We start from the raw sequence: 55,588 nt of genomic DNA, 5'->3' as shown, positions 1-55,588 counted from the left end.
GAAGGCCACCAGTCCCCTGCGTCGGCGCGATACGGCGAGTTTCATTCTTCCCCCGGGATAGGTCGGGCAGGTGGCGCCGATGCCACCGCCCCACCCTTGTTCGTAGCCCCTTTCCAGGCTGATTGTTGTGGTATTGGGTTTTTCTTACTCGTGTCAGGATCGAAATATAGAGTCCGTCATGCACTATTTGCCGGTGCGAAGAAGATGGATCCGCCCCGTCCTGGTCGTCGCGGTGGCCGGTGTCCTGCTCGCCGGCGCCGGGATCCTGCTCGGACCGCTGCGCGATCACGCCCCGGCCACCGATTCCTCGGACAATTCCGCGAGCACCACGACGTCCGCCCTCGACGCGTTCGTCAGCCGGACGCGCACCCATCTGGGCGAGGTCCCCGGCGACTGGCAGGGCTGGGCATCGCTCGGCATGGCGCAGGTCCAGCTCGCCCGGATCACCTACGACCCCAGCCACTACCCCGCCGCCGAGACCGCCCTGCGCCGCTCGCTCACGGTGCAGCCGACCGGAAACGCCGCCGCTCTCACCGGCATGGGCGCGCTCGCCGCGGCGAGACACGACTTCCGCAAGGCGCTGTCGTACGCCGGCCGCGCCGTCGCCACGGACACGTACTCCGCCGACGCGTACGGCGTGCTGACCGACGCGAACGTCGAGCTCGGGCGTTACGACGAGGCCACGGACGCCGTACAGCGCATGCTCGACCTGCGGCCCGACACCGGCTCGTTCGGCCGCGCGTCGTACCTGTTCGAACTGCGCGGCGATCTGCCCCAGGCCACGGCGATGATGCGACGCGCACTGGACGTGGCCGGCGGGGACGCCGACGCGGTGTTCGCGCTCACCCACCTGGGCGAGCTGGCGTTCGGCGCCGGCGACCTCGCCACGGCCGGCGACTACTACGCGCAGGGCCTCGCACGGATCCCGAACCAACCGGCACTGCTCGCCGACCGGGCCCGGGTGCGCGCGGCCCGCGGCGACCTGACCGGCGCGCTCACCGATCTGCACGCGGCAACGGCGATCCTGCCCACTGTCGACCACCTGGTGACGCTGTCCGACACCCTGACCGCGGCGGGTCAGCCGGCCGCCCCGGTGGACCAGCTCATCCGCGCGGCGGCGGCGCTGCCCGGAGCCACTCCCGCCACGACCGACATCGACCTGGTCCTGTTCTACGCCGACCACGGCGAGCCCGGCCCGGCCGTCGCGAAGGGGAAGGCGCTGTTCGCCGCGCGTCCGAGCGTGACGGTCGAAACGGCGTACGCGTGGGCCCTGCACGCGGCCGGACGCGACCGCGACGCGCTCACCCATGCCGACAGGGGCCTGCGCCTCGGCACCCGCGACGCCCGCGCCCATTACCAGCGCGCCACGATCCGCCTCGCCCTCGGCGACAAACCCGGGGCACGCAAGGACTTCGCCGCAGCGCTAGCGATCAACCCGTACTTCTCCCTGCGCCACGCACCGGATGCCCGCAAGCAGCTCGCCCGTCTGGACGGTGCCGAATGACCCGCAGAGTGCTCTCGGCGGCCCTGCTCGGTCTCGTCGCGGTGGTCGGTCTCGCTGCCCCGGCCCAGGCCCATCCGCTGGGGAACTTCACCACCAATCAGTACGCGGGCCTGCGCGTCACCAGCACGGGTATCGACATCGACTACGTGCTGGACCTCGCGGAACTCCCCGCCTACCAGGCCCGCAACGACGAGATCGACACCGACCACGACGCGACCCTGTCACCGGCCGAGAGCGACACCTACGCCCAGCGGACCTGCGCCGCGGCGGCCGCATCGAGCACCCTGGTCGCGGCCGGACGGCAGCAGACGCTCACCTCCCGCCCGGCCGGGCTGACATTCCCTCCGGGCGCGGGCGGCCTGACCACGCTGCGCCTGCAGTGCGTCCTGCACGCCACCACCCACCTCACCACCACGACGCCGATCACGTACGGGTCCGCCCTGTACCCGGACCGCATCGGCTGGCGCGAGATCACCGCCGTGGGCGACCGCTACACGCTCACCGCCTCCACGGTGCCCACCACCTCGTCCAGCGCCCGCCTGACCGCCTATCCCCCGGGCGCGGTGAACGCCGACACGCGCACAGCGTCCTTCACCGCACGCCCCGGCGGCCCGGCAGCAGCAGCGGCACCCTTCGGCCCCACCGGCACCGGCACGTCCCAGGCCCGGGACGTCGACCGCTTCACGGCCTGGTTCACCGACCTGGTGGGCCACCCGCAGCTGACCCTCGGCGTCGGCATCCTCGCCGTCCTCGTCGCCCTGATCCTCGGCGGCGCCCACGCGGTCGCTCCCGGCCACGGCAAAACCATCATGGCGGCCTACCTCGTGGGTTCCCGCGGCCGCCTGCGCCAGGCGTTGACGGTGGCAGCCTCGGTCGCGGTCACACACACCCTCGGCGTCCTGGCCCTGGGCATCATCCTGGCCACCTCGGTCCAGCTCGCCCCGGACTCCCTCTACGACTGGCTCAAACTCACCAGCGGCATCCTGGTAGCCCTCGTCGGCGCCCAGCTCCTGCGCCAGGCGATCCGCCGCCTCCGCACCCCGACCCATACCCACTCACACCTACCCGAGCCGTCCACCCTGCCGCACCACCACAGCGTCGCCTCCCCGGCACACATCCCGTCGCTCGTCTCCATCACCGCGCCGTCGAGCGCCGTCACCACCGCCACCCACCCCGGCGTGCAGATCGTGATGCCCGCCCACACCCACGATCATGACCACGGGCAGGCACACACCCACGATCACGGCGACGGCCGCACCCACACCCATTACGTCCCCGCGCCTGACGAACCGGTGCGCGTGCGGACCCTCCTGGCCATGGGCTTCGCCGGTGGCCTCTCCCCAAGCCCGTCAGCCGTGGTGGTCCTGCTCGGCGCGGCAGCCCTGGGCCGCGCCTGGTACGGCGTGATCCTCGTCCTCGCGTACGGCATCGGTCTGGCCGCGACCCTCACCGGCATCGGCTTCGCCCTGGCCCGCTGGGGCGACCGCCTCCACCGCGCCACCGCCGGCCGCTGGCCCGCCCTCCTGACCCGCCGCATGCCCACCGCAACAGCCACGATCATCCTGCTGGTAGGCCTCGGCATGGCCGGCCTCGCCGCGATGAGCCTGCTCCACGCCTGACGGCAGTGGCCCGGCCATCAGGCCGGGCCACTGCTGAAGGGATCAGACCGCCGGCGTGCCGGTCACCTGGAAGTCACGGGTACGCCCGATGTTGTCGAACGAGCCGAAGCCCACCCGGCCCGACGTGAACGTCGTGTCGTGGGCGGTCATCAGCGGGTCCTTCGAGCCGTCGACGTAGACCGCGATCTCGCCCGTCGCCGGGAGGTGCTTGACACGGACGTCGTGCCAGTCCTTGTCGATGATGGCGGGGTTCGCGCCGCGGGATCGGCCGTTCCACTGGTAGTCGATCCGTTCGCGGTCGGCGTTGTTCACCTTGAAGATGCCGTTGTGCGGGTAGATGGTGTTGTCGGTCGAGAGGTGCGCGTAGTAGAACTCGGTGTCCGAGCGCCAGCCGAAGACGATGATGATGTCGCGGTTGACGATCTCGACCTCCTCGTCGAGCCGCACGTCCGCCTTCACCTCCACGGACGACAGAACCGGGCCGCCGGTCTGGATCGCGTATTCGAACGGCCGCCGCGGGCCGGGGCGTTCGGTGCCCGCCTCGGCGAGGATGGCCTCGTGACCGGTGAACTGCCACTTCGACGGCGTGACCGGCGCCCAGTTGCTGGGACGCATCTCGTTGCGCAGGTGGGTGGTGCCGGCAGAGGCAGCTGCGTACACCTTCGTGCCGGTCACCTTCCAGATCTTCGCGTTGGCCTTGGCGACGATGTAGAGCTCACCCTCGCGGTCGGTGCCGAAGCGCAGGTCGACGCGGTTGGGGTCGCCGGGTGCGCCGGGTGAGGACAGGTCGCGCATCTCGACGGGAGTTCCCGCGGCGTCGAACAGGTTCAGCCGGTGGATCGTGGCCGGGGCCTGACCGCGTTTCATCTCGCTCGCCTCGGTGTAGAACACCCAGCCGTTGACCAGGTCGCCGAAGACGTACTTGCCGCGCAGCGCCGGGACGTCGGAGCCGCGGTAGACGAAGCCGCCGGCGACGGCTACACCGACGTCGCTCGTGCAGTTCCAGCCCGCCGGCGGGTTGTGGTCGTACGCCGCGACCGGGTAGACGTATCCGGCGTCGTCGGCCGGGAGCGGGTAGAGCCGGTCGCACGGTGTGGTCGGCGTCTTGTCGAAGACGAACGCGCCCTCACGCTCGCTCCAGCCGAAGTTGTCACCGGCGCGCACGTCGTAGATGGACTCGATCGCGTGTTCGCCGATGTGGCCGAGGTAGAGCCGCCCGGTCGCCTTGTCCCAGCTGAACCGGTGCGGGTCCCGGAAACCGTACGCGTAGATCTCGCCGAGCTTGCCGGCCTGGCCGACGAACGGGTTGCTCGCCGGGATGCCGTACTTCCCGTTGGCGGAGTTCGTCCCGCGCGGGTCGATGCGCAACAGTTTCCCGTGCGGCATCGCGAGGTTCTGCGGGTCGGTGTTGCCGACGCCCTGGCCGCCGTCGCCGACCGCCAGGTAGAGCAGCCCGTAGTCGGCGTCGCCGCGGTGGGCGTACGGATTGAAATTGATCTCCTGAATGCCGTGGATCTGCCCGCCGAACCCGATGCGCAGCACCTCGCGGTGGGTTCCGGAGAACGTGTCCGCGGCCGGGTCGGTGGCGTGCCATTCGTCGATGACGCCGTGATAGAGCACGGTCGCCTGCTGGTAATCGGGCACCGCCGGAGTCGCGGACGGCAGCTCGGTGTGGATCGTGTAGAAAATGCCGTTGCGCTTGAAGTCCGGGTGGAACGTCACGTACCCGAAGCCCTGTCCCAGCCCCCGGCCGGAGAAGAACTGCGGCGCGAAGGTCGCGGCGACGTCGAGATAGACGTGCGGCACGCCGTTCTCGACGACGTACAGGTTGCCGTTCAGGTCGGGAACGGCCCGGCGCCCCGAACCGTCCGGCACCTCCATGATGGTGTTGATACGTGCCTTACGCATCAACCGCGCGTCGACAGGCGCGGGCGTCGGCTCGGATTGCGGGAAATTCGCATACTCCTGCAGGACGAGCCCGAGCCGGGACGTAACGGGTTCCGTAGGAATGGGGTCATAGATGGCGCCTTCGTCGGCCCGCGCGGCGGCGGGGACGGCGAGGACCACAGTGGACAGTAGTAACGTGGCTAGCAGGGAACGGATGCGCATGGGTCACCTCGAACCGGTCATGTAGCGGTACTGAGTGGCGATGGCACGCGCGGACAACGAGCTGTCCAGGAACATGAGCGCGTCCATCCGGCAATTGCAGGGATTACGCTCAACCTCGTTCAGCGGGAAACTGCCGCCGATCTTGATACCGCGAGGGTCGGTGGCGGTCGTGACGTGCGGTCCCGGCCCGGTCAGGAGCCAGGGATCATCGGTACGCGTATAGAACCCCTCGACCGGCACGCCGTTGCGGTAAAGGGCCATGACACCGGTGCTGTAATCGAACGTGGCCGCGATGTGCACCCACTCGTCGCGCGGCAGAATGGTCCGCCAGTCCGCACTGGCGGCGAACGTATTCGAGTTACCGCCGTCGATCCGCCGTCCGAGCGCGACGAGCCGCAGGGTGCCGTTCACGTCGATCAGTTCGAGCAGCGACCGGACGGCGTGCCCGTCCGAGTCACCGGTGAGCAGCCCGGCCAGCCCGATCGCGTTGTAGCGGTCGGCGGGGTCGGGCGTGACGGTGTTGAGCAGCGGCCCGTCCATCTGCCGCTTGAACCAGCCCATCACCGTGACACCCTCGACCGCGTTGAACGCGCGCAGGGTGCGCACGCCGCTGGCCGAATAGATCCCGGCCTTCCAGTCGTCGTTGCCGGTCGTCGTGGGATTGATCTGCTGCGTCTGCAACGCGCGCCCGCTGCCGCGATAGGCCCGGTCGGGTACGCGCATGGCGCCGCCACCGTTGACCAGCTCGATCTCGGTCCCGGACCGCCCCTGATCCACTTCCAGGGCGGCGTCCCCGCGCTGCGGGTGGTCGAAGTCGTAGAAGGCGACCAGGTCGGATCGTAGTGATGGATGAACGTCGCGTGGCCCGGTGTCACCCGCCTGGACGGGTGCGGCGGAAGCACCGGCCGCGAGGACAGCGGTGACGGCGATGAACGCGAGTCCGGATCTCATCGGTTCTCCCCAGTTGTCAGCGGCCGCCCGCCGAGGTAGAGCTCCCCCAGCTGAGGGTCGGCCAGCAGGTCCGCAGCCGGTCCCGAGATGTGCACCCGGCCGAGGTCGAGCACGCAGCCGAGGTCGGCCGTCTCCAGCGCACGCCGAGCGTTCTGCTCGACCAGCAGGACGGCCGTGCCGGCGTCGCGCATCCGGGCGACCTGCTCAAAAATCGTCGTTGTCGCTTTCGGGTCGAGGCCCATGGACGGCTCGTCGAGCAGCACGACCCGGGGGTCGATCATCAGTGAGCGCGCGAACTCGACCTGTTTCTGCTGCCCGCCGGAGAGCAGCCCGGCGAGGGTCCCCCAGCGCGCGGCCACCACCGGGAACAGATCCTTGACGAACGCGGCCCGCTCGGCCCGTTTCGCCTTGTCCTTGAGGGTGTACGCGCCGAGCAGCACGTTCTCCTCAACGGTCATCTCCCGGAACACGCTGTGGCCCTGCAGCACGAGCGCCACCCCGGCGGCGAGCATGCGCTGCGGCCCGGCGCCGGTCAGGTCGACCCCGCCGACGACGATGCGGCCGGAACGGGGCGGGAGCAGCCCGCTCGCCACCTTGAGCACCGTCGACTTGCCGGCGCCGTTGGGCCCGACGAGACACACGACCGACCCGGCGGGCACGGCGACGCTGAACCCGCGCAGCACGGGCGCGGCTCGCCCGTACCCGGCCTGGACATCCACCAGTTCGAACTCAGACGCCAAGGTAGGCCCCCAGGACACGCTCGTCGGTACGGATCACGGAGGGCGGGCCGGCGGCGATCGGGCGGCCCCGGTCGAACACCACGACGTGGTCGCTGATGCTCATGACCAGGTCCATGTTGTGCTCGACGATCACGAACGTGCGGCCCTCGGCGTTCAGCTCGCGCACCAGGGCCCCGATCCGGTCGAGCAGCGCCGGGTTGACACCGCCGGCCGGCTCGTCGAGCAGGATCGTCTCGGGCTCGGCCATGAGCACCCCGGCGAGTTCCAGGAGTTTCTGCTGCCCCCACGACATCGCGCGGGCCTCGGCGTCGGCGAGATGCTCGATCCCGAGCCGGGTGAGCCAGCCGCGAGCCCGGTCCAGGTCGCTGCGGCTGCGCGCGCCACGCAGCCCCTTCGGGAAACCCCCGGGACGCACGGCGGCGAGCACGTTGTCCAGCGCCGTCATCCGGGGAAAGACCCGGCAGAGCTGAAACGTACGCCCGACGCCCGCCCGGGCGATCGCATGCGGCGGTTTCCGCGTGATCTCCTGTCCCTGGTACGTCGTCCGCCCGCTGTCCGGCCGGATCATCCCGGTCACACAGTTGAAGAACGTCGTCTTGCCCGACCCGTTCGGCCCGATCAGCGCGTTGACCTTCCCGGTCCGGAACGCGACCGAGGCACCGTCGAGCGCGACCACGCCCCCGAACGCCTTGCGCAGCTCCACCGTCTCCAGCGTCATCCGCGCACCTCCTCCCGCGTCTCCCCCGCTGCGGGCTGATCGCCCTGCGGGCCGGACCGGTCGTCCTGCCGGGACCGGTGGCGCTGCTCGGCCAGGTCGGCCGCCGTCATCTCGCGGATGGAGCTCTGCTCGCCGGGGCGCAGCCGGCGCCAGCCCGCGGCGATCGCCGGGAGCACGCCGTCCGGCATGACCAGGACGACCACGGCGAGCAGGACCCCCGTGGCGACCAGGTGCAGCGGGGTACTGCCGAACTCGGTCTTGAAGTACTCGAGGGCGGTGCCGACGATCAGGGCGCCGACCAGCGGGCCGAACAGGGTGCGGACACCGCCGAGCAGGGCCATCAGCACCAGGTAGGAGCCGGTCAGGACGGAGAACTGGAACACCGGGTCGAGATCGCCGAACCACAGGGCGTAGAGCCCGCCGGACAGCGCGGTGAACGCCGCGGACAGGACGAAGACGATCAGTTTGTACGCGTACGTGGGTGTGCCGAGCGCCTCCGCCTTGTCCTCGTCCTCCCGGATCGCCTTGAGGCCGAGACCGAAGCGGCTGCGGTCGAGCAGCCACCACGTGAGTACGGCGATGGCGAGCAGGGCCGCGTACAGATAGAAGAAGACCCGGTGGTGCTCGGGGCGCAACAGGCCCGGGAAGGGCCGGGGGACGACCAGGCCGCGGGAGCCCCCGGTCAGCGACGCCCAGCTCTGGAAGACGAGCAGCAGGATGAGCACGAGCGCGATCGAGACGATCACGAACGAAGCGCCGCGTACGCGCAGCGCGGCCAGCCCGAGCGGAACGGCCAGCACGGCAACGAGCAGAGCCGCGACTATCAGAGCGACGAATGACGGCAGGTCGGCCTTGGTCACGAGCAGACCGGTCGCGTACCCGCCGAGACCGGCGAGCGCGCCGTGACCGAGCGAGATGTATCCGGTGAAGCCGCCGACGAAGTTCCACGAGGTGGCGAGCACCGCGTAGTTCAGCACCACGACGCCGGACGACAGGATGTACGGGTTGGGGGCCAGGCTCGGGAAGGCCAGGATCGCCGCGGCCAGCACGGCCACCGCGCCGAGCGGGAACCAGCGTCTAGAAACGTTGGGCAAGACGGCCTCCGAAGAATCCCTGCGGCCGGAAGGCCAGCGTCGCGAACAGCGCCACGTAGAAGACCGTCTGCGCCCAGGTCGTGCCCATCGGGATCTGCAGCAGGCTCTGCCCGAGGCCGAGCAGCATCGCCGCGGCCGCCGCGCCCGGGACGCTGCCCAGGCCGCCGACCACGATGATGGCCATCAGCGGCCCGATCCAGTGCCAGTGCAGGGACGGGTAGATGGTCGTGTCGAGCGACAGCGCGGTGCCACCGACGGCGGCGGTCGCCAGGCCGAGACCGAACCCGAATCCGGCGATGCGTTCGGTGTCGATGCCGACGAGGCGGGCCGCGTCCTGGTGCTGAATGGTGGCGCGCAACGCCCAGCCGAACGAGGTCCGTTTCATGAGCAGGTAGAGCGAGCCGAGCGCGAGGACCGCCAGCCCGAACGCGATCAGTTTCACCACGGCGATGCGCGCCCCGAACAGCCCGAAGCTCGCCGAGCCGTAGCCGAGCTGGATGCGTCGCTGGGTGCCCGAGAACGCGTACCCGAGCAGGCCCTCGATGATGAGTGCGATCGCAAACGTGAGCAGGACCGACATCATCGTGAGCGTCGCGGCGCGCAGCCGGGACAGCAGCATGCGTTGCAGCAGCACCCCGGCACCGAAGAACAGCGGGACCGTGACGAGCAGCGACAGCAGCGGGTCGACGCCGAGCCGCTCGTTGGACCACCACGCGAGGTAGGCCGCGAGGATGAGGAACGCCGAATGGGCGATCATCACCACCCGCATGATCCCGAAGTACAGGGTCAGACCGGCCGCGAGCAGGGCGTAGAGGCCGCCCAGGAGCAGGCCGAGGATGATGCTCTGCAGCAGGAGACCGCCTGAGGGCATCCGCGTCTCACCACGCCGGTTTCGGATAGAGGAGGGCGGCCTCCTTGGTCGCGTCCGGGAGCACGATCTTGATCTCGCCGCCGATCCACTGCTGGATCATGTGCGCGCCCTGCGGTTTCCCGGTGGCGTCCCACGTGAGCGGGCCGACAACCGTCTCCACCTTGTTCGCGTGCACCCAGTCGATCAGTTTCTGCTGGCACTCGCCCTGCTCGGCGCAGCCGGCGGCGGTCACCGCGGCCTCGACGACCTGGCCGGTGGTGTACGCGTTCGCCTGGTCCTCCTCCGGGGCCTTGCCGAACTGGGCGGTGTACTTCTCGACGAACTCCTTGTTGCTCGGGTACGGCGCGTCCTGGCTGTACCCGGTCGGCGAGAGGATGCCCTCGGTCTTGTTGCCGATGGCCTTCGCGAACTCGGGCTCGGTCGGCGCGGTCGAGAACGCCGCCATCTTGGGCTGGTAGCGCAGCTGTTGCAGGGCGACGATCAGGTTGACGCCGTCCTGGTACTGCGAGCCGCCCACCACCATGTCGGCCTTGGACGCCGCGATCTTCGCCGCGATGCTGCCGAAGTCGGTGGTGTTCGGCGGGTAGACCTCGTCGACGACGGTCTTGATGCCGCCGGCTTCGAGCTTCGCCTTCAGCCCGTACGCCGTTCCCTGCGCGAACGGGTCGTCCATGGCCGCGTACGCCACCGTCTTGGGCCGTTGATCCGCGGGAAGCGCGAGAATGTACGTGGCCAGGTGGTTGTAGTGGTCCTGGGCCACCGCGGGGGCGGCGTAGAACAGGTTCTTGAAGCCCTGCGTGAAGACCTCGTTCGCCGCGCCGGCCGGCTCGACGAACAACATGCCGTACTCGCTCGCCACCCGCCCGGCCGGGACCACCAGCCGGGTGGAGAACGGCCCGACCACCAGGTCGACCTGGTCGCTGCCGATGAGCTGCTCGTAGTCGGCGACGACCCGGTCCGCACTGGACTGGTCGTCGAGGATCTTCAGTTCGACCTTGCGGCCCAGCAGGCCGCCCCGGTCGTTGACGATCTTGGCCCAGGCCTCGTAACCCTGCTGGACCCCCTTGCCGGGCTCGGAGAAGTCGCCGGTCAGCGGCAGGGAGATGCCGACGGTGATGGGATCGTCAGCCGATTCCCCGCCACCGCCTCCCCCGCTGCACGCGCCGAGAGTGAGAAGGAAAGTAACGCCCAGGGCCGGGGCCCAGTGGGTACGCCGAAAGATGGAAGGCATCCGCGGAAGCTCCTTTGTCAGGGACGTAAGCGCTTGCGGAAGCGCTTACGTAGCCTAGGCTGTGCTTCACGTCACTGGCAATACTCCCGTAACACAACACGGGCGAAGTTCTGTGGAGAGTGGACGGATGCCCAAACCCGGCCCGAGGCTGCGCCTCGCCGACGTCGCCGAACGCGCAGGCGTCTCCCTGGCCACCGCATCACGTGCCCTCGCCGGGCGCGAGGGCGTGAGCGCGGAGGTCGCCGATCGCATCCGGCAGATCTCGCAGGACCTCGGATACATAGCCAATCCGTACGCCAGGACGCTCGCGGGCGGCGCCAGCTCCACGGTCGGCCTCGTCGTGCATCAGGTCGACGACCCGTACTTCTCGGAGATCGCCGGCGGGGTCATCCAGATCGCCGACGAGCAGAGCCTGCTCGTCCAGATCTGCCACTCCGGCCGCGACCCCGATCACGAGCTGCGCCAGATCCGCCACCTCACCGCGCAGCAGGTGGGCATCATCATCATCGCGGGCTCCGGCTACACGGACGCGCGGATCGAGGCGGAGGCACGCGAGGCGCTCTCGGCGTACCGGAGGACGGGAGGGCGGGTGGCGGTCATCGGCCGGCACTCCCTCGGGGTGGACGCCGTCCTGCCGGACAACGAGGCCGGCGGGCACGCCCTGGCCACCCACCTGCTGTCGCTCGGGCACCGCAGGATCGCGATCGCGGCGGGCACACCGGGGCTGACCACAGTGGTCGACAGGCAGGCGGGGGTCGCGTCGGCGCTGCGCCAGCACGGCATCGACCTGGACGACCTGCCGATCGTGCACACCGACTTCACCCGCGACGGCGGCAAGGCCGCCGCCGACCGCATCGTCCAGGAGCACCCGGAAACAACCGCGATCGTCGCGCTGAACGACGCGATGGCGATCGGCGTACTGTCTGCCCTGCGTGCCCGCGGCATCTCGGTGCCCGAACGCATGTCCGTGGTCGGGTTCGACGACGTGTCGGTCGCGGCGGACCTCGCCCCCTCGCTCACCACCGTCCGGCTCCCGATGATGGACATGGGCCGGATGGCGCTCGAACTGGCCCTCAAACCGGCGGCGGCCCGCCCCCGCCGGCGCGCAACAGGCCAGACATTGATGATCCGCGACTCCTCAGGACCGGTGCCCCGATGAACGACTTCGACCAGACCGGCGGGGTCGAGACGACCATTCCGCACAGCGCGCGAATCTGGAACTACTGGCTCGGCGGCAAGGACAATTTCGCCGTCGACCGGGCAGCGGGCGAGCAGATCGTCGCCCTCGTCCCCGGCCTGGTCACCTCGGCCCGCGCGGACCGCTCGTTCCTGCGCAGAGCCGTGCGGCACCTCACCGCGGAGGCCGGGATCCGCCAGTTCCTGGACATCGGTACCGGCCTGCCCACCGCCGACAACACCCACGAGGTCGCCCAGCGGGTCGCGCCGGATTCCCGCGTCGTCTATGTGGACAACGACCCGCTGGTGCTCACCCACGCCCGGGCCCTGCTCACCAGCACCCCGCAGGGAGCCACCGACTACATCGACGCCGACCTGCGCGAACCCGCGAAGATCCTCGACCACGCCGCCCGGACCCTCGACTTCGGCAAGCCGGTAGCGGTGATGCTGCTCGGCATTCTCAACTTCATCATCGAGGACGACCTGGCACACACGACGGTGCGGCAGCTGCTGGACGCCGTACCCTCCGGCAGTTTTCTGGTTGTCTCGCACCCGACCACGGAGGTCGACGGCCCGGAGATGACCGAGGCGGTGCGGCTGTGGAATTCCACCGGCGGCGCCGAGATGCGGCTGCGCGACCGGGACGGCGTGGCGGCCTTCTTCCAGGACCTCGAACTGATCGAGCCGGGCATCACGACCTGCTCGCAATGGCATCCGGACCCGGACGGCGACACTTCCGCGGTCTCCCACTTCTGCGGCGTCGGCCGGCTGGCGTCCTGAATCGGTAGTTGCTGGTCAGTTTGTTGCAGTCCATGCCACGAGGTTGAATGTCGCGCTGTAGGGCCAGACGTGATTGAGCCGGTTGATGATCCGTCAGATGCGCTTCAGCTTGAATCCGACTGTTCACTTGTCGTCCGATGTGGATCTCCGTAGATTCCCGACGTCAACGGGGATCATGGTTTCACGGGGGTCGAAACAATGCGTGCTGCCATTCTTGTGCTGTCGCTGGCGGGCACGGGCCTGCTCATCCGGTCCTTCACGATCGCCTCCCGCCGCGTCGACCGCATGCTGGACGACCTCCCAGACCCACCCGACCGGCCCGACCCGCCCGACCTGCCAGACCTGCCCGCCGGGGAGTACGCAGATCTTCGTATGCCGGTGTCCCCCGGCGGTGGACGACAATGAGCCGCACCCTTACCTAGGCTGGGGTGGTGATCCCCCGCCGTGACGTGCTGATCGCCGCCGCCGCGGCAGTCGTCGTGTCCGGTGGAACCCTGTGGGCGGCCGGCGTGCAGGAGTCCCCGCGACCGCTCGACGGAGGCGCGTTCGCCCTGATCGCCGTGGCAGCGGGCTCGCTCGCCCGGCGGGCAATGCCGCTGATCGCGCTCGGTGGCGCGCTCGCCGCCACGGCCGGTTACGTGCTGGCCGGATACCCCTTCGGCCCGGTGCTGCTCTGCGCCGCCTGGGCCATGGCCGAGGTGAGTGTCCGCCGCCCGGTGCGGGTCTCCGGCGCGGCAGTGGCGATCGCGGGGGCGGTGCTGATCATGGTCGCTCTGCCACGGTTCACGACCCGGACGGACGTTCCGGCCTTCGGCATCGTGCTGTGGGGAGCGTGGTGGCTTGTTGTTCCCTGGGCGCTCGGGGCGCTGGCGCGCACCAGGCGACAGGCGGCGGCGCAGGCCAGGGAGGCCGGGGAGCGGGAACGGCGCGATCTGATCGCGCGGGTGGCGCTCGAGGAACGCGTACGGATGTCGCGTGAGGTGCACGACGTGGCCGGGCACGGGTTCGCGGTGATCGCGATGCAGGCCGGGGTCGCCCTGGTCGTCGTGGACGAGCAACCCGATCAGGTACGCGCCTCGCTGCAGGCCATCCGTGAGACGAGCACCGCCGCCCTCGACGAGTTGCGGCGCGTCCTGCGCGCTCAGGCACCCGAGCCGGGGCTGGCGGGTCTCGAGGCGCTGGCCCAGAGCGCCCGGAGCGCGGGCCTGGACGTCGAGCTCCGGAGCATCGACGCGTCCGGGGTGCCGGAGCAGGCGGGCGCGATCGCCTACCGCGTGGTGCGGGAGTCGCTGACCAACGTGTTGCGCCACGCCGGCGCGGCACACGCCACGGTCATGGTCGGCCTGCACGCGGGCGAACTGAGCGTCACGGTCGAGGACGACGGCCACGGCGCCGGCGGGGGTGCGGGCAGCGGCATCTCGGGCATTCGTGACCTCGTGGAAGAGGCGGGCGGCACGCTCACCGCACGGCATTCGGAGGGTGGCGGATTTGTGGTGGCTGCTTGCGTACCTGTGAGGCCTGAATGATCCGGGTCGTGCTCGCCGATGATCAGTCCCTGATCCGGATGGGGTTGCGCGTGCTGATCGAGCGCGAGGCTGACATGCAGCTCGTCGGGGAAGCCGCCGACGGGACGCGGGCGCTCGCCGTCATCCGGCAGGCCCGGCCCGACGTGGCGCTGGTCGACATCCGGATGCCGGGGCTGGACGGGCTCGAGGTGCTGCGGCGGGTGACCGCGGATCCGGCGCTCGACGCCACGCGGGTGGTCGTGGTGACGACGTTCGAGACCGACGAGTACCTGTTCAGCGCGCTGCGGGCCGGCGCGAGCGGGTTCGTGCTCAAGGACGCGGACCCCGGCGACCTGGTCCGCGCCATCCGGGCGGCGGCGGGCGGGGAGGCGCTGCTCTCGCCGTCGGTCACCCGGCGGCTGGTGGACCGGTACGGCCGGGAGCCGGGCGACTCACCCCCGTTCGAGCTGCTGACCGCCCGGGAACGCGAGATCGTCGCCTGGGTGGCGACCGGCCGCTCGAACGACGAGATCGCCACCGAGCTGCTCCTCAGTCCCGCGACCGTCCGCACCCATGTCGGTCGCGCGATGCTCAAACTGCACGCCCGTGACCGCGCCCAGCTCGTCGTCTTCGCCGTCCGCGCGGGCCTGATGCCCGGTTGATCAGACGAGCAACGCCGTCGACGCCGCGGCGGCGTACACAACGATTGCTATCCGCACCGCACGAACATCGCGTGTGATGCGGGCCAGGGCGGGCAGGACCAGGATCGCGTGCATCGTCGCGCCGTGCAGCAGTTTCAGGCTGTCCGCGGTGGCGTAGGCGCCCTGCTGGTCGCCCCCGATGACCCGGCGCAGCCCGATGACGAGCATGATCGCCCCGCTCACGATCGCCACGTCGAGAATGACAAAACCCGCCCGCAGAGCCAGCCGCAGCGCCGGATCCTCGGGCGGGAGCCGGAAAGCCGCCACGGTCAGGATCGCGATCCCCACGATCAGCGTCACCCCGCCGACCGCCAGCGAACGCGCGACAATCGTGTCGAAAGTGCTCGAAAAATTGAAATGCGACGGGGTACGCCGCCACGCCTGCACCGTGATCAGCGCGACCTCCAGCACACACGCCGCCGAGAAGACCACCACCAGCCACATCCGCAGCCGGGTTCCCAGCCGGAGGAATGAGATCACCCAGGTGATGGTCGCCAGCGTGACGCCGAACGACAGCCCGAACGTCATCGGTTTACGCCAGGACACCGGCCCCGACCATGAACCGTGCGTCGCCAGCAGAATAGTCAGATGGACAAGACCGCTGATGACGAGAACCGCGGCGATGGCGTACGGAATGCGTCTGCTCACCCCACCAATCTGCCGTTCCCGCGCCCGGGTGTAGTCCCCGTCGTGACGGCTCCGCCCTACGAGACCTGACGTAGCAGCCCGGTCAGCAGAATGCGCAACGTCTTGCCGAAGAGGTCCGGCTCCGGTGGCGGCGGCGACGTGACGAGCAACGCCGCGTGCAGCGTGGGGTGCGCCTCCGGTGTCACGGCGACGAAGAGCATCTCCGGCGGCACCGGGGTCCCCGCCGAGGCGGCGAACTGCGCCACCACACCGACGGTCATGCCGATCGCCTCGAGCTTCGTGGTCGTACTGTCCGGCACGGGTTCCAGCACCACGAGGCACCGCTCGAAGAAATCCATCGTCCGCGGCCCGAACGAGGTCCCCGGCCGGATGGTCTCCGGCAGCCACGGATGCCGCTGATAGAGCACGAGCAGCTCCCGCGCGATCACGATGAAGTCCTCGAGCCACTCCCCGGCAGGCGGGTCTCCCCTCGGTAACTCCCCTATCGCTGCATCGACCATCAGGTCGAGGAGGTCCTCCCGGGACCCCAGGTAGCGGTAGAGCGATCCGGCACTCGTGCCCAGCGCCGAGGCCACCGATCGCATGGTGACGGCACCCAGTCCACCGGAGTCGGCCAGGACCACGGCGGCGGCGGCGATGGCCGCGCGGGAGTGCTCGGGCTGCGGCCCACGCGTGCCCCGCTCCGGCCGCGCCCAGATCGGTTCCCTTGTGCCCGCCATACGATCAAGCTTAAACTGCAAACACCGTTCGCTGTTTATTGGGGGTAGCACGATGCCGACCATCGAGACCGACACCGGCGCCGAGATCACGGTGCATTCGCAGGGCAGCGGCCCCGGCCTGGTGCTCCTGCACGGCGGCGGCGTCGGCTTCCGCGAGTACGCCCGACCGGCCCGCGCCCTCGCCCAGCGCTTCACCGTCCACATGTACAACCGCCGCGGCCGCCCCGGCGCCGCCCCCATGGACGACACGTACACCATCGCCACGGACATCAACGACCTCGCCGCCGTCCTGCGCCACACCGGCGCCCGCGACATCTTCGGCCACAGCGGCGGCGGCTTCGTGGCGCTGCGCGCAGCCCTCACCCTCCCCCTGCGCAAGATCGCCGTCTACGACCCGGCCATCCCCACACCCGGACGCCTGCCCCCAGCGCGGCTGAAAGCCCTCGAGACCGCGGTGACCACCGGCAACTACCCCCTGGCGATCGCCACGATGTTCCGCATCGCCAACCCGCACGCCGCAGCGTCCAGGATGCCGCTCTCCTGGCACACCCTCATGGCAAAAGCCTTCCTGAGTACGCCCCTCGGCCACCGATTCGCCGAGGTGATGCCGGCAATCCCCCGCGAACTCAACGAGATAGCCGCCCACGCAGGCCCCCCATCGGACTACGCACCCATCAGCGCCGAGGTCCTCCTGGCAGCCGGAACCCGCAGCCCAGCCCACTTCGCCCAGGACTGCCACGCCGTAGCCGCCGAGATCCCCCAAGCCCGCGCCATCACGATCCCCGGCGGCACGCACAACTCGGCCAACATCGCCCGCAAGCCCTTCATCCAACCCTTCCTGGACTTCTTCAGCGCGAGCCGCACCACGGGCTAGCAAAGGCGCTGCCACCACGGATCTTCGACGGGCGTTTGCGGATCGTGGTGAGCGCGCTGCAGGAGGACCTCGTCGAGGCGGTCGACGAGGTCCCGGAGTTCTCGTGCGGCGTGGGCGGGCAACACGGCGATCGCCTCGTCCAGGCGATCGCGCGCCCGGTCCACGCCGCAGCAGACGCAGGTGTTCTCTGCCGCCCCTCGACGGCACGGACGGCGGCGTTGGCGCGACCCGACAACCCGGGAACGTCCCGGTAAGCGATCCACGGGCCTTCACCACCAGCCACCCGCCGTCGTAGTGATCCAGGTCGGCTACGCGGCACGACCCCTTCGGTGCAAAGACATGCGACCGATCATTCCACAAACCGCCGATAGCCCTCGATGGTGTCCGCGAGGATCTCCAGCCCCGGCCGGGCCCAGACCTCCTCGTTGAAGACCTCGACCTCGATCGGCCCGGTGAAGCCCGTGGCGTCGACCGCCTCCCGGAAGCGGCGCAGCTCGATGCACCCCGTTCCCGGCAGGCCACGACCGAGCAGCACCCCGGCCGGCAGCGGCGTGATCCAGTCCGCGACCTGGAAGCAGGCGATCCGCCCGGCGGCACCCGCCCGCGCGATCTGCGACCACACCGTGTCGTCCCACCACAGGTGATAGGTGTCGACCGCGACCCCGACGGCCGCAGCCGGATAGGGCTCGGCGAGATCGAGCGCCTGCGCGAGCGTCGACACCACGCACCGGTCCGAGCAGAACATCGGATGCAACGGCTCAATCGCGAGCTGCACCCCGGCGTCGAGCGCATACGGAACCAGCGCACCGAGCGACTCACCGATATGCGCACGGGCCGCATCAACGTCACGGCTCCCCGAAGGCAGCCCGCCCGAGACGAGCACCAGGACCGGTGCCCCCAGCTCAGCCGCTTCCTCGATGGCGGCGACATTGGACGAGAGCCAGTCCGGGCGGTCGAAGAAGCCGCCCCGGCACAGCGTCGTCACGGACAGACCCGACGAACGCATGAGCTCGGCGGTCGCGGAGACCCCGAACTCCTGCACTTCCTCGCGCCACAGCCCGACCTGGGTCACCCCCGCGGCGACGCATCCCTCGGCCAGCGCGGGCAGCGGCCACCCTCGCGTGGTCGCCTGGTTGAGCGAGAACCGTTTCACTGCGCGACCCCCACGGTGATCGCCCAGGCCCGCAGCCGCGCCGAGGCAAGCGGAACATCAGGCAACAGCCCGGCCTCGTCCGCCAGCCGTGCCAGTGCGGCGAGGTGCAGCGGCGACCGCCCGCTCTGCGCCCCCGCGACCATCGTGAAGTGGTCCTGGTGCCCGGAAAGCCAGGCCAGGAAAGCGATCCCGGTCTTGTAGAACCAGGTCGGTGCCGCAAACAGGTGACGCGCCAACCTCACGGTCGGATCCAGAATCTCCGTGTACGCCGTGAGCGCACCCGAATCCAAAGCGCGCAACGCCGCAGCAGCCGGTGGGGCGATGGCCGCCAGCACACCGAGCAGCGCGTCGGAATGCCCGTGGTCGTCGCCGCGGATCAGAGCCGGATAGTTGAAGTCGTCCCCGGTGTAGAGCCTGACCCCGCCCGGCAGCCTGCGCCGCAGGGCGACCTCGAAGTCCTCGTCGAGCAGGGACAGCTTGATCCCGTCGACCCGGCCGGGGTGCGCGGTGATCAGCTCGAGGACGGTGTCCGCCGCGTGGGACGGTTCGGTGCCGCCCCAGTAGCCGGCGAGCAGCGGGTCGAACGCCGGGCCGAGCCAGTGCAGGATCACCGGGGTGCTCGTCTCCTGCAGGAGCCGGCCGTAGACGTCCAGGTACGTTCCGGCCGACGTCGCGGTGGCGGCCAGGTGGCGGCTGCACATGAGGACCGGGACGGCGCCGGCTTCCTGGACGTCGAGGAGCTGCTCCGCGTACGCCTTGTGGATCTCGTCCGTGGTGGCCGGGCCCGAGGGGAGCTGGTCCGTGGCGACGCCCGCGCAGATCGCGCCACCCACCGCGCGGGCCTCGCTCGCCGAGCGGTGGATGAGCTCGCGGGCGGTCGGGTAGTCCAGGCCCATGCCGCGCTGGGCGGTGTCCATCGCCTCGGCCACGCCGAAGCCGTACGACCAGAGGTGCCGGCGGAACGCCAGGGTCGCCTCCCAGTCCGGGGCCGCGGGGGCGCCGGGGACGTTCTCGGCGTGCGGGTCCGCGACTACGTGCGCTGCGGCGTACGCAATCCTGGTGGTGAATTGTTCTCCGGGTGTTGCCCATTGCGCGCCCGCACCGGAGAGGGTGAGCGGGCCGTCGGGCAGCTGCACGATCATCGGTCGAGCTCCGTCATCGCCACCCGGCGGCCCTCGCGGGCGGATTGCAGACCCAGCTCGGCCATCTGCACGCCACGAGCACCGGCCCAGAGATCCCACGTGTACGGAGCATCTTCCGCGACGTGGCGCAGGAACATCTCCCACTGCGCCTTGAAGCCGTTGTCGTACTCCTCGTTGTCCGGGACCTCCTGCCACTGATCGCGGAACGAGTGGCTCACGGGCAGGTCCGGGTTCCAGACCGGTTTCGGGGTGGCGGCACGCGGCTGGATGCGGCAGCCGCGCAGACCCGCGACCGCGCTGCCGTGCGTGCCGTCGACCTGGAATTCCACCAGTTCGTCCCGGTTGACGCGGACCGCCCACGAGGAGTTGATCTGGGCGACGATGCCGTTCTCCAGTTCGAAGATGGCGTACGCGGCGTCGTCGGCGGTCGCCTCGTACGGCTCGCCGTGCTCGTCCCAGCGGCGCGGGATATGGGTGGTCACGTGGGCCGTCACGGCGGTGACCGGGGCGAAGATCTGCTCGAGGACGTAGTGCCAGTGCGGGAACATGTCGACGACGATCCCGCCGCCGTCCGCCGCCCGGTAGTTCCAGCTGGGGCGTTGCGCGGACTGCCAGTCACCCTCGAAGACCCAGTAGCCGAACTCACCGCGTACGGAGAGAATCTGCCCGAAGAAGCCGCCGTCCACCAGGCGCTTCAATTTTCGCAGGCCCGGCAGGAAGAGTTTGTCCTGCACAACGCCGTGGCGAAGCCCGGCGGCATCGGCGGCGCGAGCGAGCTCGATCGCCCCGTGCAGCGTCGTGGCCAGCGGTTTCTCGGTGTAGATGTGCTTGCCGGCGTCGATCGCGAGGCCGATCGCCTTCTCCCGCTCGCTGGTCACCTGGGCGTCGAAGTAGATGCTGACGTCCGGGCGGGCCAGCGCGGCGCCGAGGTCGGTGGTCCACTCGGTGAGGCCGTGGCGGGCCGCGACGTCGCGGAGCTTGGCCTCGCTGCGGCCGACGAGCACCGGTTCGGGCCAGAGGTAGGTGCCGTCCTTCAGCGCCACGCCGCCGGCCTCACGGATCGCGAGCAGCGAACGAACCAGATGCTGGCGATACCCCATCCGGCCGGTGACACCGTTCAACACGATCCCGACAGGTATCCGAGCAGTCATGAGTCGTCCCCTTAGGTAAGCGCTTTCCTGGCAGGCTACCGACAGGTAAGCGCTAACCTCAAGGGGTCCGATAGTCTGTGCTGGTGGCGACTCTGGCGGACGTCGCGCGGCGGGCGGGCGTCTCCACCGCCACCGTCTCGCGCATCATCAACAACAGCCCCAAACCCGTAGCCGACGCCCTCCGCGAGCGAGTCCTCGCCGCCGTGGCCGAGCTCGACTACGTCCCCAACGCCAACGCCCAGCAACTCGCCCGCGCGGACCGCACCGCGGTAGGCGTCATCGTCCACGACGTCTCCGACCCCTACTTCGCCGAAATCACCCGCGGCCTGCAACGCGTGGCCACAGAACACGGCCGCCTCGTCATCATCTGCAACAGCTACCGCGACCCCGAACGCGAGCTCGCCTACGTGGATCTGCTGCACGCCCACCGCACGGCCGCGGTCGTCCTGACCGGCTCGGGCTACATCGACCCGGCCACCACCGCCCGCCTGGACCACAAACTCCGCCTCTTCGAAGCCACCGGTGGCCGGGTCGCGGTCATCGGCCGCCATGAGCACGCCGGCGATGCGATAGTCCCGGAAAACGAGCACGGCGGCTGGCTGGCCGGCGACGCCCTCTACCGCCTCGGCCACACCTCCATCGGCGTCATCGCCGGCCCGGCCCACCTCACCACCACCGCCGACCGCCTGACCGGCCTCCACCGCGCCGCCCACGACCACGGCCACAACCTGACCACCCGGCACATCGAATACGCAGGCTTCGACCGCAACGGCGGCCACGCAGCAGCGGCCATCCTCCTCAACCGCAACCCCGGCCTGACAGCAATCGCCGCCCTCAACGACTCCATGGCCGTGGGCGCCCTGGCCCTCCTCCGCGAACGAGGCCTCGAGGTGCCGGCCCAGATCAGCCTGATCGGCTTCGACGACATGCCGATCTCCGTCGACGTCACCCCACCCCTGAGCACGGTCCGCCTCCCCTTGGAGGAAATCGGCGCCCGCGCCATGTCCCTGGCCCTGCGCGAAGACGGCACCGACCCCCAGGTCGAACACGTCGCCGCCCACCTCGTCCTCCGCGCAAGCACCGCTCCCCCACGGTGACAAACCCGGCGCTCATTCCACACACCCCTCACGCCCTACGCTGAACTGGTGCCAGAACGTCCCGCCGTACCGGCCGAACTCGAACGCGCGCTGATGGTTGAAGCAGGTCACCGTTGCGCCATTCCTACCTGCCGGACCGTGAGCCCATTACAGATCGAGCACATCGTCGACTGGGCACGCGTGCAGAAGCACGAATTTGACAACATGATTGTTCTCTGTGCCAACTGCCACGGAAGAAAGGGAACCAGGAGGGGGCAGATCGACCGTAAGTCGCTGTTGCAGTACAAGGCAAATCTGACGGTACTGAACAGCAGATACGGGGAAATTGAGCGTCGGGTCCTGGATCACTTCGCCGAACGGCGCCCGGTATGGCGGTCCGTCAGCCAGACGATAGATAGATCTGTCGAATCTCTTAAGGCTGCCAACAAGATCCTGGCGCAGATCTCCGAGCTCAGGCGAGACATCGCCGAAGAGTGTCAGGACTCGAACAATCCATTTCTGGATGAAGCCCTGACCGGGCTTCTAAAATTGGAGTCGGCGTCGGAAGAACGCATCAACCTGACCGAGAGGCTCGTCGACGCCGGGGCACGTTTCAAGGACGTTGAATCAGGCATCCTGGAGGTTGCTCGCGGCACCGGATTCATGTTCCTGCACCTGTCCATCGATGGCCTGATTGAAAGGGTCGACAATCATCCCGGCGAAGTCGTCGTCAACGGGCAGCCGATCGTCGAGATATACCGGCTCACCGAGGCGGGCCGGGCGTTCGTCGACCGCTGGCAGACAGCTCAGCCACTGGACGGTTGATCAGCGGGCCATGCCGGGGGCTGGTTTAAGAACGATCGTTCCTATACAGTTGCGGCATGGGACGGCCACGGACGTTTGATGAGGCGCAAGCGGTTGCCGCGGCTGCGGAGCTGTTCGCCGGGCGCAGTTTTGACGGGACCTCGGTGGACGACCTTGTCACCTGCACCGGGGTGCATCGCGGCAGCCTCTACAAGACGTTCGGCAGCAAGCGGGGCCTCTACCTGTCGGCCCTGCGCCACCACATCGACGGCGACGTCACCCGGGTGGCCGGTGAGATCAGCGCGGCACCGCCCGGTGAGGCCGGTACGCGTGCGTTGGCCGGCGGCGGGAGCCTCGGGTTTCTGCTGCTGGCCGCTACCGAGCGGGCCGCCGTGGACGACGAGGTCGCCGCCGAGGTCAGCCGGGCGCTCACCCTGCTCGACGAGGCCTTTCAGAAAGACGAAAAAGCTACTGCCCTGGCCCTGGGACTGCTGATCCGTTCCCGGGCAGACCGAACGCTCATCCCTTGAGAAACTTGAGGAGACCGACATGGCAACGATCGACATCACCGCCGATGACCTTGTGGTGAACGTGGAGGGGCTGGACAAACTCTGGGCGCTCAAGAGCAGCCTGACCATCCCCCTGACAAACGTTCGCGGAGCCACGCCCGACCCCAGCATCGCCCACGAGTGGAAGGGCGTGCGCACCGCCGGCACGTACGTTCCGGGTGTGATCGTGGCGGGGTCGTTCCGCAGCGAGGGTGAGCGGGTGTTCTGGGACGTGAAGAATCCGGCGAAGGCCCTGGTCATCGAGCTGGCCGATGAGCGGTACGCCCGCCTGGTCATCGAGGTGGACGACCCGCGGGCCACCGCGGAGCTGATCGAGAGCGCTAAACGGAACTGATCCGGGAAGCAGCCGCGGCCCGCACCGAGGCGGTCTCCATCGGGTCGTCGCGCAGGAACGCGAGCCGGCCAAGCTGCGAGACCGTGGCGTGCTCGACCGCGAACAATCGCACCTCGCTCTCGCAGTCCCACAATCCCTCGGCGAGGAACGGCCCGGCAACCTCAGGATCAAGAGCGTTCAAGGCCCGCAGGTACGCAGCCCGCTCGTACGAATGCGGGCTGTACCAGAGTTTCCGCAGCCGGGGCACCGCCGCCCGAGCACCGATCCGCGCGACACCCGCAGCCAGCGTGTCGTAGCCGCACCGGAAGTCGGGGAGATGATCGAGCCGGTCCCACTCCGCGAAGATAGCCGACAAGTCGGAGTCGTCGCCGTGGAGCGCGAGGACGTCGACGGCCCCGCCGCGCAGTGGGTGATCCGGCTGCGCAGCCCAGGTCCGGGCGAGCGGCACCGCCAGGGCGCCGAGCAACTCCAGCGAACGGCACAGTGACGGCAGCGGGGGCAGGGAGCCGGCAAGATCCAGCAGTGCGGGGTGCGGCCCGCGGCGGTTCAGCTCGCGCACGGCATCGTCGCTCAGCAGGGCGAGCAGCTCTTCCGTGGTGCGGTCCCCGAGCAGGCGGCGCGCCGGGCGGACCAACGGGGCGGCCAGGCCCCAGTGTTTCCAGGGCTTACCCCACACCCTGGCCCCGGGGGCGAGCCGCGCCAGGGCGACCGGCCGCAGGTCGTCCCACATCTCGAGCGGCCAGTCGACCGCCACAGTCTCCAGCACCTCGACCCACTGCGGGCCCGAGCGCACGTAGTCGTGGAGGGCATCAACCGCCGACAAAACACCGCATCGCCCCAGTACGGAGAGGACGTCCAGGTTCTGCAGGGACGAAGTCAGGGATGGCACCGGCAGGTCGAAGTCGCGGACGAGCCGGGCCAGGTAGACGGCCCGTTCGTCGACACCGTCCCAGCGGTAGTCGTCCCGGAGGACGGCGAGCGCATCCGAAAGGTCGCCGAAGACACCGCGGCCGAGTCCGCGCTGCAGGGCGCCGAGAGTGGTCGCCGAGGATTCGTAGTGGGCCATCGGAACGGACGGTAGGCACAGCGGCGCCCGCCCGCGACGCAATTTAACCGCCCGTCCGGGTGTCGCGGGGATTACCGCAGGTCAGCGCGGGTAGTCCAGGGCGATGACGGACACACGGACTGATTCGACCGGAGACCTTGTCAGCCGGATGAGCGAGCAGGTCTCCACACTCGTACGCGAAGAGCTCGCCCTCGCGCGTACCGAAATGGTGGAGAAGGGGAAGAAAGCCGGAACCGGCGCCGGCCTGCTCGGCGGCGCGGGGGTTTTCGCCCTCTACGGGGTGAGTGCCCTGTTGTTCACCATCGGGGCCGCACTCGCGCTGGTCTGGCCGGCATGGCTGGCAGCACTGGTGGTCGCCGTCCTGGTCCTGGCAGCGGCCGGCACCGCCGCCCTGCTCGGTAAGAAGCAGGTGCAGCAGGCCGTGCCGCCGTCGCCCCAGGCGGCGGTGGACAGCACCAAGCGTGACGTGAACACGGTGAAGGCCGCCGCCAAGCGCGGGTACCACGAGCGCGATGACGCCTAAGCGTGCTGGTGGCCGCTGACCAGGTCGTCGATGGCGCGCTGGGTCGAGGCGAGGGTCTGCATGGCCGCCTCGATCTCCTGGATGCTGCGGACGGCGTCGCTGGTCTGGGCGCGGATGCCGTCGACCTGTTCGGCGATGCTCTCCGTGGCGCGGCCGGTCTCCGTGGCGAGTTCCTTGACCTCGTGCGCGACGACCGCGAAGCCTCGGCCGGACTCGCCGGCGCGGGCGGCCTCGATCGTGGCGTTGAGCGCGAGCAGGTTGGTCTGCGAGGCGATGCCGGTGATCAGTTTGACCACCTCGCCGATCTTGGCGCTGCTGGCGTCGAGGGCGGCGATCGTCTGAGCGGCGGTCGTCGCCCGGGCGACCGCGGCGTCGACCGAGGTGGTGAGGTCGGTGGAGACACCGGCGAGCTGGGTGGACGAGTCCGCGAGCTGGCGTAGCTGCTGCTCGCTGCGTTCCATGAGCTGCTTCTCGTTGTCGATGTCGCGCAGGCCGCCGGCGACCCGCAGCGGGCGGCCCGAGCTGTCGCGCTTGGTCGCGCCGGTCGCGACGTACCAGCGGTACTCGCCGGTCTTGAGTTGCAGGCGGTATTCGATGTTGTAAGGCGTGCGGCCCGTGCGGTCGTTGAGGTGGCCGAGGAACGCGTCGACCACCCGCTGCGCGTCGTCCGGGTGCAGCCGGGACGCCCAGCTGCTGAGGATGTTCGGGAAGTCGGACTCGTCGCGGAAGCCGAGCATCCGGCGGACCTCCTGTGACCACTGGAACGCGTTGTTGGGGTTCACCGGGTCCGCGGCGTTCACGTTCATGTCCCAGAGGCCGATGCCGGCCGCCTCGGTCATCAGGGTGAACCGCTCCGAGTCGCCGACGCTCGCCTCGCGCTGTTCGGCCAGTTCGCGGCGCAGCGCCTCGATCTCGGCCTTCGCCGCGGTGAGCGCCGAACTGTCCTCGGCCACCACGACCTGTTCCTGCTTCCTGCCAAACACCACGGTCACTCCTCAGCGATAGCGTCAGGCCCGTCGGATCGGCAGCGCGCCCGGGGTTCTGAAGCTTTCGCCGTGTCGCGCTTCCCTGTGAGGTCCCCTACATTGTGGATCTGACGATGGGAGTCGATGTGATGACCGATATTCGTTTGAATCGCCGTGCCCTGCTGTCCCTCGGAGCCGGGGTCGCGGCCGCTCCCCTGCTCGGCGCGTGCGGAGGCGTGTCGACCAGCGGCGCCGACGGCGGCAAGGGGTCCGTGACCCTGATGTCCAACCAGTTCAGCCCGGTCGAGGAGAAGCAGCGCTTCGAGAAGATCCTGCAGCAGCGGATCACCGCCGAGAAGGTCGCGTTCAACCAGGTCGAGACCGGGGTCTTCGCCTCCACCCTGCAGACCCAGGTCGACGCGGGCAAGGTGCAGGTCAGCGCGGTCGGCGCGCTGCACGGCGACCTGGCGCAGCACGCCGAGCGGCTGATCGACCTCGACGACGTGCTGGCCGGGCTCGGTGACCGCGGGTTCGCCAAGGAGCTGACCGACCTGGCGAAGCTCGGCGGAACGACCACCAAGTACATCCCGTGGATGCAGGCGAGCTATGTCCTGGCGGTCAACAAGAAGGCCCTGCAGTGGCTGCCCAGCGGTGCCGACGTGCAGAAACTGACCTACGACCAGCTGCTCGCCTGGGCGACCGCCGGCGCCAAGGCCAACGGGGGCAAGCCGATCTTCGGCATCCCGGCCGGGGTCAAGGGCCTCTACCACCGCTTCTTCCAGGGCTTCCTGCTGCCCAGCTTCACCGGCGGGCAGATCACCACGTTCCGCAGCGCGGAGGCGGTGACCGCGTGGGAGTACATGGTGCAGCTCTGGGCGCAGACCGCCCGCGGCTCGACGAACTACGACAACCTGCAGGATCCGCTGCAGCGCGGCGAGGTCCTGATCGGCTTCGACCACGTGGCGAGGCTGGTCGGCGCGCCCGCCGACAAGCCCGACGACTGGATCATGGTCCCGGCGCCGAGCGGTCCCAAGGGCCTGGGCTACATGCTCGTGCTCGCCGGGATCGGCATCCCGAAGGGCGCCCCCGAGACCGACAAGGCCAAGGACGTCCTCAAGGCGCTCACCACTCCCGAGGTGCAGCTCGACGTGCTCCGGCAGAACGCGTTCTTCCCGGTCACCAACGCCCCGATCCCGACCGACCTGCCCGGCGCGGTGGCCCTCGCCGCCGCCGCGATCAAGGCCCAGCGGGAGGCGCCGAACGCGATCCTGTCGCTGCCCCCGGTCGGGCTCGGTGCCCGCGACGGCGAGGTCGGCCAGATCTTCAAGAACTGCTTCAAGGAGATCTGCCTCGACGGCAAACCGGTCCGGCAGGTGCTCGACGCGCAGGCCACCGAGCTCAACAAGATCCTCGACGAGCTGAAGATCCCCTGCTGGCAGCCCGACCCGGCGGGCGCGAACTGCCGGGCGGCCTGATGCGCCAAACCCGTCCCGCTCTCCTGCTCATCGCACCGTCGATCATCTTCATGGCCGCGCTGTTCCTCTGGCCGCTGATCGCGGGGGTCACGCAGGCGTTCCACGGCCCCGACGGACCCACGACCCAATACGTACGCCGGATGGCCGACGACCCGTACTTCTGGGAGGCCCTGCGCAACACCGCCCTGCTGATCGTCGTCCTGATCCCCCTGCAGTTCGCCCTCGCGATCGTGATGGCGCTGCTCATGCGGGAACGCCCGAGGTTCGCCGGCCTGCACTTCTACATCTGGGTCGTCCCGCTGGCGATCAGCGACCTCGCGGCCGGGCTGGTCTGGCTGTCGATCTTCACCGACCGCGGCTACCTCAACTCGGTGCTGGACGGCCTCGGCATTCCCACGTACTCCTGGCTGTCCTTCGAGCACCCGCAGACGATGTTCCTCGCCGTGGTCGTCGCCGAGCTGTGGCGGGCCACGTCGCTGGTCTTCGTGATCGTCATCGCCGGGCTGCAGGGCGTGCCGCGCGACTACGACGAGGCGGCCTCGGTCTTCGGGGCGACGTACTGGCAGCGGGTGCGGCACGTCATCCTGCCCCAGCTGCGGCCCAGCCTGCAGGTGGCGCTGATCCTGCGGACCATCCTCGCCCTGGAGGCGTTCGCGGTCGCCCAGGCGCTGACCGGGCGCAACTTCCCGCTGCTGGTCGGCGAGACCTACCAGTGGTACTACCAGCTGCAGAACCCGAACGTCGCCACGGCGATCGCGCTGGTCGTGCTGGCGCTGTCCATCGTCGCGGCGGTCGGCTACCTGAGGCTGATGCGCCCATGAAGCTCAAGGTCCAGCTCGCCTGCGCCGCCATCACGCTGTTCATGGGCGCCCCGCTCTACCTGATCACCCTGGCGGCGCTGTCCAGCCGCCGGTCGCTCAACGAATTCCCGCTGTCGCTGCTGCCCACGTCGCTGTCCGGCGAGACGATGTCGACGTTCCTGCAGTCGACCGGCATCCTCGGGGGCCTGCTCAACTCGCTCACCATCGGACTGTCCACGGTGGCGCTGTCACTGCTCATCGGCCTCCCTGCCGGTTACGCGATGGCACGGTACGCGTTCAAGGGGCGGGACCCGTACCAACTGGCCCTGCTGTTGACCCGTGCCCTGCCGATCGTGGTCCTCTCCGTCCCGCTGGCCCGGATCTTCCTCGACACCGGCCTGTACGACACGACGTACGGCGTGACCCTGCTGCACACAGCGCTCGCGCTGCCCACCACCATCCTGATCACGTCGGCGATCTTCCTGGGCGTCTCCCGCGAGCAGGAGGAGGCCGCCATGATCTTCGGTGCGTCCCCGCTCGCGGCGTTCGCCCGCGTCGTCGTCCCGCAGGCCCTGCCCGGCATCGCCGCGTCCGCGATGTTCACGTTCGTGCTGAGCTGGAACGAGGTCCTCGGCGCCAGCATCCTGACCCTCAACCGGCGCACCCTGCCCGCCCAGGTCCTCGCCACCCTGGCCGACTCACCGCTCGCGTTCCGCTTCGCCGGTGGCCTGGCCCTGGTCGTGCCGGCCCTGATCTTCATCGCGGTGGCCCGCCGCTACCTGCTCAACATGTGGGGAACCACCCTCAGATAGGACATCCGCATGGCCGGAGTGACCGTCACCAACCTGGTGAAGACGTACCCGTCGGGCAACCGGCGCGCGACCGACGACATCTCCCTGGACGTGGCCGACGGCGAGTTCCTCGTGCTCGTCGGCCCGAGCGGCTGCGGCAAGACGACGCTGCTGCGCATGGTGGCCGGGCTGGAGACCCCCGACGGCGGGACGGTGACGATCGGCGGGCGCGATGTGACCCGCCTCCCGGCCCGCGAGCGGGGGCTGTCGATGGTCTTCCAGTCGTACGCCATCTTCCCGCATCTGAAGGTCCGCCAGAACATCGGCTTCGGCCTGACCATGCAGAAGGTCCCGAAGCCGGAGTGGAACACCCGCGTCGAGCGGGCCGCCGAGCTGCTCGACCTGACCGACTACCTGGACCGGCACCCGGCCCAGCTCTCCGGCGGCCAGCGCCAGCGCGTCGCGGTCGCCCGGGCCATCGCGGTCGACGCCGACGTCCTGCTCATGGACGAACCGCTCTCCAACCTCGACGCCCTGCTGCGCCTGCAGTTCCGCGCCGAGCTCAAGAAGATCGTCGCCCGGCTCGGCACCACCACCCTCTACGTCACCCACGACCAGGCCGAGGCGATGAGCCTGGGCGACCGGGTCGCGGTCATGCGCGACGGCCGCATCGCCCAGATCGGCGCCCCCATGGACGTCTACGACCGCCCCGGCGAACGCTTCGTGGGCGGCTTCCTCGGCGCACCCCCGATGAACTTCTTCACCGCCACCGTCCACCAGGGCAGCCTGGTCGTCGACGATCAGTCCGTGCCCGCCCCCGCCTCGCTCGCCTCCTGGAACGACAAGAAGATCCTGGCAGGCATCAGGGCGGAGAACATCACGATCACCCAGGGCCAGGCCCAGGAGGGGGTCGAGGCCGAGGTCGAGGTCGCCGAGCCGACGGGGTCGGCCATCCTGCTGACCGTACGCTGGGCAGGTGGCGAGCTGAAGGTGCAGACCGGCCCGGGCCTCCGCGTCGCACCGGGTGACCGCCTCCGCCTCGAACTCCCCGCCGCCGCACTACGCTTCTACGACCCGGAGACCGGCTTGGTGCTCGCCTGATACCCATCGGGCCGTCGCAACGCCGACAGCGCCCGGACCTGCCGATCGAGGCGGCTCCGTTTCTACCATTGATGACTATGCGTAGCCTCCGGCTCGCGGCAGCCGTCCTCGTCACCTGCGCAGCCATCGCCTGCGCCTGTTCACCGCGCGAGGAGCCCGCCGCTTCCACCTCCAGCGCCCCGGCTCTCTCGGCATCACCGTCGGCGGCCACTCGGCCGACCGCCCCCGGCACGACTCTGCCCCCGGCGCCGCGGCCGGATCCGACCCAGCCGCGGACGGCTCAGCCGACCACAGTTCCACCAACAGTGCCCCGGACCACCTCTGTCACACCGCGCGGCGGGTCCCGGGTCGTGCGGTGGATCAAGAACCTGGGCATCACCGGTGGCGGCGATCCCGGTGGTGAGGCCGGCGCCTACACGGCGCTGGCCACGGGCGAGTGCGACCTGGTCTTCGAGATCACCAGGGACCAGGTGGGAGGGCACCAGGCCGATCTGTACAACGGTGCCGCCCACGCGTGCCTGGCCGCGTTCGAGGGCCGCACCGGCGACTGGGTGAAGGCCGAGGCCGCCTACCGCGAGTTCGCCCGACCGGACCCGACCCTCGGCTGTCTGGGCGTGGTGGTCCAGGCCATGCTCCGCGATCTCGTCACCGCGCACCGTGACAACCCGTCGGCCCGCTTCGTGCGCGAGGGCCAGTGCCCGGCGGTCAGACCGGCCTGCCCACGGCTGCTGCGGCTCGAACCCGATCATGGCCCGGTGGAGGGCGGCTACGAGGTCCGGCTGATCGGCGAGAATCTGCCCGCCGACGCGGTGATCTCCTGGGATCTCCACGATCACGGCGTCCGCACGAACGGCAACGAAGCCACCATGACCGTGCCGGCCGGCACGTCCGACGGACCGGTCTGGGTCTTCGTGCTCGGCTGGCCGTGGGGCATCTTCGGCACCACGGAATTCACCTACGACCCATGACGCAGCCCCGGGCGGTGGAGTCGCCGCTGGTGCGGTTGCTGGCCGATGTCGGTGTGGTGGTCGCGGCGGTGACCGCGGTGCTGTACTACTTCGGGTGGGTGCGGACCCGGTTCCAGGCGCGGGAGCTGGGCTTCGACGTGTCGGCGCTCAGCCTCACCACCACGGACTACGTCCTCAAGAGCCTCAACGTGCTGTTCCTGCCGCTGATCCTGTTGCTGGCGGTGATCCTCGTCGGCTATCAGGCGCACCGGCAGTGGGTGGTGCCTGCGATCGAGCGGCTGCCCGTGCGTACGGTCCTGCGCGCGGCCCGGCTGCTCGGCTGGGCCTGGGTGCCGCTGGCGGTGGTCGCCCTGATCCTGCTGGCCACGCCGGTCGCCGGGTACGCAATGCCGGTCACCCTCACCGCGTCGGTGCTGCTCGCTCGCTACGGCCGGTCCGTGCGCCAGGCCCGCAGCGGCACCGACCCGTGGCCGATGCCGACGCGGGTCATCGCGGTGATCCTGCTGGCGCTCGCGGTGTTCTGGTGCACCGAGCGGGTCGCTCGCACAACGGGCGAGGCGTTCGGCCGGGACTTCGCCGCCGACCCGGGCCAGCTGCCCGCGGTCGTCGTGTTCAGTGCCAAGGATCTGCGGCTGGCCGGCCCGGGGGTCACCCGCACGGTGACGCTCGACCCCCAGGCCGCCTACCAGTTCGAATATCGCGGCCTCTACCTGCTGGAACGCTCAGGTGACCGCTACTTCTTCATCACCATCGACCCCGGCCGCGTCATCGTGCTGACCGAGAACGACACGCTGCGGATGGAGTTCACCGCCCGCCGTTGACCAGCGGCAGGACCACCGAGGAGACGCCGGTGCGGACGCCGGCCTCGGTGCCTGCGGGGTAGCGCAGGGTGTGGTCGCGTTCGGTGCTGAGGATGATCACGCCAATGCGGTGGCCGGGGGCGAAGATGTGGTCCTCGGTCTGCAGGGTCCATGTGAACGTGTAGGGCTTTCCGGGCTGGACCGGGGTGGTGACCGAGGGGGAACGGCGGTTGCGGGTGTCGAGCCAGCCGCGGGTGACGATCTCCGAGGGCGTGGACGTGGTGACGTACTCGCGCTGGGCGAAGCAGCCCGGGTCGCCGGGGATGCCGGGGCCGACGCAGTCCTGGGTGGGCAGGCTGCGGATGCCCGCGTAGCGGTCGGCGGTGCCATAGTCGACGAGCATCGCCGTCAGGTACGGCGATTTGCCTGCCAGGTCGGCGCGCAGCGTGATCGTCGGCGTGCCGGAGAGGCGGGTCTCCTTGGTCAGAGGCTCCGAGAGGTACGCGAGCCGGTTCGGGTCGGCGACCGTGCCGTCGGCGGCGAGGTCCTCGGCCGTGCGCGAAGGGTTGTCGACAAAGGACTGCCGTGCTCCCGGTAGCGCCGGGCCACGCTTGAGGGCGCCGGAGCCGGTCAGCGAGAACGTGGTCGCCTTCGTGCCGGGCACGGGCCAGGTCTTCGAGGTGCGCCAGACGTTCGGGGCCACCTCCACGTCGGCGACCGGCTCGTTCATGATGCCGGTGTCGACGCCGCGGAGCCACTGGTCGAACCAGCGGTGCAGGGTGTCGAGCCAGACGTCACGGCGTACGTTGAAGGGGTCGGTGTGGCCCGCCTGGTGCAGCCAGATCTTGCGCGGGACGCGGTTGCGGGCCAGCGCATCCCACCACTGGCCGGCCTGCCCGGTGCGGACGTTGTCGTCGTGCAGGCCGTGGACCAGCAGCACGCTCGCGCGCACCTTGCCGGCGTCGCGCACATAGTCACGCTCGGCCCAGAAGCGGCTGTAGTCACCGGTGACCCGGTCCTGGTCCCGTTCGATCTGCGCCATGACGTCCGCGCAGACCTCCGGGTTCTCGCGGGTCAGCACCGCCTTGGCGAGCACGTCGGTGTCCTCGCCCTGGTAGCCGCCCGGAGCCACGACGCCGCCGTTGGCCCGGTAGTAGTCGTACCAGCTGGAGATGCCGGCGATCGGGACGATCGTGTCGAGGCCGCGCACGCCGGTCGCGGCGACGGCGTTGGGCAGGGTGCCGTTGTAGGAGACGCCGATCATGCCGGTGTGGCCGGTGGACCAGCTCGCGCGGGCGGGGGCGCCGGTGGCGTCGACGCCGCGGGCCCGGCCGTTGAGCCAGTCGACGACCGCCTTCATGCCCAGGGTCTCGTTGCGGCCGCCGGAGGTCGGGCAGCCGGTCGAGCCGCCGCTGCCGAGGCTGTCGGCGAAGACCACCGCGTAGCCACGCGGCACGAAGTAGTTGTCGAGATAGCCCGAGAACACAATGGACTCAACGCGGTCCGTGCCGGGATCGGCGCTGCGCAGGGCATCGGAGCCGTCGCGGTCCACGTCGTCGTGGTTGGGAACGTCGTTGAGCCCCGCGTAGTACGGGCTCGCCTGGAAGATGACCGGCACCTTGAGGTCAGGGCCGGACTCGCGCGGGCGGATGATGCGCACCGCCACCCGGTCGGGCTGCCCGTCGTTGTCACTGTCGGTCGGAACCTGCACCCAGATCTGCTCGCGGATCGCCTGGGTGTAGTCGTAGACGGGCTCGGAGGCGGCGGGGGCGTGCACAGTGGCCGCCCCTGCCGCCGTCGCGGGAAGGATCGTGGCGATTGATACGGAGACGGCCAGGAGCCGTACCCCACGTAGGACGGATCGCATGCCCTACCCTATCGTTCGGCGTCGATTCGTTGACGCCCTTGGAGACCAAGCACGGGAGAGATCCAGATGACCGGTACGGATCATGGCGCCGGTCGTCGCACGATCGTCTTCGCCGTGACGCTGTCGTTGCTGCTCGGCTTTGCCCGCTCGGGTGCGCCGTCGCTGACCCTGCAGGTGTTCTTCACGCTGTTCGTGGTCGCGGCGACGCTCTGGATCCGCGGGCAGTACCTCGACAGCCTCGATCACCACCAGTGGCTGATCTCCCGGCGTACGGCCATGGTGCTGATCGTGGTGGCAGTGGCGCTCGTGGCCTCCTTCCTGGTGTTGCACAGCGCCGGGACGGCCCTGCTCGGGATCCTGGTGCTGTATTTCCTGGCCGGCACCGGGGTGACCTGGTTGCGGCAGGGCCCGCTGAGCGAGGAGCGGCGGCTCGTGCTGGCGCTCGGGCTGCTCGGCACGGGCGCGGTCCTCGCCCTGATCGGCGTGCTGGTGCTCGGTGGCGGCGAGGGCACGGCGTGGGTGGTGCTCGAGCTGGCGTTGCTGGGCCTCGCCTTCTTCGCGTTGCTCCCGGTCGGGCTGGCCGTGTTCTCCGAGGTCGCCGTGCGGCGGCTGTGCGCGGGACCGTCACCGCACCGGCTGCGGGCGGGGCTCGCAGGCCTGGTGATCTACCTGGCCGCGGTCGCGCTGATGTGGTGGCTGACCCGCTCGCCGTGGCTGCTCGGCGCGATCGTGGTGCTGTCGCTGCTGGTGATCGCGATGACGTCGACGACGCAGGCCGACATCGCGTTCGCGATGGCCGTGATCGCCCTGCTCGGGGTGACGCCGCTGCCCGCCGACCTGCCCGTGCAGCTGCAACCACGGCGCGACGGGCAGCGGCTGCTGGTGGCGCTCGGCGACTCGTACATGTCCGGGGAGGGTGCGTCCACCTACTACCGGGGCACCGACGAGGGCGGGGGCGACCAGTGCCGCCGCTCCCCCACCGCCTGGTCGGCGATGGCCGGGCAGCAGCGCCCGTTCGGCCGGGTGGAGTTCCTCGCCTGCTCCGGTGCCAAGACCGTTAACGTTCAGACGGGTACGCTGCCCGTGCGCTCAGGTGCGCCGGTTCCGGAGCCACAGACCGGGGAGACGGGTACGCAGCTCGACCGCTATCTGCACGACTACGGCCCCGATTACACGCCGAGTCTCGTGGTCGCCGGGATCGGGGGCAACGACGCGGGGTTCTCCACGATCGGGTTGATGTGCCTGGCCCCGGGCAACTGCGACGACGAGTCCCGCTTGTGGACCGATGCCCTCCCCCAGGTGCGGGCCGGGCTGCGGGACACCTATCGGCAACTCGACAGTCTGTTTCCGCGTACGCCGATCGTGGTCGTTCCGTACCCGGATCCGATCGACCTGGACGGACGTTGTGACGACGTCTCGCTCACCCCGCGGGAGCGGCTCTTCCTGCACGAGTTCGTGACCCGCGGGCTGAACGCGATGGTGGCGCAGACCGCGAACGAGTTCGGCTTCTACTATCTCGGCGGCATGGAGTCGGCGCTGGCCGACGCGCACCTGCAGCTGTGCGACCCCCGCAACCAGGGCCGGCCCGGGCTCAACTTCATCGGCGTCCGCTCCGTACGCGGCATCGCTGAGCAGCGGTTCAACCCCAAGAACTGGTCGCACAGCAGCCTGCACCCGAACGAGCGCGGGCACACGGCGATGCTGCAGGCGTTCGAGAGCTGGCTGCCCGAGGACCTGGATGTTCTGCGCCCGCGGCTGACCGCGTTCCCCGCCGGGTCGGCGGTGACCGAGGCCGCGGTGCCACGGGTCGAACCGCCCTGCGACGTGCTCGACACCAGCCCGGCCGGGTGCCGCCCGCGCGGGATGCAGTGGGCCAAGGGACAGGTCGGCACCATGCTGCTGACCGAGGGGTGGATGGGGCTGGTCGCGCTCGCCGGCATCTGGCTCGCCGCCGTGGCCTTCTTCGGCGACCGCAGACATCACTCCGCCGTGGATTCGACCTTGGTGGCGACCCCGCCGAAACCTCGGGAGAAGGACGCTGAGCGAAGCGAAATCGGCCCGCAGAAGATCGAAAACGACTCCTCCACAGCTGCCGGCTCCGGGTCGAAGATCAATTAGGCTGATCGATATCGGTCACGAGGCCTGGACTCCGGGGCTTGGACGCTTGACCCCGCAAACACCCCTGTGCGACCGTCCGAAAGGGATGCGATCGCTAGCCGCACCGTGCGCGGCGTGAACAGCGCATTCATGCGGACGGAGATCGCCGTCCCGGTCATTTCAGGACACGTTGACCTTGGCATAAATCACTGCTTGTAATCTGCGAATCACTCTCCGTACGCTGATGGCACACAGCCCATCGATCGGCTTGAACCCTTCAGCGCATCGGGGAGCATCGCATGGTTATCAAGGTTGTCGAGCAGATCAACGACGACGAGCTCATCGAGACCGCGTGGAAGATGTACGAGGAATCGTTCCGGGGCCTCAACGCCCTGGCGGTCCAGCGTCACCTCATGTTCCAGAACGAGTTCGATGAGGTCATGCGGGACGGACGGGTGCAGAAGTACCTGAGCCTCGACGACGAGGGCACCCTGGTCGGGATGTCGACCTACACCAACGACCTCGACGCGATGCCGCTGATCTCACCGCAGTACTTCGAGAAGCGGTGGCCGGAGCTCTACGCCCAGCACAAGATCTGGTACTGCGGCTTCGTGGCCGTGCTGCCGACCGGCCGCGCGAACTCGTCCTTCTCCGACCTGGTGGAGGCGATGTACCTGTTCGCGGCGGCGCAGAACGGCATCATCGGACTTGACTTCTGCGGCCACAACGACGAGATCCGCAAGATGAGCCGGGTCATCCGGATCATGTTGCACCGCTTCTCCGGCAACTGCGAGGCGGAGATGATGGACGCCCAGCAGTTCTGGATCTACCAGTTCCCGCAGGCGGCCTGACCCCCACTCAGGCTTCGGACACGCCGCTGACCGCCCGCCGCTTCGACCGGATCCGAGCTCTTGGGGGGGCTGGCGGATCCCGGTCGGCACGGAGATCTCCTTTCGTGTCGGGACCGGCGGGCGGTTCGGCGTGTTTCCACGGAATCAAGCTCTACTTCCAGCGCGAGGGCTCCGGCGGGGTCTCCCAGCGCGACGGCTCGGGCGAGCCCTCCCACTGCGCCTGCGGCGGCGGTCCGGACGGCGCCGGCGGGCCCTGCGGTTCCCAGGGTGACTGCTCCGGGTACGGCTGGGGCTGGTCCTGGTACGGCGGGCGTTGCTCGTACGGCTGGTCCGGATACGACCCGCCCTGGTACGACTGGCCCGGATACGACTGGCCCGGATACGACTGGCCCGGATACGACTGGCCCGGGTACTGGCCCGGCTGCGGCGGCTGGCCCTGATGGGACGGGCCCTGATGCGACTGGCCCGGCTGGAGCTGGCCCGGCACCGGTTGCTGGTGCTGCTGTTGCTGCATCTCCCGGCCGGCGGCCAGCATCGCGCGGGCACTGAGCGCCTCCGGGTGCGAGCCCGAGTTGCTGTTCTTGACCCGCGGGGCGTCCACCAGGGCCCGGCCCTCGGTGCCCCGGCCGATCGCGGCGTACACCTCCGGCCGGCCCGCCCGCATCGCCATCGCCCAGCCGAAGCCGAAGAGCGCGAAGAGCAGGTACCCGGTCGGGAAGAGCCAGTGGTAGATCGACCCCGACTCGACCTGCAGCAGGTCGCCGAGCCCGTAGATCGTCGCCGCCAGGATCACGCTGAGCAGCACGAACGCGGTGATCGGGGCGACCTTGGCGCGCCACCTGTTCTCCTGGTGGCGGTGCCGGACGAAGAACATCACCACCGCCGCCGACGCGCTCCACATCAGGATGAGCACGCCCAGCCCGCCGACCACGGTCAGCCACGCGAACAGGTAGACCAGCGGGTCGGCGCCGGTGAGACGGTAGATCACCAGCACGACCAGGGCGAGCACGCTCTGGGTGATCGAGCCGACGATCGGCGCCCCGGTCCGCGGGTGGGTGTATCCCCAGGCGCGGGGCAGGACCCCTTCACGACCGAGGGCGAACTGGTAGCGCGAGACCGCCGCGTGGAAGGCGAGCAGCGCGGCGAAGATACTCGTCATGAAGAGCACATAGCCGATGTTGATCAGCGCCTCGGGCACGTGCGGGCTGACCAGGTTGAAGATCAGGTCGGTCGAGTCGGCGTTGGCGGCTGCGACGATGGTGCGCGGGCCGGCGCCGACGGACATCGCCCACGCGGAGAGCCCGCAGAGCAGGCCGGCGAGGATGACCGCGAGGTGCGTCGCCCGGGCGATCGTCTTCTTCGGGTCCTTCGCCTCCTCCGAGAGCACGACCGTGGCCTCGAACCCGACGAAGCCGCCGATGGCGAGCACCATCATCGCCGCGACCTCGGGCGTGAAGACCTGCACCGGGTTCAGTGTCGAGAAGTCGACCGAACCGGTGGCAGGGTTCGCGACCATCACCGCGTCGTAGATCAGCACGATGACGATCTCGAGGACCAGCAGGACGGCGAGCACCTTGCCGCTGAGGTCGATCCAGAGCAGGCCGAGCACCGAGACCAGCACCCACGCCACGATCGCGCAGGTGAACCAGCCGGCTGTGATGCCGAGCCCGCCGAGAACCCCCGAGGCGACCACCCCGAACAGACCGAACAGACCGATCTGCATCAACGCGTACGCGGGGAGCGCGACGAACGCGGCACCCACGCCCGGAATGCGTCCCAGCCCGTGACTGATGTACGAGTAGAACGCGCCGGAGTTGACGATGTGGCGGCTCATCGCGACGAACCCGACCGTGAAGATCGACAGGATCGCCGCGACGACGAGATAGACCACCGGGACAGCGGTGTTCCCGACCACCGCGTAGATAGTGGTGATGGCCCCGATCACCACGGTGAGCGGAGCGGCACCCGCCACGCCGAAGAAGAACACCGAAGGAACGCCGAGCCGGTTTCGGGCCAGAGCGGTCGAAACGATGTCCGGCTCGGACGAGTCCTTACGCGCCATCAAGAGCCTCCCAGCCCATTGATCGAAGTTGTCCCGCCGGCGGTGATGACGACCGACCGGACTCACCGCCTACCGACGGCGAGCACGGAACCGACGGACGACTCGGTGTGCTCGATGAGCTGACGAAAATCCTCGGGCAGCGACCCGATGGCGGTGGGCAGCTGGGTGAGGGCCTGCCGGTGGACCTCGAAGTCCCACAGCACGAACCGGGTGAGCCCGGTCGCGACGACCAGACCGGCCAGGAGCCGGTCGCTGGTCGACATCTCCAGGCCACGGACCATGATGTTGGCCAGCCGCATCGGCGCCCACGCCGCCGCGTTACGCTGCGCCTCATTATTGGGCATGTAGAAGGTATGGGTCGAAAGCATCCGCCGGCGAGTCACCGATTCCACCGCACCGGAACGCATCAGCCGCTCCCCTACCCGTTCCGGCGCATCCTGCGACAGATACGCGAGCCAGGTTCGGACATCGCGGTGCTGCGGCTGAGCGATGAGCAGTTCGAGTACAGAATGCGACAACGAGTCCCTAGGTGGTTGACGACTCTCGATGCGCAAGTCACCGTCGAAGATGCGCAACCGCCCTTCGAGCACTAGCTCACCCAACAGGGCGGCGGCGAGCCCCAGGCCGGTGGCCCGGGGATGCAGACGTGACCGGCCGGTACGGTCCTCATGTGCGATCAGGAAGAACTGGTCAGCCAGCACGCCGCCACTCCTTAGGACAACATCGACAGGACAACATCGACGCGATTTGTCGACGAGGCAACTACCTGTATAGAAGGCAATAACTCGCTGTCGGAAGCATCATGTACCCACCTCCGAGGTCAATGCAAGAAGTACTAGACTCGGAATCCACTCGTGATGTCCACCATGGATCATGGGTGTCAGTAGGCCGGGTATCGACGCCTCAAGATCGAGGGAGTCATGGTGTCCACAGACGAGGGACCCACGCTGCGCCGACGCCGTTTGGGGACGGAGTTGAAACGTTGTCGCGAGCGCGCGGGGCTGACCCAGGAAAGCGTCTCGCGGCATTTCGAGTGGCACGCCGCGAAGGTCACGCGCATCGAGACGGCGCGGGTCGCGGTCACCCCTCGTGACGTCCGTGACCTGCTGACCCTTTACGGGATCGATGACGAACAGTATCGGGAAGCACTGCTCGAGCTGGCTCGGTCGTCGAAGCAGAAGACCTGGTGGACCGACTACCGGGACATCATGCGGCCGGGCAACTTTGTCGGCCTCGAGGCCGAGGCGTCGTCACTGCGCGCCTGGGAACCCATCATCGTGCCTGGATTGCTCCAGACTGAGGCATATATCCGGGCGTTGATGCGGACCGGGCGCTCATGGGATCCGCCGGCGCAGATGGATCGTCGAGTCGCGCTGCGGCTCAAGCGGCAGAGCCGGCTCAGCGGGGCGAATCCGCTCGAGCTCACCGCGATCATCGACGAGTCGGTGGTGCGACGCTCCGTAGGCGGACCCGAGGTGATGGACGACCAACTTCGCCATCTCATCGATATGGCTAAATTACCCAACGTGACATTGCAGGTCCTCCCGTTCGATGCCGGAGAACACCCGTTCCTTGGTGGCTCAGCAGCACTTTTGGAGTTCCGGGAGACCACTCATTTGGATGTAGTTTACTTGGAGGGGCTTGCGGGCGACCTCTACGAAGAGCAACATTCAGAGGTCGCCCGTTACCGTGCGGAGTTCGAGCGACTGAGCACAAGGGCACTGGAACCCAGGTTGACCCTTAAGATGATCGAAAGCCTCCTACGCGCGTAGGAGGCTGACGTACGCACGCACAATCGCATATCGAAGGGAGGTGTGTGGTCATGTCGACGCATCATCTCAACGCTGCCGTCTGGAAAAAGAGCAGTCGCAGCAACGGAAACGGCGGCAACAACTGTGTCGAGGTCGCAATCCTCGACACAGCCGTTGCCGTGCGTGACAGCAAGAACCCTTCGGGTCCCGCTCTCGTCTTCAACCCGGCGCATTGGTCCGAGTTCTTGAACTCGGCCAAGGACGGCGAGTTTGATATCAACCGCTGAGAGACGTTACCGATCGGCACGCACAGACGGGAAGTAGATACGCTAGGTAAACTTCCCGTAGCTCCAAGATCCAATTTAAGATAGTGCAAAGCCCCTGATCAGGAGCTTTGCACAATGCATTCGGGGCGCCTCCTGCCGGGGGCGCCCCGAACTGCAGTACAGGCCTCGCTGCAATTTGCAGATGATCAATGCCAATTCGATCTCCATGCGCGCAGGTCATAGCCCTTATCGACGATCGAGTGCATACTGATGGCGCACTCTCCGCATTGACGAGACCACTTAGCGTAAGGGGCCTTCGTTGCGCCAGTCTTCCGCCATCGTCGCCACTCCCGCACCCACCCGCGCCGTCCACCCCGGACCCGTGCTCGAGATGCGAGCCAGCCGCATCGTCGCAGCTCTCGACGGTTTCCGGACGGCCTTCCCCGGCATCCGCCCGTTCTACGCGACCAAGTGCAACACCCACCCCGGCGTGCTCAGCACGCTGCACAACGCCGGGGCCGGTTTCGAGGTCGCCTCCGTCCAGGAGGTCGACCTGCTCCGCGAGACCGGCGTCCAGCCCTGCGACATGCTCTTCAGCAACCCCGTGCGGGCCCGCGAGCAGACCGCGAGGGCCGCGGAGGCCGGCGTCTACCGGTTCAGCGTCGACTCCTACGAGGAGGTGCGCCGGGTCGCCGAGGAGGCCCCCGGGAGCTGCGTCTACGCCCGCCTGATCACCGCCGGGGACGACAGCGTCGTCCCGAGCGAGGGAAAGTTCGGTGTGGACGCGGCCGGTGCGGTCAGCCTGCTGGTCCAGGCCCGCGAGCTCGGCCTCACGCCGTACGGCATCACGTTCCACATGGGATCGCAGTCGCTGCATCCCGGGGCACTCGACCGGCCCCTGCGTGAGGTCGCGGCGATCATGGAGAGACTCTCGCAGGTGGGCATCACGCTGCAGATGGTCGACATCGGCGGCGGGTTCCCGGCCCGCTACGACGAGCCGGTGCCCGCCCTCGAACTGTTCGGCCGGGTCGCCGCGGCGGGCATCGCGCGGTTGCCGTACCCCGTGGAGGTCTTCGCCGAACCGGGCCGCGCCCTGGTCGCCGAGGCCGGGACGTTCCGCTGCCGGGTCATCGGTGTCGCCGAGCGCCCGTCCGGCTGGTGGGCCCACACCGACCTGGGCGTCTTCCACGGCCTGATGGAGGTCCTGGAGTCCGGTGGCAATCTTCACTATCCGATCCACGACACCCGGGGCCTGCGCCTGCGCCGCTGTTTCCATCTCACCGGGCCGACCTGCGACAGCCAGGACACCTGGGCCCGCAACGTCCTGCTCTCCGCCGACCTGCGCGAGGGCGACGAGCTCCTCGTCAGCTCCGCAGGCGCCTACACCAGCGTCTACGCCTCCCGCTTCAACGGTTTCGCGCCGCCGCGGGTGGTCATGATCTAGAACCCCGCTAGGGTCTGAGGTCGACCACGACCGGGGAGAACCTATGACCGACTACGACCGCGAAGACGAGTGGGACGCCGTGGAGGACGACGGCGTCCTGGACTCCAAGGACACGCTCGACGACAACCGCGTCGGTGACCCGCTGGACGTGGGCTACGAACCGGCCGACGCGTACGCGGGCGCCGACCGCTTCGGCACCACCGCTGCCGAGGCCCGCCAGGGCGAATCCCTCGACCAGCTCCTCAGCGAGGAGGAGCCGGACATCGACCCCTACGCCGACGACGACTCGGACGAGGACGAGCTCATCCGCCGCGGCGACGACAGCGAGCCCCGCTCGGGCCGCCTCATCGCCGACGACGAGGGCCTCGGCCCCGACGAGGAAGCCGAATCGGTCGCCTACGACGCCGGCATCGACTCCGGCGCCGCCAGCGCCGAGGAGGCCGCCATCCACATCGTCGACGACCCCGACAGCCAGGGCACCGGCCCGCGCCTCTGACCTCGGCCCCTGGCCGTTGGACCCCTGACCAGGGGCCTGCGGTGACAACCACGCCCGGTCGTTGCGAAAGCTGCAACGGCCGGGCTGGTTTGTACCCCGTTCTGTTCCAGGATTTTGTGCACTATCCGATGAATCTGCGCGACATCGGCTGCTGGTTGACCGCGTGCTGGAGCCAGCCGTGGAGGTCCTCGAGGTGCCAGGTGCGGACGATGCGGCCGTGGTTGATCTGGTGGAACTCGTGGATGGTGATCGAGCTGGGTTTGCCGGTCGCGGGAACGCCGAGGAACTCGCCGCGGTGGATGCCGGTCAGTTCCGCGCGGACCGCGACCCGGCCCGATGAGCCGATGATGTCGTGCAGGACGACTTTTGCGTCCGCGAAGCTCGTGTGGAACTGCTCGATGATCGGCTTCAGGCCCGCCGGGCCGGGGCGCTGGCCCGGGGCTGAGGGGATGTCCTCCCAGCCGGGCGCGAGCACGTCGTCGAGGAGGTCGGGTTCGCCGCCGACCGCGCGGTAGAGCGTCTCGACGAGCCGGCGCTCCTCGTCGGTGGCCCCGTAGACAGCCGGGCCGTCGTGGGCGGCGGGTGCAGCTGCGGCGAGGAGTGTTTTCAGGATGGCGGCGGAGGCGGGGCGGCCGGGGGCGGTGAACATGCCGGCCGGGTTGAGGTAGGCGTGGTGGGCCGGGGTGCCGGGGGCGAAGCGGCGGCTCTCGGGGAGGGGGCCGGCGTCGTGGGTGTCGTAGCCGAGGGTGTTGAGCAGGGCCGTGACCGTTGTCTTGGCGGTGGGGTCGTTGCCGGCGACGGGCAGGGCGCTGCGGTCGGGGGCGCCGGACGGGCGGCCGAGGGTGGCGAGGTGTTTGAAGAAGATGTTGTTGAAGGCCTTGACGACGTACGCCTCCGGCAGGTGTTCCTGGAGCAGGTCACCGGCCGTGGTGGTGCCGTCCTCGATCCCGGCGAAACGGCCGTCGCGGTCGGGGTTGTAGTTGGTGGTGTCGATGACGATCTTGCCGCGCAGGGGTCCGGCGGGGATCTCGGGGAAGGCCTTCAGCGGGATCGTCGCCACGACGATGTCCCCCGCCTGTGCGGCCTCGTCCACCGTTGCCGCGCGGGCCCGCGGTCCGAGCTGTGCGGCCAGGTCCTGCAGCGTCTCGGGGCCGCGGCTGTTGCTCAGCACGACGTCGTGGCCCGCATCCACGGCCAGGCGCGCGAGCGTGCCGCCGATTTTTCCGCTGCCGATGAAACCGATCGTGGTCATGTGTTGTCCTTCGGTATGCCCACAAGTCAAGGAGTGCCTTGACTTTAGCGAAGGGGTCCCTGCGTTTGTCAAGAACGTAGAATTCGGCAGAAGCAGGAGCCCGGCACGGGCAGGGGTATGGGTTCTGCAGGAGCAGGGAGATCAGGGGCGATGACCGAAACGCGCGTCACCGTGCGCCGCCCGCAGCGGGCCGATGCCCGGCGTAACTTCGATGCGCTGCTCGACGCCGCCCGGGAGGTGTTCGCCGCCGATGGTGCCGGGGCATCGCTGGAGGGGGTCGCGCGGCGGGCCGGGGTCAACATCGCGACGCTCTACCGGAACTTCCCCACCCGTCAGCATCTGTTCGAGGCCGTCTATCTCGACGAGGTCGAGGCGCTGGCCCGGGTCGCCGCCGAACGGGACGACCTGGATCCGTGGGAGGCGCTGGAGACGTGGTTGCGGCAGTTTGTCAGTTACGCGACCACCAAGAAGGCCGTCTACGACGCGATCGCGCACAACGAGGCGATGTTCGTGACGTGCCGCGACATCATCCACGCTGCAGGGCGGCCGTTGCTCAAGCGGGCCCAGGAGGCCGGTGCCGCCCGGGGCGACGTGAGCTTCGACGACGTGTTGTTCCTGGTCAACGGGGTCAGCGGGGCGAACTTCGTGCAGGAGGCCCAGCGGGACCGGGTGCTCGCCATGGCGCTGGACGGGGTCCGGGCGCGCGGCTGAGTTCCGTCCCTTCGACGGGGATCTCTGGCCGTTCTGCCAGCCTGACACCGCAGGTGGGGGACGGTAGCGTGCGGCGCTGTGACCAAACGGATCCTCGGCGTGTTCGCTGTTGTGCTGCTGCTCGCTGCCGGGGCGGGGTGCACATCGGACGATCCGGCGCCGCAGGCCGGGCCCGACAGGATCAGTCTCGGGGTCATTCCGATCGTGGACGTGGCCCCCGCGTACCTGGGGAAGGCCAAGGGGTTCTTCTCGAAGCGGGGCATCGAGCTGACCATGGTCCCGGAGCAGGGTGGCGCGCCGATCGTGCAGGGCGTGCTGAGCGGAAAGTACGCGTTCGGGTTCAGCAACGCGACCTCGTTGATCGCGGCGACGGCCGGGGGTGCGCCGCTCAAGGCCGTCGCCAACGGGGTGGCGTCGACCGGGCGGCCGGGGCGGGACTTCTCCGCCGTCGTGGTGCGGGACGGGAGCTCGATCCGGACGGCGAAGGATCTGGCGGGCAGGAAGATCGCCGTGAACACGCTGAAGAACCTGGGCGACACCACCATCCGGCAGTCGGTACGCAAGGACGGCGGCGACCCGGGCCACATCGATTTCGAGGCGATGCCGTTCTCGGCGATGCCCGCCGCGCTGCAGGCCGGCAAGGTCGACGCCGCGTGGGTGGTGGAGCCGCAGCTGTCCGAGGCGCTGACCCAGGGATCGCAGGTGGTGGCGTCGAACTATGTCGACACGGCGCCGGACCTGACCGTGGCGCTGTACTTCGCCGGGACCGCGCTCCTCGGCAAGGACCCTGACCTGGTCGCACGGTTCACCGCGGCGATCGACGAGTCGCTCGCCTACGCGGCGGCGCATCCGGACGAGGTCCGCGACATCATCGGGACCTACACGCCGATCACGGACGTGGTGCGGACCGCGATGATCCTGCCGAACTGGCCGCACGACATCAACCGCGGCTCGTTGCAGCGCCTCGCCACCCTGGGCACCGAGGACGGCATCTTCACCGGCACGCCGCAGCTCGACCAACTGCTGCCGTAGCCGGGGCGGGCAGAGGCCCGTCCGGCACGAGACGGGCCGGCACCGGACGAGTCAGCACCGGACGGGTCAGCAGGAGATGGGGTTCTGCTCGACGTTGCGGGCGACCTGGCAGCCGACCTGGCGGACCACCTCGATCTGCTCCTTGCTCAGCCCGTCGATCACGTAGCGGCGGACGGCGGCCACGTGCCCGGGGGCCGCCGCGACGACGAGGTCCCAGCCGGCGTCGGTGAGCACGGCGACGGTGAAGCGGGCGTTCTCCGGGTCGGGCTCACGGCGTAGCAGGCCGCGGGTCTCGAGCCGCTTGACGACGTTGGAGAGCCGGGAGAGCGAGCTGTTGACCATGCTCGCCAGCTCGCTCATCCGCAGTGTGCGGCCCTCGGTCATGGAGAGGCCGCTCAGCGCCATGTAGTCGAACAGGGTCAGGTTGTTGTCGCGTAGGAGCTGGGCGTCGAGCGCGGACGGCAACTTGAAGATCAGGCTCGCCAGCGCCAGCCACGCGGCGCGCTCATCACCCTCGAGCCACTGGGTCTCTTCCTGCTCCTGCTGCATACCCGCAAGCCTACGACCCGGGAACACCTGCGAAAGTGACGGATCTCGCATTGAGTTCAATCTTGAAGTCAGCGTGCTACCTTCTAGCTTCAAGGTTGAACCGAGAGAGGAAATCCCCGTGACGCTGTTCCGGCTGGACGCCAGTATTCGTGTTGAGGGCTCCGCGAGCCGCGAGATCGCGGACATCGTCGAGCAGGAGTGGCTCGCCGCCCACCCCGGTGACGCCATCGAGCGCCGGCACATCGGCACCGAGCCGATCCCCGCCACCTACTGGGCCGCCGCCGTCAACGCGCCCTACACCCCCGAGGCCGACCGCACGCAGGAGCAGGTCGCCGCGGCCGCGCTCGCCGAGACGCTGGTCGACGAGCTGCTCGCCGCCGACGCGATCCTGTTCGCCGTGCCGCTCTACAACTTCGGGCCGTCGCAGCACATCAAGGCGTACATCGACCTGGTCGGCACGTCGCCGCGGGTCGCCAGCGGGCCGTTCCTCGCCGGCAAGAAGGTCGTGCTCGCCACCGTGCGCGGCGGCGCGTACGGCGAGGGCACCCCGCGCCACGGCTGGGACCACTCGACGCCGTTCCTGAAGCGCATCCTCGCCGACTCGTGGGGCGCGGACGTGACCGTGGTCGAGCGCGAGTTCACCCTCGTCGGCGTGAACCCGGCCCTCGACGACTTCAAGGACCTCGCCGCCCAGATGCACGCCGGCGCCGTCGAGTCCGCCCGCGAGGCCGGCAAGGTGCTCGGCGCACTCTGATCCCTTCCGCGAGACAGCGCCCACCCCACGGGGGTGGGCGCTCCCGTTCCACCACCCCGCCGTCGCCCCTGGCCGGACTGAAGGCTCGTTTTTCGTTTTACGAGCCCGGAAAGACGGTGGATTGCGCAGCCGCGCGGACGGCGTACGGCTGATTCCGTTTCGTTCTTGAAAAATGCTTCGGATTTGCTTGTCTCCACGGCTCGGCGTGTGTCAAGGTCCCTCCACGCCGACCGGGGAGGGTCCGACTACGTTGAGTGAAGCGCTGCCCGTCCTGCGGAATTTCGTCGCGGGGTCCTATGCCGAGCCCGCCGACGGGCGCACGTCGCCGGTCATCGATCCGAGCACCGGCGGGACGTACGCGCACGCACCGGTCTCGACCGCCGAGGACGTCGACGCCGCGATGGCAGCCGCCGCGTCCGGCTTCGAGACCTGGCGCGACGCGACCCCGGCCGACCGCCAGCGCGCCCTGCTGCGGATCGCCGACGCCGTCGAGGCCCGGGCCGAGGAGATCATCGCCGCGGAGTGCCGCGACACCGGAAAACCCATCGAGGCGACCCGGCAGGAGGAGATGGCACCGCTCCTCGACGAGCTGCGTTTCTTCGCCGGTGCCGCCCGTGTCCTCGAGGGCCGTTCGGCCGGCGAATATCTTCGTGACCACACGTCCTGGGTGCGACGCGAGCCGATCGGTGTCTGCGCGCAGGTGACGCCGTGGAACTATCCGATGGTCATGGCGGTGTGGAAGTTCGCACCCGCGATCGCCGCCGGCAACGCCGTCGTGCTCAAGCCCTCCGAGACCACCCCGGTGACGACGCTGCTGCTCGCGGAGATCGCCGCGGAGTTCCTGCCGCCGGGTGTGCTCAACGTCGTGTGTGGCGATCGCGACACCGGCCGGGCGCTGGTCGCGCACCCGCTCCCCCAGCTCGTCTCGATCACCGGTTCCACCCGCGCGGGCATGGAGGTCGCCGCGGGTGCCGCCGCCGACCTCAAGAAGGTCCATCTCGAGCTGGGCGGCAAGGCACCGGTGATCGTGTTCGACGACGTGGACATCGCGTCCGCCGCGTCCGCCATCGCCGGGGCCGGTTACTTCAACGCGGGTCAGGACTGCACCGCCGCGACCCGGGTGCTGGTGCACGCGCGGATCGCCGACGACTTCACCGCCGCGCTGGCCGACGCCGCGAAGAACACCGTGGTCGGTGGGCCCGGCGATCCGGAGGCGTTCTTCGGGCCGGTCAACAACGCCGACCAGCTGGGCCGGGTGCAGGGTTTCCTGGCCCGGGCGCCGGAGCACGCGGAGGTCGTCACCGGCGGGCGCCGGATCGGTGACCGCGGCTACTTCGTCGAGCCGACCGTCGTCGCCGGTCTGCTGCAGCGCGACGAGATGATCCAGGACGAGGTCTTCGGGCCGGTGATCACCGTGCAGCGCTTCGACGACGAGGACACGGCCGTGCGGTGGGCCAACGACGTGCGGTTCGGGCTGAGCGCCAGCGTCTGGACGCGTGACCACGGCCGCGCGATGCGGGTCTCGCGGCGCCTCGACTTCGGTGCCGTCTGGATCAACACCCACCTGCCGTTCGTGTCCGAGATGCCGCACGGCGGGTTCGGGCACTCCGGCTATGGCAAGGACCTCTCGATGTACGGCTTCGAGGAATACACCCGCATCAAGCACGTGATGAGCTACCTCGGCTGAAGTAAGGATCATCCATGAGCGATACGGCCGCGATCGAGCTCGTCGGCGTACACAAGGACTTCCTCTCCCACGGTGACACGGTGCAGGCCGTCAAGCCGACCGATCTCGCCGTGGGACAGGGCGAGTTCTTCTCCCTGCTCGGCCCGTCGGGCTGCGGGAAGACCACGACCATGCGGATGATCGCCGGGTTCGAGGAGCCCAGCGGCGGCACCGTGTTCCTGGACGGCAACGATGTCACCGGGGTCGCGCCGCACAAACGGGACGTCAACATGGTGTTCCAGTCGTATGCGTTGTTCCCGCACCTGACCGCGTACCAAAATGTGGCTTTCGGTCTGGAGCGCAAGAAGGTCGCCAAGGATGAGATCCGCCGCCGGGTCGGCGAGATGCTGGAGATCGTGTCGCTGACCGGCATGGAGAAACGCTCCCCCCGCGAGATGTCCGGCGGTCAGCAGCAGCGGGTCGCGCTGGCCCGGGCCCTGGTGAACGGGCCGCGGGCGCTGCTGCTCGACGAGCCCCTCGGCGCGCTCGACCTCAAACTGCGCCAGCAGATGCAGATCGAGCTCAAACGCATCCAGCGCGAGGTCGGCATCACGTTCGTCTACGTCACCCACGACCAGGGCGAGGCGCTGACCATGTCGGACCGCATCGCGGTGATGGAGGGCGGGCGCATCGACCAGCTCGGGACGCCGCGCGAGATCTACGAGAAGCCCGCGACCCGGTTCGTGGCCGGCTTCATCGGCACCTCCAACCTCCTCGACGGCTCGGTGGACTCAATCTCCGGCGGCGTCGCCCTGCTCGTCTTCGCCCCGGAGGAGAAGGTGCTGGTTCCGGTCCCACCGTCGGTCACCGACGGCACAAAGCTCGAGATTTCCGTACGCCCGGAGAAGATCGACCTGAGCCGCGACGCACCCGCCGCCGCCGATTGCAGCGTGCTCACCGGCACCGTCCGCGAGGTCGTCTATCACGGCACCTCCACGAACTACACGGTCAGGACGTCCGCCGGCGCCGACCTCGTCGTGTTCGACCAGAACGCGTACTCCGCCGAGGACCTGGCCGGACCCGGCGACCGCGTGTACCTGACCTGGAGCCCGCAGCACTCGTACCCGATCGGAGTCCGACCGTGACCGACCCTTCCTTGATCCGTGGCCTGACCAACCGTCGCGACGTTCTGAAGATGTCCGGGCTCGCGGGCCTCGGCATGGCCCTCGCCGCGTGCGGGGTGAAGGGCAAGGGCTCCCCCGGTGCCAGCGCCCCCGCCGCCGACGCGGTGGCGAAGTTCTGGGCCGGCAGGACCAGCAACGGCAAGCTGAACTTCGCGAACTGGCCGCTCTACATGGACCCCAAGCACCCGGAGCTGACGAAGTTCACGGCGGCGACCGGCGTGCAGGTGAAGTACGAAGAGGTCATCCAGGAGATGGGTCCCTGGTTCGCGAAGGTGCAGCCGCAGCTCGCCGCGGGTCAGGACATCGGGTACGACCTGATGGTCATCACCAACGGCATCCAGTTCAAGCAGTTCCGCGACTCCGGGTTCCTCGCGCCGCTGGACCACTCGAAGCTGACCAACTACGTGGCGAACGCCGATCCCGCGTACGCCAAGGAGGCCTTCGACCCGGGGAACGTGTACTCGATCCCGTGGACGTCGGGGATCACCGGCATCGCGTACGACGAGAAGAAGACCGGGCGCCCGATCACCTCGATCGCCGACCTGTTCGACCCGGCGTTCAAGGGCAAGGTCGGCATGTTCTCCGACACCTCGGAGCTCGGCAACTTCGGGCTCATGGCGCTCGGCGTCAACCCGGAGAAGTCGACCGCCGAGGACTGGAAGAAGGCGGCCGCCAAGCTCAAGGAGCAGAAGAGCCAGGGCATCCTGCGCAACTACTACGACCAGAGCTACATCGACGCGCTCGGCAAGGGCGAGGTGTGGATCACCCAGGCCTGGTCGGGTGACGTCTTCCAGAAGAACGTGTCCGACGGTACGGATTTCAAGTTCGTGATCCCCTCCGAGGGCGGCACGATCTGGACGGACAACTTCGCCATCCCGATCACCGCCAAGAATCCCCTCGACGCGATCAAGCTCATGGACTTCTTCTACGACGTCACGAACGCCGCGACGCTCGCCGAATACATCAACTTCGTGTGCCCGGTGCCGGCCGCGCAGGAGCAGATCAAGAAGGACGCCGCCACGAACCCCGATCTGGCGGCGGTCGCGGCGAGCCCGCTCGTCTTCCCGGGTGCCGCCGACTACGCGAAGCTGCACTACTACCGCGAGTTCGCCACCGAGGCCGAGCACCAGGAGTACCAGTCCATCTTCGAACCCGTCGTCCTGAGCTGACGCCGATGCGCCACCGTCTCGCGCCCTACCTGCTGGTCCTGCCCGGCGGGCTCTGGCTGCTGCTGTTCTTCGTCGTCCCGATGGTGACGATGCTGTCGCTGTCGCTGCAGGAGGGCGATGTCGTCAACGGGTACGTCCTGACGGGTCACTGGCAGACGTACGTGGACGCCATCACCAACTACCGCGTCCAGCTCGTGCGGTCGCTGATCTACGGGGCGATCACGACGGTGCTGCTGATCGTCGCGGCGTTCCCGGTGGCGTACTTCATCGCGTTCTACGGCCGGCGCCGCAAGGCGACGTTGCTGTTCCTGCTGCTGCTGCCGTTCTTCGTGTCGTTCGTGCTGCGGACGATCTCGTGGCGCTACATCCTCACCGACGAGGGCATCCTGCTCGGGCCGCTGAAGGACGCCGGGCTGCTGGCCGACAGCTTCCACATCCTCGGTACGCCGGTCGCGGTCATCCTCGGGCTGGTCTACAACTTCCTGCCCTTCATGGTGCTGCCGATCTATGTCGCGCTGGAACGCATCGACCCGCGGGTGGTCGAGGCCGCCCGCGACCTGTACGCGTCCCCGCTGGTCGCCTTCCGCAGGGTCGTCTTCCCCCTGGCGCTCCCCGGTGTCTTCGCCGGCGTCCTGATGACGTTCGTGCCGGCCAGCTCCGACTACGTCAACTCGGCGGTGCTGGGCAGCTCGTCGACCACGATGATCGGCCAGGTGATCCAGTCGCAGTACCTGGTCAGTTCCAACTACCCGACGGCGTCGGCGCTGAGCTTCACGCTGATGGCGGTGCTGCTCATCGGCGTCTTCGCCTACGCCCGGGCGCTCGGCACCGAGGACGTCATGAAGGTGGCCGCCCGATGAGGATCCTGCGCGCCTACACCTGGCTCGTGATCGCGTGGCTGACGCTGCCGGTCCTGGTCATGATCGTGTTCGGTTTCAACGACACCCCCGGGCGCTACAACCAGACCTGGGACGGCTTCACCCTCAAGTGGTACGGCAAGGTGTTCGCCCTCGACGAGCTCACGAAGGCCCTGGTCGTCTCGCTGGTCGTCGCCGTCCTCACGATGCTGATCGCCGGCGCGCTGGGCACCGGCATCGGGTACGCCCTGGGCCGCTACCGGTTCCGCGGCTCCGGCACGATCAACCTGATCATGTTCGCCACGATGTCGTCCCCCGAGCTGGTCATGGGCGCGTCGTTGCTGACGCTGTTCGTGTCGCTCGGCGTCGGCCTCGGCGCGGCCACCATCACCATCGCGCACGTGATGTTCTCCATCTCGTTCGTGGCGGTCGTGGTCCGCGCCCGCGTGCTGACCCTGGACCGCTCCATCGAGGAGGCCGCCGCGGACCTCGGCGCGAACGGCTGGACCACGTTCTGGCGCGTCACGTTCCCGCTGATCCTGCCGGCCGTCGGCTCGGGCATGCTGCTGGCGTTCGCGCTGAGCATCGACGACTTCGTGGTCACCAACTTCACCGCGGGCACCACGACCACGTTCCCGCTCTGGATCTGGGGCGCGACCCGGGTCGGGCTGCCCCCGCAGGTCAACGTGATGGGCACCCTGATCTTCCTGGTGGGCGTCCTGATCGCGGTCGGCACCACGATCCGCGCCAGGTCCCATCGTGCCGGCTGACGCGTCCCCCACTCCCTACTGGCTCGATCAGGACGCCGCCCCCGCGGCGCTGGACCCGCTCGTGGGGGCCACCACGGCCGATCTCGCGGTGATCGGCGCCGGGTACAGCGGGCTGTGGACGGCGCTGCTCGCCAAGGAACGCGACCCCGGACGCGACGTCGTGGTGCTCGAGGCGGGGACGGCGGGCTGGGCGGCGTCGGGGCGCAACGGCGGGTTCTGCTCGGCGAGCCTCACGCACGGCTTCGACAACGGGCTGTCACGCTTCCCGGACGAGATGGACACGCTCGAACGGCTCGGACGGCGCAATCTCGACGAGATCGAGGAGGCCGTCGGGCGGTACGGGATCTCGTGCGGCTTTGAGCGTACGGGCGAACTGCATGTCGCGACCGAGCCCTGGCAATTGGCCTCCCTCGCCACCCTGCGGGACCGGGGCCTGCAGTTCCTCGACCGCGACGAGGTCCGGGCCGAGATCGACTCCCCCACCTATCTCGGCGGGGTCTGGGACCGTGACGGATGCGCCATGGTCGACCCGGCCCGGCTGGTGTGGGGGCTGCGTGACGCGTGCCTGTCGCTGGGGGTGCGGTTCTACGAGAACACGCGGGTCGACCGGATCGTCGCCGGCGGGGGCGGGCTGCGGCTGCACACGCTGCGGGGGCAGGTCTCCGCGGCCCGGGTGGCGCTCGCGACCGGAGCGCACACCAATCTGCTGCGGCGGCTTCAGCACTACGTGATCCCGGTCTATGACTATGCGCTGATGACGGAGCCACTCAGCGCCGCGCAGCTCGCATCCATCGGGTGGCGGCACCGGCAGGGGGTCGGCGACTCCGGCAACCAGTTCCACTACTACCGGCTGACCAGCGACAACCGGATCCTGTGGGGCGGCTACGACGCCGTCTACTACCGGGGCGGGCGGATCATCTCGGACCACGATCAGCGGGAGGCCACGTTCGCGCTGCTCGCGCGGCACTTCACGGAGACGTTCCCGCAGCTCGCCGACGTGGCTTTCACCCACAAGTGGGGCGGGGTCATCGACGCGTGCAGCCGGTTCAGCTCCTTCTTCGGTACGGCGTTCGGCGGGCGGCTCGCGTACGCCGCCGGGTACACGGGGCTGGGCGTCGGGGCCACGCGGTTCGGGGCCAACGTGATGCTCGATCTGCTCAGCGGGCGGCGTACCCCCCTGACATCTTTGCAGTTGGTCCGCACCAAGCCGGTGCCGTTCCCGCCGGAGCCGGTGCGCTCCGGGGTCATCCAGCTGACCCGCTGGTCGATCGCCCAGGCCGACCGGCACGACGGGCGGCGCAACCTGTGGCTGCGGACACTCGACAAGGTCGGCCTCGGCTTCGACTCCTAGTCCCGCATCTCCTATAGGTTGAGTTCCTACGGGAGAGAGGAATCGGCCATGAGCGAGCAGAGCGCCACCGCGCTGGCACAGGACCGGGTCATCGACATCACCACCATCGGGCGACGGTCCGGGTCGCCGAGCCGGATCGAGATCTGGTTCCACCGCGTCGACGGCCGTTACTACATCACCGGCACCCCCGGCCGGCCCCGGGACTGGTACGCCAACCTCGTCGCCAACCCCGCCTTCACCTTCCACCTCAAGCAGTCCGCCACCGCCGACCTGCCGGCCACCGCGCGCCCCGTCACCGACCCGGGCGAGCGCGAGCAGGTCTTCACCGCCCTGCTCACCCCGCTCCACGAGATCACCAGCCGGCCGGGGCACGCACCCGAGTTCTGGATCGCGGGCAGCCCCCTCGTCGAGGTCACCTTCCCGCCGTACGGCTAAAGCCGGTGGCCGGGCTGCCGATGCGGTGGCCGTGATCCCCGCACCGCGCCGACATTCCCGCGTCATCGCGGCCGCGGCCGTCGTCTCGCTGGCCGCAGTCGGCGGTGTCGTCGCCGTCCGGAGCATGCGCCGCGCTCGGGCGGCCACGCCGGCCCCGGCCGCACCAACCCCCGGCGCTCGCGGGGGTGATCCGGGCCATCCCCCCGGCGGCTGCGACACCCCCGCCCGCTCCCCGGGCGATCTCCCGGGAGCTCCCGGGCGGTCCCCAGGCGCTCCTGGGCGGTCCCGGACCCGGAGGGGACGGCTGTCGGCTGCGCTGATCGTGGCCGTTGTCGTGGGCGTCGCCGTTGTTGCCGGCATCGGGACGGTCGTGACCCGGGCCGGGCACTCCCCGGCGGTCGACGCCCCGGGCATCGTTGCCGGGCGATCGTCATGGCCTGACTGGTCGCCGACCTCATCGCCGGTGCTGCCCGCCGCGCCGGTTTTCCCTGCCGCTCCTGCGCGTACGCCCGATCCGCTTCCGGTCTGGGATGCGCCGGCGCCGGTGTCGGTGGACGAGGCGCTGCCGGTCAGCGGGGACGTGCTCATGCGCGGTGACTCCGGCGAGCGGATGGGAATCTCGATCATGGGCGTCGAGGACCCGGCGGTCCTGACGTTCACCCGCCAGCCGTTAGACAAGGAGCTCGAACCGGCGGCCGGCTACCGGCTGGTCGCGGTCCGGGTGCTGGTCCAGAACGAGGGCCCGGTCCCTTTCCTGCCCACCGTCGAGAAGCACACGTGGCTCATCGACTCCAAGGGGCGCAAATACGCGCGCAACACCGTCATGACGAAGGCTCAGGACACTCGCCCGCTCACCCGGCTCCAACCGCCCGACCCCGGCTCCAGCGGGCGGTACGCGGCGGCGCGGATGATCGTCTTCCAGATCCGGAACGGCGTCCGGCCCGTCCGGTTCCGCCTGAGCCTGCACCCCGGCATGGCCAGGAAGACCCAGGACTGGCTGGTGCGGTAACCGTCCGGAGCCGCTGATCCCGGAGGTAGGCGCGGGCGCGGGCCGCCACCCGGCCCG

The 55,588-nt window shown here is 69.3% G+C and carries 57 protein-coding genes (1 of these 57 cut by a window edge); 37 read left to right on the top strand and 20 right to left on the bottom strand.

Annotation, left to right across the window (positions count from 1 at the left end):
• On the bottom strand, positions 1–9 hold the beginning of the coding sequence (locus Ahu01nite_RS09425; protein ID WP_239158734.1) for a DUF4331 domain-containing protein. The gene continues 1,359 nt to the left of window position 1, outside the view; 9 of the gene's 1,368 nt are visible here — the first part of the coding sequence; the start codon lies at positions 7–9; the stop codon falls past the left edge of the window.
• Positions 10–193: 184 nt separating this feature from the next.
• Here Ahu01nite_RS09425 and Ahu01nite_RS09420 point away from each other — a divergent pair, with 184 nt between their 5' ends.
• Positions 194–1,504, top strand: a complete 1,311-nt coding sequence (locus tag Ahu01nite_RS09420) for a tetratricopeptide repeat protein (protein ID WP_203836066.1) — start codon at positions 194–196, stop codon at positions 1,502–1,504.
• Positions 1,501–3,123, top strand: a complete 1,623-nt coding sequence (locus tag Ahu01nite_RS09415; RefSeq protein WP_203836065.1) for a nickel/cobalt transporter — start codon at positions 1,501–1,503, stop codon at positions 3,121–3,123. The genes Ahu01nite_RS09420 and Ahu01nite_RS09415 overlap by 4 nt, the downstream gene beginning before the upstream one ends.
• 42 nt (positions 3,124–3,165) lie before the next feature.
• On the opposite strand, the gene Ahu01nite_RS09410 is transcribed toward Ahu01nite_RS09415, so the two are convergent.
• From Ahu01nite_RS09410 to Ahu01nite_RS09380, 7 genes are read right to left on the bottom strand one after another with little or no spacing between them, the layout of a single operon-like run.
• Entirely contained in the window at positions 3,166–5,232 is a 2,067-nt protein-coding gene (locus Ahu01nite_RS09410; protein WP_203836064.1) for a PQQ-dependent sugar dehydrogenase, read from the bottom strand.
• 3 nt (positions 5,233–5,235) lie between these two features.
• Positions 5,236–6,183: a LamG-like jellyroll fold domain-containing protein gene (locus tag Ahu01nite_RS09405; RefSeq protein WP_203836063.1), complete on the bottom strand. Its 948-nt coding sequence runs from the start codon at positions 6,181–6,183 to the stop codon at positions 5,236–5,238.
• Positions 6,180–6,923 (bottom strand): ABC transporter ATP-binding protein, encoded by a 744-nt coding sequence (locus tag Ahu01nite_RS09400; RefSeq protein WP_203836062.1) that lies wholly within the window; start codon positions 6,921–6,923, stop codon positions 6,180–6,182. Before Ahu01nite_RS09400 ends, Ahu01nite_RS09405 begins: the two co-directional genes overlap by 4 nt.
• Positions 6,913–7,641 carry an ABC transporter ATP-binding protein gene (locus Ahu01nite_RS09395; RefSeq protein WP_203836061.1) on the bottom strand — a complete coding sequence of 243 codons (729 nt, stop codon included), beginning with the start codon at positions 7,639–7,641 and terminating at the stop codon, positions 6,913–6,915. Before Ahu01nite_RS09395 ends, Ahu01nite_RS09400 begins: the two co-directional genes overlap by 11 nt.
• On the bottom strand, positions 7,638–8,735 hold the full coding sequence (locus tag Ahu01nite_RS09390; protein WP_203836060.1) for a branched-chain amino acid ABC transporter permease: 1,098 nt from the start codon (positions 8,733–8,735) through the stop codon (positions 7,638–7,640). The genes Ahu01nite_RS09395 and Ahu01nite_RS09390 overlap by 4 nt, the downstream gene beginning before the upstream one ends.
• On the bottom strand, positions 8,719–9,606 hold the full coding sequence (locus tag Ahu01nite_RS09385; protein WP_203836059.1) for a branched-chain amino acid ABC transporter permease: 888 nt from the start codon (positions 9,604–9,606) through the stop codon (positions 8,719–8,721). The genes Ahu01nite_RS09390 and Ahu01nite_RS09385 overlap by 17 nt, the downstream gene beginning before the upstream one ends.
• Before the next feature lie 7 nt (positions 9,607–9,613).
• Positions 9,614–10,837 (bottom strand): amino acid ABC transporter substrate-binding protein, encoded by a 1,224-nt coding sequence (locus Ahu01nite_RS09380; protein WP_203836058.1) that lies wholly within the window; start codon positions 10,835–10,837, stop codon positions 9,614–9,616.
• A gap of 127 nt (positions 10,838–10,964) precedes the next feature.
• Between Ahu01nite_RS09380 and Ahu01nite_RS09375 the strand changes: the two genes are divergently transcribed.
• From Ahu01nite_RS09375 to Ahu01nite_RS09355, 5 genes are all read left to right on the top strand, one after another.
• Positions 10,965–11,996, top strand: a complete 1,032-nt coding sequence (locus Ahu01nite_RS09375) for a LacI family DNA-binding transcriptional regulator (RefSeq protein WP_203836057.1) — start codon at positions 10,965–10,967, stop codon at positions 11,994–11,996.
• On the top strand, positions 11,993–12,793 hold the full coding sequence (locus Ahu01nite_RS09370; RefSeq protein WP_203836056.1) for an SAM-dependent methyltransferase: 801 nt from the start codon (positions 11,993–11,995) through the stop codon (positions 12,791–12,793). The genes Ahu01nite_RS09375 and Ahu01nite_RS09370 overlap by 4 nt, the downstream gene beginning before the upstream one ends.
• Before the next feature lie 198 nt (positions 12,794–12,991).
• The gene (locus tag Ahu01nite_RS09365) at positions 12,992–13,198 is read left to right on the top strand and encodes a hypothetical protein (protein ID WP_203836055.1); all 207 of its coding nucleotides are present in this window, start codon (positions 12,992–12,994) and stop codon (positions 13,196–13,198) included.
• Between the two features lie 26 nt (positions 13,199–13,224).
• Entirely contained in the window at positions 13,225–14,319 is a 1,095-nt protein-coding gene (locus Ahu01nite_RS09360) for a sensor histidine kinase (protein ID WP_203836054.1), read from the top strand.
• Positions 14,316–14,960 (top strand): response regulator, encoded by a 645-nt coding sequence (locus Ahu01nite_RS09355; protein WP_203836053.1) that lies wholly within the window; start codon positions 14,316–14,318, stop codon positions 14,958–14,960. Before Ahu01nite_RS09360 ends, Ahu01nite_RS09355 begins: the two co-directional genes overlap by 4 nt.
• Here Ahu01nite_RS09355 and Ahu01nite_RS09350 read toward each other — a convergent pair whose 3' ends face one another.
• Together Ahu01nite_RS09350 and Ahu01nite_RS09345 are read right to left on the bottom strand one after the other, a co-directional pair.
• Positions 14,961–15,647 carry a hypothetical protein gene (locus tag Ahu01nite_RS09350; RefSeq protein WP_203836052.1) on the bottom strand — a complete coding sequence of 229 codons (687 nt, stop codon included), beginning with the start codon at positions 15,645–15,647 and terminating at the stop codon, positions 14,961–14,963.
• 56 nt (positions 15,648–15,703) lie between these two features.
• Positions 15,704–16,366, bottom strand: coding sequence for a TetR/AcrR family transcriptional regulator (locus tag Ahu01nite_RS09345; protein ID WP_203836051.1), 663 nt, complete (start codon positions 16,364–16,366; stop codon positions 15,704–15,706).
• 52 nt (positions 16,367–16,418) lie between these two features.
• Here Ahu01nite_RS09345 and Ahu01nite_RS09340 point away from each other — a divergent pair, with 52 nt between their 5' ends.
• Complete coding sequence (locus Ahu01nite_RS09340) at positions 16,419–17,240, top strand: alpha/beta fold hydrolase (RefSeq protein ID WP_203836050.1); 822 nt, start codon at positions 16,419–16,421, stop codon at positions 17,238–17,240.
• Between the two features lie 47 nt (positions 17,241–17,287).
• The gene (locus tag Ahu01nite_RS09335; protein ID WP_203836049.1) at positions 17,288–17,494 is read left to right on the top strand and encodes a hypothetical protein; all 207 of its coding nucleotides are present in this window, start codon (positions 17,288–17,290) and stop codon (positions 17,492–17,494) included.
• 95 nt (positions 17,495–17,589) lie between these two features.
• Here the strand turns inward: Ahu01nite_RS09335 and Ahu01nite_RS09330 are convergent, their stop codons facing one another.
• Genes Ahu01nite_RS09330 through Ahu01nite_RS09320 form a run of 3 tightly spaced genes read right to left on the bottom strand, consistent with a single transcriptional unit; the run spans position 17,590 to position 20,686 of the window.
• A complete protein-coding gene (locus tag Ahu01nite_RS09330) occupies positions 17,590–18,393 on the bottom strand; it encodes a sugar phosphate isomerase/epimerase family protein (protein ID WP_203836048.1) in 804 nt (267 codons plus the stop codon).
• Positions 18,390–19,535, bottom strand: coding sequence for a DUF993 family protein (locus tag Ahu01nite_RS09325; protein WP_203836047.1), 1,146 nt, complete (start codon positions 19,533–19,535; stop codon positions 18,390–18,392). Before Ahu01nite_RS09325 ends, Ahu01nite_RS09330 begins: the two co-directional genes overlap by 4 nt.
• Entirely contained in the window at positions 19,532–20,686 is a 1,155-nt protein-coding gene (locus tag Ahu01nite_RS09320) for a Gfo/Idh/MocA family protein (protein ID WP_203836046.1), read from the bottom strand. Before Ahu01nite_RS09320 ends, Ahu01nite_RS09325 begins: the two co-directional genes overlap by 4 nt.
• Before the next feature lie 83 nt (positions 20,687–20,769).
• Here Ahu01nite_RS09320 and Ahu01nite_RS09315 point away from each other — a divergent pair, with 83 nt between their 5' ends.
• From Ahu01nite_RS09315 to Ahu01nite_RS09300, 4 genes are read left to right on the top strand one after another with little or no spacing between them, the layout of a single operon-like run.
• The gene (locus Ahu01nite_RS09315; protein WP_203836045.1) at positions 20,770–21,783 is read left to right on the top strand and encodes a LacI family DNA-binding transcriptional regulator; all 1,014 of its coding nucleotides are present in this window, start codon (positions 20,770–20,772) and stop codon (positions 21,781–21,783) included.
• Between the two features lie 48 nt (positions 21,784–21,831).
• Positions 21,832–22,587, top strand: coding sequence for an HNH endonuclease (locus Ahu01nite_RS09310; RefSeq protein WP_203836044.1), 756 nt, complete (start codon positions 21,832–21,834; stop codon positions 22,585–22,587).
• A 56-nt stretch (positions 22,588–22,643) separates the two neighbouring features.
• On the top strand, positions 22,644–23,096 hold the full coding sequence (locus Ahu01nite_RS09305; protein WP_203836043.1) for a TetR/AcrR family transcriptional regulator: 453 nt from the start codon (positions 22,644–22,646) through the stop codon (positions 23,094–23,096).
• Positions 23,097–23,115: 19 nt separating this feature from the next.
• A complete protein-coding gene (locus Ahu01nite_RS09300) occupies positions 23,116–23,469 on the top strand; it encodes a hypothetical protein (protein ID WP_203836042.1) in 354 nt (117 codons plus the stop codon).
• On the opposite strand, the gene Ahu01nite_RS09295 is transcribed toward Ahu01nite_RS09300, so the two are convergent.
• A complete protein-coding gene (locus Ahu01nite_RS09295; protein ID WP_203836041.1) occupies positions 23,456–24,535 on the bottom strand; it encodes a HEAT repeat domain-containing protein in 1,080 nt (359 codons plus the stop codon). The genes Ahu01nite_RS09300 and Ahu01nite_RS09295 overlap by 14 nt on opposite strands.
• Positions 24,536–24,638: 103 nt before the next feature.
• On the opposite strand from Ahu01nite_RS09295, the gene Ahu01nite_RS09290 reads away from it, so the two are divergent.
• Positions 24,639–25,058 carry a phage holin family protein gene (locus Ahu01nite_RS09290; protein WP_203836040.1) on the top strand — a complete coding sequence of 140 codons (420 nt, stop codon included), beginning with the start codon at positions 24,639–24,641 and terminating at the stop codon, positions 25,056–25,058.
• Here Ahu01nite_RS09290 and Ahu01nite_RS51655 read toward each other — a convergent pair.
• Positions 25,055–26,044 (bottom strand): methyl-accepting chemotaxis protein, encoded by a 990-nt coding sequence (locus Ahu01nite_RS51655; protein ID WP_203836039.1) that lies wholly within the window; start codon positions 26,042–26,044, stop codon positions 25,055–25,057. The genes Ahu01nite_RS09290 and Ahu01nite_RS51655 overlap by 4 nt on opposite strands.
• Positions 26,045–26,172: 128 nt before the next feature.
• Between Ahu01nite_RS51655 and Ahu01nite_RS09280 the strand changes: the two genes are divergently transcribed.
• From Ahu01nite_RS09280 to Ahu01nite_RS09255, 6 genes are all read left to right on the top strand, one after another.
• Positions 26,173–27,498: an ABC transporter substrate-binding protein gene (locus Ahu01nite_RS09280; RefSeq protein WP_239158733.1), complete on the top strand. Its 1,326-nt coding sequence runs from the start codon at positions 26,173–26,175 to the stop codon at positions 27,496–27,498.
• Positions 27,498–28,319 (top strand): carbohydrate ABC transporter permease, encoded by an 822-nt coding sequence (locus Ahu01nite_RS09275; protein WP_203836038.1) that lies wholly within the window; start codon positions 27,498–27,500, stop codon positions 28,317–28,319. The genes Ahu01nite_RS09280 and Ahu01nite_RS09275 overlap by 1 nt, the downstream gene beginning before the upstream one ends.
• On the top strand, positions 28,316–29,110 hold the full coding sequence (locus tag Ahu01nite_RS09270; RefSeq protein ID WP_203836037.1) for a carbohydrate ABC transporter permease: 795 nt from the start codon (positions 28,316–28,318) through the stop codon (positions 29,108–29,110). The genes Ahu01nite_RS09275 and Ahu01nite_RS09270 overlap by 4 nt, the downstream gene beginning before the upstream one ends.
• A 9-nt stretch (positions 29,111–29,119) precedes the next feature.
• Positions 29,120–30,190 (top strand): ABC transporter ATP-binding protein, encoded by a 1,071-nt coding sequence (locus Ahu01nite_RS09265; protein ID WP_203836036.1) that lies wholly within the window; start codon positions 29,120–29,122, stop codon positions 30,188–30,190.
• Positions 30,191–30,540: 350 nt separating this feature from the next.
• The gene (locus Ahu01nite_RS09260) at positions 30,541–31,158 is read left to right on the top strand and encodes an IPT/TIG domain-containing protein (RefSeq protein ID WP_203836035.1); all 618 of its coding nucleotides are present in this window, start codon (positions 30,541–30,543) and stop codon (positions 31,156–31,158) included.
• Positions 31,155–31,979: a hypothetical protein gene (locus Ahu01nite_RS09255; protein WP_203836034.1), complete on the top strand. Its 825-nt coding sequence runs from the start codon at positions 31,155–31,157 to the stop codon at positions 31,977–31,979. The genes Ahu01nite_RS09260 and Ahu01nite_RS09255 overlap by 4 nt, the downstream gene beginning before the upstream one ends.
• On the opposite strand, the gene Ahu01nite_RS09250 is transcribed toward Ahu01nite_RS09255, so the two are convergent.
• Positions 31,963–33,825, bottom strand: coding sequence for a Xaa-Pro dipeptidyl-peptidase (locus tag Ahu01nite_RS09250; protein WP_203836033.1), 1,863 nt, complete (start codon positions 33,823–33,825; stop codon positions 31,963–31,965). The genes Ahu01nite_RS09255 and Ahu01nite_RS09250 overlap by 17 nt on opposite strands.
• 66 nt (positions 33,826–33,891) lie before the next feature.
• On the opposite strand from Ahu01nite_RS09250, the gene Ahu01nite_RS09245 reads away from it, so the two are divergent.
• Positions 33,892–35,943 (top strand): SGNH/GDSL hydrolase family protein, encoded by a 2,052-nt coding sequence (locus Ahu01nite_RS09245; RefSeq protein WP_203836032.1) that lies wholly within the window; start codon positions 33,892–33,894, stop codon positions 35,941–35,943.
• 278 nt (positions 35,944–36,221) lie between these two features.
• A complete protein-coding gene (locus tag Ahu01nite_RS09240; protein WP_203836031.1) occupies positions 36,222–36,773 on the top strand; it encodes a hypothetical protein in 552 nt (183 codons plus the stop codon).
• A gap of 151 nt (positions 36,774–36,924) precedes the next feature.
• On the opposite strand, the gene Ahu01nite_RS09235 is transcribed toward Ahu01nite_RS09240, so the two are convergent.
• Positions 36,925–38,835 carry an APC family permease gene (locus tag Ahu01nite_RS09235; RefSeq protein WP_203836030.1) on the bottom strand — a complete coding sequence of 637 codons (1,911 nt, stop codon included), beginning with the start codon at positions 38,833–38,835 and terminating at the stop codon, positions 36,925–36,927.
• A 62-nt stretch (positions 38,836–38,897) separates the two neighbouring features.
• The gene (locus Ahu01nite_RS09230) at positions 38,898–39,536 is read right to left on the bottom strand and encodes a GOLPH3/VPS74 family protein (protein WP_203836029.1); all 639 of its coding nucleotides are present in this window, start codon (positions 39,534–39,536) and stop codon (positions 38,898–38,900) included.
• Between the two features lie 219 nt (positions 39,537–39,755).
• Here Ahu01nite_RS09230 and Ahu01nite_RS09225 point away from each other — a divergent pair, with 219 nt between their 5' ends.
• The 4 genes from Ahu01nite_RS09225 (at position 39,756) to Ahu01nite_RS09210 (ending at position 42,792) form a co-directional block, all read left to right on the top strand.
• Positions 39,756–40,607: a helix-turn-helix domain-containing protein gene (locus Ahu01nite_RS09225; RefSeq protein ID WP_244876079.1), complete on the top strand. Its 852-nt coding sequence runs from the start codon at positions 39,756–39,758 to the stop codon at positions 40,605–40,607.
• Between the two features lie 50 nt (positions 40,608–40,657).
• Positions 40,658–40,873, top strand: coding sequence for a DUF397 domain-containing protein (locus Ahu01nite_RS09220; protein ID WP_203836027.1), 216 nt, complete (start codon positions 40,658–40,660; stop codon positions 40,871–40,873).
• 298 nt (positions 40,874–41,171) lie between these two features.
• Entirely contained in the window at positions 41,172–42,296 is a 1,125-nt protein-coding gene (locus Ahu01nite_RS09215; RefSeq protein WP_203836026.1) for a type III PLP-dependent enzyme, read from the top strand.
• A 43-nt stretch (positions 42,297–42,339) separates the two neighbouring features.
• Positions 42,340–42,792, top strand: coding sequence for a DUF5709 domain-containing protein (locus Ahu01nite_RS09210; RefSeq protein ID WP_203836025.1), 453 nt, complete (start codon positions 42,340–42,342; stop codon positions 42,790–42,792).
• 121 nt (positions 42,793–42,913) lie between these two features.
• Here the strand turns inward: Ahu01nite_RS09210 and Ahu01nite_RS51650 are convergent, their stop codons facing one another.
• On the bottom strand, positions 42,914–44,044 hold the full coding sequence (locus tag Ahu01nite_RS51650; protein WP_203836024.1) for an NAD(P)-binding domain-containing protein: 1,131 nt from the start codon (positions 44,042–44,044) through the stop codon (positions 42,914–42,916).
• A gap of 150 nt (positions 44,045–44,194) precedes the next feature.
• Between Ahu01nite_RS51650 and Ahu01nite_RS09200 the strand changes: the two genes are divergently transcribed.
• Both Ahu01nite_RS09200 and Ahu01nite_RS09195 read left to right on the top strand, forming a co-directional pair.
• Positions 44,195–44,755 carry a TetR/AcrR family transcriptional regulator gene (locus Ahu01nite_RS09200; RefSeq protein ID WP_203836023.1) on the top strand — a complete coding sequence of 187 codons (561 nt, stop codon included), beginning with the start codon at positions 44,195–44,197 and terminating at the stop codon, positions 44,753–44,755.
• Between the two features lie 78 nt (positions 44,756–44,833).
• A complete protein-coding gene (locus Ahu01nite_RS09195) occupies positions 44,834–45,787 on the top strand; it encodes an ABC transporter substrate-binding protein (protein ID WP_203836022.1) in 954 nt (317 codons plus the stop codon).
• Positions 45,788–45,853: 66 nt separating this feature from the next.
• Here Ahu01nite_RS09195 and Ahu01nite_RS09190 read toward each other — a convergent pair whose 3' ends face one another.
• Complete coding sequence (locus Ahu01nite_RS09190; RefSeq protein ID WP_203836021.1) at positions 45,854–46,336, bottom strand: MarR family winged helix-turn-helix transcriptional regulator; 483 nt, start codon at positions 46,334–46,336, stop codon at positions 45,854–45,856.
• Positions 46,337–46,454: 118 nt separating this feature from the next.
• Here Ahu01nite_RS09190 and Ahu01nite_RS09185 point away from each other — a divergent pair, with 118 nt between their 5' ends.
• The 9 genes from Ahu01nite_RS09185 to Ahu01nite_RS09145 all read left to right on the top strand — a co-directional run bounded on the left by Ahu01nite_RS09185 (position 46,455) and on the right by Ahu01nite_RS09145 (position 55,531).
• On the top strand, positions 46,455–47,090 hold the full coding sequence (locus Ahu01nite_RS09185; RefSeq protein ID WP_203836020.1) for an FMN-dependent NADH-azoreductase: 636 nt from the start codon (positions 46,455–46,457) through the stop codon (positions 47,088–47,090).
• 250 nt (positions 47,091–47,340) lie between these two features.
• On the top strand, positions 47,341–48,777 hold the full coding sequence (locus Ahu01nite_RS09180; protein ID WP_239158732.1) for a gamma-aminobutyraldehyde dehydrogenase: 1,437 nt from the start codon (positions 47,341–47,343) through the stop codon (positions 48,775–48,777).
• A gap of 14 nt (positions 48,778–48,791) precedes the next feature.
• Positions 48,792–49,901, top strand: a complete 1,110-nt coding sequence (locus tag Ahu01nite_RS09175; RefSeq protein WP_203836018.1) for an ABC transporter ATP-binding protein — start codon at positions 48,792–48,794, stop codon at positions 49,899–49,901.
• Entirely contained in the window at positions 49,898–51,109 is a 1,212-nt protein-coding gene (locus Ahu01nite_RS09170; RefSeq protein WP_307794518.1) for an extracellular solute-binding protein, read from the top strand. Before Ahu01nite_RS09175 ends, Ahu01nite_RS09170 begins: the two co-directional genes overlap by 4 nt.
• A 5-nt stretch (positions 51,110–51,114) precedes the next feature.
• The gene (locus Ahu01nite_RS09165) at positions 51,115–51,969 is read left to right on the top strand and encodes an ABC transporter permease (RefSeq protein ID WP_203836017.1); all 855 of its coding nucleotides are present in this window, start codon (positions 51,115–51,117) and stop codon (positions 51,967–51,969) included.
• The gene (locus Ahu01nite_RS09160; protein WP_203836016.1) at positions 51,966–52,736 is read left to right on the top strand and encodes an ABC transporter permease; all 771 of its coding nucleotides are present in this window, start codon (positions 51,966–51,968) and stop codon (positions 52,734–52,736) included. Before Ahu01nite_RS09165 ends, Ahu01nite_RS09160 begins: the two co-directional genes overlap by 4 nt.
• Complete coding sequence (locus Ahu01nite_RS09155; RefSeq protein ID WP_239158731.1) at positions 52,726–54,087, top strand: NAD(P)/FAD-dependent oxidoreductase; 1,362 nt, start codon at positions 52,726–52,728, stop codon at positions 54,085–54,087. Before Ahu01nite_RS09160 ends, Ahu01nite_RS09155 begins: the two co-directional genes overlap by 11 nt.
• Before the next feature lie 48 nt (positions 54,088–54,135).
• The gene (locus tag Ahu01nite_RS09150; RefSeq protein ID WP_203836015.1) at positions 54,136–54,522 is read left to right on the top strand and encodes a nitroreductase family deazaflavin-dependent oxidoreductase; all 387 of its coding nucleotides are present in this window, start codon (positions 54,136–54,138) and stop codon (positions 54,520–54,522) included.
• A 322-nt stretch (positions 54,523–54,844) separates the two neighbouring features.
• Positions 54,845–55,531 (top strand): hypothetical protein, encoded by a 687-nt coding sequence (locus Ahu01nite_RS09145; protein ID WP_203836014.1) that lies wholly within the window; start codon positions 54,845–54,847, stop codon positions 55,529–55,531.
• Positions 55,532–55,588: the final 57 nt, after the last annotated feature.

This window comes from Winogradskya humida (assembly GCF_016862215.1).
GTDB lineage: Bacteria > Actinomycetota > Actinomycetes > Mycobacteriales > Micromonosporaceae > Actinoplanes > Actinoplanes humidus.
The sequence above is the reverse complement of the archived record's forward strand: the minus strand, read 5'-3'. Positions and strand labels throughout refer to the sequence as shown.

Coding starts and splice junctions, on each gene's coding strand:
- Ahu01nite_RS09365 (WP_203836055.1), top strand. CDS start 12,992: ATGCGTGCTGCCATTCTTGTGCTGTCGCTGGCGGGCACGGGCCTGCTC.
- Ahu01nite_RS09415 (WP_203836065.1), top strand. CDS start 1,501: ATGACCCGCAGAGTGCTCTCGGCGGCCCTGCTCGGTCTCGTCGCGGTG.
- Ahu01nite_RS09395 (WP_203836061.1), bottom strand. CDS start 7,641: ATGACGCTGGAGACGGTGGAGCTGCGCAAGGCGTTCGGGGGCGTGGTC.
- Ahu01nite_RS09410 (WP_203836064.1), bottom strand. CDS start 5,232: ATGCGCATCCGTTCCCTGCTAGCCACGTTACTACTGTCCACTGTGGTC.
- Ahu01nite_RS09320 (WP_203836046.1), bottom strand. CDS start 20,686: ATGACTGCTCGGATACCTGTCGGGATCGTGTTGAACGGTGTCACCGGC.
- Ahu01nite_RS09150 (WP_203836015.1), top strand. CDS start 54,136: ATGAGCGAGCAGAGCGCCACCGCGCTGGCACAGGACCGGGTCATCGAC.
- Ahu01nite_RS09340 (WP_203836050.1), top strand. CDS start 16,419: ATGCCGACCATCGAGACCGACACCGGCGCCGAGATCACGGTGCATTCG.
- Ahu01nite_RS09250 (WP_203836033.1), bottom strand. CDS start 33,825: ATGCGATCCGTCCTACGTGGGGTACGGCTCCTGGCCGTCTCCGTATCA.
- Ahu01nite_RS09235 (WP_203836030.1), bottom strand. CDS start 38,835: ATGGCGCGTAAGGACTCGTCCGAGCCGGACATCGTTTCGACCGCTCTG.
- Ahu01nite_RS09220 (WP_203836027.1), top strand. CDS start 40,658: ATGTCGACGCATCATCTCAACGCTGCCGTCTGGAAAAAGAGCAGTCGC.
- Ahu01nite_RS09190 (WP_203836021.1), bottom strand. CDS start 46,336: ATGCAGCAGGAGCAGGAAGAGACCCAGTGGCTCGAGGGTGATGAGCGC.
- Ahu01nite_RS09345 (WP_203836051.1), bottom strand. CDS start 16,366: ATGGCGGGCACAAGGGAACCGATCTGGGCGCGGCCGGAGCGGGGCACG.
- Ahu01nite_RS09380 (WP_203836058.1), bottom strand. CDS start 10,837: ATGCCTTCCATCTTTCGGCGTACCCACTGGGCCCCGGCCCTGGGCGTT.
- Ahu01nite_RS09290 (WP_203836040.1), top strand. CDS start 24,639: ATGACGGACACACGGACTGATTCGACCGGAGACCTTGTCAGCCGGATG.
- Ahu01nite_RS09200 (WP_203836023.1), top strand. CDS start 44,195: ATGACCGAAACGCGCGTCACCGTGCGCCGCCCGCAGCGGGCCGATGCC.
- Ahu01nite_RS09165 (WP_203836017.1), top strand. CDS start 51,115: ATGCGCCACCGTCTCGCGCCCTACCTGCTGGTCCTGCCCGGCGGGCTC.
- Ahu01nite_RS09265 (WP_203836036.1), top strand. CDS start 29,120: ATGGCCGGAGTGACCGTCACCAACCTGGTGAAGACGTACCCGTCGGGC.
- Ahu01nite_RS09245 (WP_203836032.1), top strand. CDS start 33,892: ATGACCGGTACGGATCATGGCGCCGGTCGTCGCACGATCGTCTTCGCC.
- Ahu01nite_RS09355 (WP_203836053.1), top strand. CDS start 14,316: ATGATCCGGGTCGTGCTCGCCGATGATCAGTCCCTGATCCGGATGGGG.
- Ahu01nite_RS09375 (WP_203836057.1), top strand. CDS start 10,965: ATGCCCAAACCCGGCCCGAGGCTGCGCCTCGCCGACGTCGCCGAACGC.
- Ahu01nite_RS09160 (WP_203836016.1), top strand. CDS start 51,966: ATGAGGATCCTGCGCGCCTACACCTGGCTCGTGATCGCGTGGCTGACG.
- Ahu01nite_RS09210 (WP_203836025.1), top strand. CDS start 42,340: ATGACCGACTACGACCGCGAAGACGAGTGGGACGCCGTGGAGGACGAC.
- Ahu01nite_RS09295 (WP_203836041.1), bottom strand. CDS start 24,535: ATGGCCCACTACGAATCCTCGGCGACCACTCTCGGCGCCCTGCAGCGC.
- Ahu01nite_RS09405 (WP_203836063.1), bottom strand. CDS start 6,183: ATGAGATCCGGACTCGCGTTCATCGCCGTCACCGCTGTCCTCGCGGCC.
- Ahu01nite_RS09325 (WP_203836047.1), bottom strand. CDS start 19,535: ATGATCGTGCAGCTGCCCGACGGCCCGCTCACCCTCTCCGGTGCGGGC.
- Ahu01nite_RS09305 (WP_203836043.1), top strand. CDS start 22,644: ATGGGACGGCCACGGACGTTTGATGAGGCGCAAGCGGTTGCCGCGGCT.
- Ahu01nite_RS09385 (WP_203836059.1), bottom strand. CDS start 9,606: ATGCCCTCAGGCGGTCTCCTGCTGCAGAGCATCATCCTCGGCCTGCTC.
- Ahu01nite_RS09175 (WP_203836018.1), top strand. CDS start 48,792: ATGAGCGATACGGCCGCGATCGAGCTCGTCGGCGTACACAAGGACTTC.
- Ahu01nite_RS09280 (WP_239158733.1), top strand. CDS start 26,173: ATGACCGATATTCGTTTGAATCGCCGTGCCCTGCTGTCCCTCGGAGCC.
- Ahu01nite_RS09225 (WP_244876079.1), top strand. CDS start 39,756: ATGGTGTCCACAGACGAGGGACCCACGCTGCGCCGACGCCGTTTGGGG.
- Ahu01nite_RS09300 (WP_203836042.1), top strand. CDS start 23,116: ATGGCAACGATCGACATCACCGCCGATGACCTTGTGGTGAACGTGGAG.
- Ahu01nite_RS09240 (WP_203836031.1), top strand. CDS start 36,222: ATGGTTATCAAGGTTGTCGAGCAGATCAACGACGACGAGCTCATCGAG.
- Ahu01nite_RS51650 (WP_203836024.1), bottom strand. CDS start 44,044: ATGACCACGATCGGTTTCATCGGCAGCGGAAAAATCGGCGGCACGCTC.
- Ahu01nite_RS09275 (WP_203836038.1), top strand. CDS start 27,498: ATGCGCCAAACCCGTCCCGCTCTCCTGCTCATCGCACCGTCGATCATC.
- Ahu01nite_RS09370 (WP_203836056.1), top strand. CDS start 11,993: ATGAACGACTTCGACCAGACCGGCGGGGTCGAGACGACCATTCCGCAC.
- Ahu01nite_RS09255 (WP_203836034.1), top strand. CDS start 31,155: ATGACGCAGCCCCGGGCGGTGGAGTCGCCGCTGGTGCGGTTGCTGGCC.
- Ahu01nite_RS09270 (WP_203836037.1), top strand. CDS start 28,316: ATGAAGCTCAAGGTCCAGCTCGCCTGCGCCGCCATCACGCTGTTCATG.